Consider the following 57,671-nt stretch of genomic DNA (forward strand, 5'->3'; position numbering starts at 1 on the left):
GGCGTTGAACCGGATCGGGGTTTACGAGCAAAAATAAGCAAGAAGAAACAGAGGACGTTTATGCGTCTTCTGTTTTTTTATTTTCTCGAGAAAGTATACGCTTACATCTAAAATCATTTTCATTAGACACATTTTTTGAGCGTATGCTATAATTGGAAAGGCATTACATTACCAAATTTTATGAGATGATTCAAGATTTCTTATGAAAATGGAGGCGATTTCAAGCAGATGTACGCGGTAAAGTATGTGATCGTAGCCATTTTCGTCGCACTCGGCATCTTGCTTCCGGTTGCAGCTCTTACGATCGGCAGATGGCTTAGACCCAACAAGCCGAACGAAGACAAGGCAACCACTTACGAAAGCGGAAATGAGCCGGTAGGGGAAGGTCAGGTCAGGTTCAATATCCGGTATTATCTTTTCGCCTTAATGTTTGTCATTTTCGATGTGGAAACCGTATTTTTGTATCCGTGGGCCGTGGCGTATAACAAGCTGGGGCTGTTTGCACTGGTGGAAATGTGTATTTTTGTCCTGCTTCTCGGTGTCGGGTTACTCTATGCTTGGAAGAAGAAGGTGCTGCAATGGACTTCAATTTAGAGTCGATAACTCCGGAGGATCGTGCTGAACTGGATCGCAATGTGTTTATGACAACCCTGGAGCAGGTCAAAGCCTGGGCAAGAAGCAACTCCTTGTGGCCGCTCACTTTCGGTCTCGCCTGTTGTGCCATCGAAATGATGGGAACGGGCGCGTCGCATTATGATCTGGACCGTTTTGGCGTTATTTTCAGGACGTCTCCCCGTCAATCCGATGTGATGATCGTGGCCGGCACGGTGACTAAGAAAATGGCTCCGCTGCTGCGTCGTCTGTACGATCAGATGCCGGAACCGAAATGGGTCATTGCGATGGGGTCCTGCGCTACGGCAGGCGGTCCGTACGTAAAATCTTATGCAGTTGTAAAAGGCGTCGATCAAGTGGTTCCGGTTGATGTGTATATTCCAGGCTGCCCGCCGAATCCGGCGGCATTGATTTACGGAATCAATAAGCTTCAGGAGAAAATCCGTTACGAGGCGAAAACCGGAAAGCAGGTGACGAACCTGTGACCGATAAGGAAAAGGAAAATCCGCAGGAGCCTGATTTTCAGTCAAAACCGACAAAATCAGACGAAAATTTGGAAGCGAATACAATTGAATATAAGGAAAAACAAGGGATTTTGTCGAAAGAAGAGCATGACAAGTTACATACTGGTTCAGGGAGCGCAGGATCAGTGGGGGACGGCACGACGCCTCCGGCCGGCTCGTCCGAGCAGAGCGCCTCGGCGGCGGGCACCGGCGAATCAGCGCCGGAGACCACCCCGGCGTCCGGTGCTGCGCAGCGCCCGGACCGTGCGGCAGCGCGAAGCGCCGCGGCCGCTGAAGCCGGGGGCACCGCTCCGGCCGCGGCGAACAGCGCTGCCCCGACTGAGGGAGCAGCGGCCGAGGACGGCGGCGACAAAGCGAAAGCCGCCGCAGAAGCTCGCGCAGCCCGGGCGGCTGCCCGCGCCGCCAAAACCGCGGCTCCGGCGGAGGATGCTCCGCCGAAGCCGCCGTCCCCGAACCAGCCGCTGCTGGACCGGCTGGTCGAGATCTTGAAGGGAGAGGTGGCCGGGGACGCCGTTGATGAAGCGTTCATCAACGAGAACGATGGCCACCGTCCCTTCGTGGTTATCCGCGGCGAGCACTGGGTGCGTGCCGCGGAGGTCTTCCTGCAGCACGAGGAGCTGCAGTGCGGCTACCTGCGCAGCGTGAGCGGCGTAGACCTCGGCAACCAGCTGGAAGTGGTTTACCATCTGCTCTCTATCCCGCTGCGCAAAGAATACGGAGTCCGCGTGCGCACAGAGCGGGAGGCTCCGTCCGTTCCCTCCGTCGCTTCCGTATGGCCGACCGCGGACTGGAACGAGCGGGAAATCTATGACCTGCTGGGCATTGATTTTCCCGGCCATCCCAACCTGACGCGCATCATGATGCCGGACGAGTGGGTCGGCCACCCGCTGCGCAAAGATTACGAAGCGTACGACCCGGAGGTGTAGCGTTTTGTTACGGACAGAAGAACTGCTGCTTAACGTAGGGCCTCAGCATCCGAGTACCCACGGGGTATTCCGGATTATCGTCAAGCTGGACGGAGAGATCATCCGCGAGGCGATCCCGGTCATGGGTTACCTGCACCGAGGTACCGAGAAGCTTGCGGAAAATCTCAATTACACTCAAATCATTCCTTATACGGACCGGATGGACTACGTTTCGGCCATGACCAACAATTATGTGCTGGTCAACGCGGTCGAACGGATGCTTGGCCTGCAGATACCGGAAAGAGCCGAGTATTTGCGTATTCTGGTTATGGAGCTTCAGCGGATCGCCAGTCATCTGGTCTGGTGGGGAACTTATTTGCTCGATATCGGGGCGATGAGCCCGTTTCTTTATGCGTTCCGCGACCGGGAAATGATTATCGACTTTTTCAACGAGCTGTGCGGGGCCAGACTTACCTACAATTATATGCGTGTCGGCGGGGTCAAATGGGATGCCCCGGAAGGCTGGCTGGACAAAATCCGGGCATTTATCCCTTACATGAAGAGTAAGCTGGAAGAGTATGACCGTCTTGTCAGCGGAAATGAAATTTTTCTCGCTCGGATCAAAGGCGTAGGCCGTTACGATGCCGATACGGCTATCGCTTACGGATTAAGCGGGGCGAACCTGCGTTGTACCGGAGTCAAATGGGACTTGCGTAAGGATCAGCCTTACTCCATATATGACCGTTTCGATTTTGACGTACCGGTGGGAACCAATGGTGACTGTTACGACCGTTATCTCATTAGAATGGAAGAGATCGTTCAATCCCTGCGCATCATCGAGCAGGCGCTGGATCAGATTCCCGAAGGCGATACGATGGGAAAAGCCCCTCGGGTCATCAAGCCGCCGGAAGGCGATATTTATGCGCCGATCGAATCGCCGAGGGGGGAAATCGGCTGTTTTATCATGTCCAAAGGGCGGCCCGAACCGTTCCGGCTAAAATTCCGCCGCCCCTCCTTCGTGAACCTTCAAATTTTACCGAAGCTGCTGGTCGGGGAAACTATGACGAACCTGATTACTATTCTCGGCGGGATTGATATCGTTGTAGGGGAGGTGGACGGCTGATGCTGGATCTGGTCGGACAGCCGCTGACATGGACGACGGGGCTTATTTTCGCGGCCTACGGCGTTGTGCTGCTTCTTATCATCCTGGGATTCGTAACGTATGCCATCTACTTCGAGCGAAAAGTCATCGGCTGGATGCAGGGGAGATACGGCCCAAATCGTGTAGGACCGCTGGGACTGCTGCAAACGGTCGCTGACGTGTTTAAACTGCTCATCAAGGAAGATACCATTCCGCGCAAAGCGGACCGGGAGCTGTTCATTCTCGCGCCTGTGCTTACGTTTATCCCGGCGTTCGTCGTTGTAGCGACGATTCCGTTCACCGCGAATCTCATTCATGCCGATCTGGATGTCGGTCTCCTTTATTATGTAGCGCTGTCGGGTATCTCCACCTTGGGAATGATTCTTGGCGGTTGGGCTTCCAATAACAAATATGCCCTGCTCGGCGGCATGCGGTCAGCCGCTCAAATGATCAGCTACGAGGTTCCTCTCGTTATTTCGGTGATCGGGGTTATCATGATGACCGGCACTTTGAACCTTCATAAAATCGTGGAAGCCCAGGGCGATAACTTCTGGAACTGGAACTTTCTCCCTCAGATCGTCGGTTTTATCGTCTTCGTCATTGCGGGCGTATCCGAGCTGAACCGCACCCCGTTTGACCTGCCGGAAGCCGAATCGGAGCTTGTAGCGGGCTATCATGTCGAATACAGCGGGTTTCGTTTCGCTTTCTTCATGCTCGCGGAATATGTGTACGTCTTTGCGATCGCTTCTTTAACGACGGTCCTTTTCCTGGGCGGCTGGCACGCCCCGTTTGCTTTTCTCGCCTTTATTCCGGGCATTGTCTGGTTTCTGCTTAAATTCTCGTTCATTGTCTTCTTCTTTTTCTGGATCAGGGCGACTCTGCCCCGAATCCGGATTGACCAGCTAATGGGACTCGGCTGGAAGGTTCTTTTGCCTCTGGCGCTGCTCAATATTTTTATAACGGCTCTCTACATGGGTCTTACCGGGTAACGCGGCCGCTGCCGTTCTATGAAGTCGTAAAAGGAGGAGAGGGCCAGTGAAAGGTCTTATCAAAGGATTAGGCGTTACACTCAAAACGATGACCCAGAAAAAAGTGACCTACGCTTATCCCGATGTGCCCCTGCAAATGCCGGACCGGTTCCGGGGAATCCAGCATTTCGAACCGGACAAATGTATTGTCTGCAATATGTGCGCGAAAGTGTGTCCCACGGAGTGTATTACCCTGACGGGGAAACCCAATCCCGATCCCGACAAAAAGGGCAAAATTATCGACACCTACGATATCAATTTTGAAATCTGCATCCTTTGCGATCTCTGCACGGAAGTTTGTCCGACCGAAGCGATTGTGATGACCAACCACTTTGAATTGAGCGCCTACAGCCGTGACGAGCTGTTTAAAGATATGAAGTGGCTCACGGACAACAACACGCTGGTGCGTAAAGAAAACAACTCCGCCCTTCCCAAAGGAGGCGCGAAGAAGGATGTTTAGCGGTTTAGGAAGCTTTTTGTCGCAGGGGGAGAACTGGTGGTTCCTTCTGTTTGCCATCTGTGCGATCGGGGGCGCCATCTATATGATCACCTTCACGAAAGTGGTTCATATGGTGCTGTCCGTTGCCTTTACATTCGTGAGTCTGGCCGGGCTGTATGTGCTGCTGGAAGCGGAGTTTGTCGGTTTTGTCCAGATTCTGATCTATGCGGGAGCCATCTCGATTCTGATGATTTTCGGCATTATGATGACCAACCACCGGGCTGAAGAGAAGGCCAAGAGCGGGCCGGTTCAGAAGATTCTGCTCGGTATCGGGTCACTGGGACTCTTCGGCATCCTTTTCTATGCGATTCAAAATACGACGTTTCCGTCGGCCGCAGGCTCTCTTCAGACCGGGCAGGATAATACGCTTGAGATCGGAAAACTGCTGTACAACGAATACGTCATTCCGTTCGAAATTATGTCCGTGCTGCTGACTGTCGCCTTTATCGGAGCGATTGTCGTTGCCAAAAGAGAGGAGGACTAACGTGACAAGTGTCGTGACTCCTTATCTGACTCTGGCGGCCATTTTGTTCTGTATCGGTTTGTACGGGGCATTGTCCAAGAGGAACGGTGTCATCGTTCTCCTCTCCATCGAGCTGATGCTCAACGCCGTGAACCTGAATCTGGTCGCATTCGCCAAAATGGGCGCGCAGCCTGCGCTGACCGGGCAAGTTTTTTCCTTGTTCACCATCACGGTAGCGGCAGCGGAAGCGGCTGTTGGCGTCGCTATCCTGATCGCTCTCTACCGCAATAAGGGAACGGGCAACGTGGATGAAATGAACTCCATGAAGCATTAGCGGCGAATGGTGCGGCTCTTATCCTCAACTTTGATTGGCAGAGCTGTCTAACGTCATGGCCTTGAAGGAGGAAAGGAAAATATGATTTCCGTTTATTCGCAATATGCCTGGCTCATCCCGTTGTTTCCGCTCCTGGCCTATGTTCTGATAACCGCTTCGGGCAGGTCGGCAAGAAGAACAGGTCAGTATTTGAGTACGGCCGCCATCTTAGCTTCGTTTGTCGTGGCCCTTCTCATTCTTATCGAGAGACTTGGAAAAGGCGTTCAAGACTACACCTGGAACGGTTTCCAGTGGCTGCGGGTGGGCGATTTTGCGGTGAGCCTGGGCTTCGAGGTCAATAATTTAAACGCGATCATGCTTATTGTTGTCACGCTCGTGTCGTTGCTGGTCCATATCTATTCGATCGGATATATGAAAGACGACGAACGGATGCATGTGTTTTTCAGTTACATAGCGCTCTTTTCTTTTGCGATGCTGGGATTGGTTATTTCGGTCAACCTGGTGGAGTTTTATCTATTTTGGGAACTTGTCGGAGTCTGTTCGTTCCTGCTGATCGGATTCTGGTATACGAAGCCTGAGGCTAAGGCTGCCGCAAAAAAAGCTTTTATCGTGACAAGAATCGGCGATTTCGGGTTGTTTATCGGAATTCTGCTTCTGTTTTGGAGCATGCCGGGTCATGCGCTGGATTTTAATTCGGTACAAAACGCGTTTACAAGCGGTCAGGTGGAAGGCCCCGCAGCAACTTGGATCGCGCTTCTCTTCTTTATGGGAGCCATGGGCAAATCGGGTCAATTCCCTCTGCATACCTGGCTGCCCGATGCGATGGAAGGCCCTACTCCGATCAGTGCGCTTATACATGCGGCGACTATGGTGGCGGCCGGAGTTTATTTGGTCGCCCGTACGTTCGATGTTTTCCTCGCATCGGATACGGCTATGCAGATCGTCGCTTATGTCGGGGGTTTTACGGCGATTTTCGCAGCGACAATCGGAACGGCGCAGAACGATATCAAGCGGATTTTAGCCTATTCGACCGTATCCCAGCTGGGGTATATGATGATGGCGCTTGGAGTGAGCGCTACGTATACGACGGGAATCTTCCATTTGTTCACGCATGCGTTCTTTAAAGCTCTCCTGTTTCTGGGTGCGGGCAGCGTTATTCATGCCGTGCATACGCAGGATATTACCAAAATGGGCGGCATCGGAGGAAGGATGAAGATTACGGCGTGGACCTTCGCGGTCGGTACGCTGGCTTTGTCCGGAATTCCTCCGTTCTCCGGTTTTTGGTCTAAAGACGCGATTCTATCCCAGGCTTATGAGACGAATTCGTTGCTGTTCTGGGTCGGCATCGTCGGCGCTTTCTTTACGGCCTTGTATATGGCCCGGCTCTTTTTCCTGGTATTCTGGGGCAAATCGCGCAGCGGCCAAGAGGTTCACGAATCCCCGGCCTCTATGACGCTCCCGCTCCTTCTGCTGGCGGTTCCCGCCGCTCTTGCCGGCTTTCTGTACACCCCATGGAGCGGGTGGTTCGGCGACTGGCTGACAGGCAGGACCGAAGAAGAGGCCGTTCACACAAGCGTGATGCTTCTCTCCACGGCAGCGGGCGTTCTAGGCCTCGTTCTGGGCTACCTGCTGTACGCAAGGAAGCCGGGAAGCTTTGTGTTCTCCGCAAAGTTTCCGTGGCTGTATAATCTCGTGCGTCGTAAATATTATATCGACGAAATTTACCAGACGATCATTGTCCTCCCGCTGCGGGGAATCGGATATCTGTTGCAGGCCGTAGACACGTTTATCGTGGACGGTGCCGTCAGGCTCGTAGCCGCAGCCGCTGTCGGACTGGGCCGAACGGGCTCCCGGCTGCAGAACGGCCAGGTTCAGACCTACGGCCTGATCACCCTGCTTGGCCTGCTTGTTCTCATCCTTGCTGTAGCCGGAAGGAGGTTTATCCATGTCGGCTAACCTGCTTAGTCTGATTGTGTTTTCCCCGCTGCTCGGCGTACTCGTCCTTCTTTTTATGCCGAAGGAGAACAAGAAAGCGCTCCAGGCCGTGTGCGTGGCAGCCACCGGAATCCCGCTTCTGCTCAGCGCATGGCTGTATGCGGCTTATTCTAACGGAGCGGCAGGGATGCAGTTCAAAGAGCAGCTGGACTGGATCCGCATCCCCCTCAACAAAGAAGGGGTCGAAGGTCTCGCCAGCTTCTACTGGACCGTTCAGTACCATCTGGCCGTTGACGGTTTATCGATGCCGCTCGTTTTCCTCACCGCGTTAGTGTTTACCATGGCCGCCCTGGCCTCGATCTACATCAAAAAAAGATGGAAGGCTTACTCGATCTGGCTGCTGCTGCTGGAAGTCGGCGTTTTCGGCGTGTTTACGTCCCAGGATCTGTTTCTGTTCTTCCTCTTTTTCGAAATCACCCTCGTTCCGATGTTTTTCCTGATCGGAATCTGGGGCCGCATAGACCGGGAAAAGGCTGCCAGCCGCTTTCTGATTTACAACGGACTCGGCTCGGCCATCATGCTTGTCGCGTTCGTTATTCTTGTGACGACGGCGGGGATTTCCCAGCAGATCGCGGGCAATCAACTGACCGTATTCTACAGCGGGGATATCCAGACGATTGTACATAACCTGCTGCAGGACCCGGCCGCTCTGGTGAATCAGGCGTCGCCTAATCCTCAAGCGGCAAATCCGTTCTTTTTGAGCGGGGGCATGAAAACGGTCCTCTTGATCATGCTGCTGATCGCTTTCGGTATCAAGCTGCCGATTTTTCCGTTTCACACCTGGATGCTCAAGGTGCATACGGAAGCTCCGCCTCCCGTGGTCATGATTCACTCGGGTATTTTGCTGAAAATGGGCGCATACGGGCTCATCCGTTTCGGTATCCTGCTGTTTCCGGCGCAAGCGCAGGATTGGGCATGGGTACTCGCTCTGCTGGGTGTCATCAACATTTTGTATGGAGCCCTGCTGGCTTTTGTTCAGAACGAGTTCAGGCTAGTGCTCGCATATTCCAGTATCAGTCACATGGGCATTGTGCTGCTGGGCCTCGCGGCCTTTAATCCGATCGGCATGCAGGGAGCGATTTTCCAGCTCGTTTCTCACGGCTTGATTTCCGCTCTCATGTTCCTGCTCGTCGGCAGTATTTACGAACGGACCTCTACGACCGAACTAGGCAAGCTGGGCGGCCTGGCGAAATCCATGCCTTTTCTTAGCGCTATTCTGCTTGTGGGCGGGCTTGCTTCCCTTGGTCTGCCGGGGCTCTCCGGCTTCGTGAGCGAACTGCTGGCGTTTATCGGCTTGTTCGGTACGGCCCGGATACTGACGATTATAGGTGCAGTCGGCATTATCCTGACGGCCGCTTATGTGCTGCGAGGGGTTATGAAGATGACGTACGGACCTCTGCCGGAACGGTTCAAGGAACTGCCGGATGCCCGGTTTATAGAAGCTGTGCCGATGATTGCGCTGGTCGCTTTTATCCTTCTGCTAGGCGTGTATCCGGGTATACTGAGCGAACCTTTGCAGCAGACGGTAAACGGGTTTCATCAGACGATTCACAGCTTAGCTGGGAAGATAGGGGGATAGAACGTGGAACCGATACGAATTCATGTACAGGATTTAACGCATCTGCTCCCGGAAATAACGCTGGTGATCACGGCTATCCTGCTCTCGGTGCTCGACCTGTTTTTGCCCAAGGGGGTCAACCGGAAATGGATCGGCTGGCTTTCCCTCGCCGGTATCGCGGTCTCTATCGCCTTTGTCATTGCCCAGCTTAATCCCGATCAGGCGATTGTACTCCTTAACGAAAGTTACCGTATAGACGATTTCGGAAACCTGCTGAAACTGGCATTCCTCGGCGGAACCGCACTGATTATTCTGATGAGTCTGGGAAGCGTGGAAGACGGGGAGATACCGCATGTCGGGGAATACTATTATTTCCTGCTGCCGGCTGTGCTGGGTGCCATGGTGATGGCTTCCTCCGCCGATCTCATCACGCTATTCGTCGGACTGGAGCTTCTAAGTATTACTTCTTACGTGCTTGTCGCCATGAAAAAGAAAAACACCCGGTCCAACGAGGGCGCGTTCAAGTACGTCATACTGGGCGGAATATCGTCCGCCGTTATTTTGTACGGGATGTCTTTCCTTTACGGAATTGCGGGAACAACGAACCTCGGGGCGATACAGGCGGCCATCGTTTCGGGTTACGAGAGCTACAAACCGCTCTTGTACGTCTCTTTCTTCCTGCTCTTGGCGGGGTTCGGTTTTAAAATAGCGGCCGCGCCTTTCCACTCATGGGCACCCGATGTTTATCAGGGAGCCCCGACGCCGGTCACCGCTTTTCTCGCCGTTATATCCAAAGGGGCGGCTTTTGCTATCCTGTTCCGAGTCTTTTATGTGCTGCTTGCCTTGGGGCAGTTCGGGAACGAAGGGCTTCAGAAGGACATCTTCCTGGCCCTGTCGGTGGTAGCGGCAGCTGCCATGATCTGGGGCAACACAGTCGCGCTGCGGCAAAAAAACGCGAAACGGCTGCTGGCTTATTCAGGGATTGCCAATGCCGGTTATCTGCTTGTTCCTTTGGCCGTGCACATCAATCTGGTACAGGTGGATAACTTCTCCAAATTTTTCTTTTATCTGATCGCCTACATTCTGATGAATATCGGAGCCTTCGCAGTCATTCTGATTATAGAAAAATCGACCGGAGACGAGGAAATTAAAGGGTTTGCCGGTCTCTATTACCGTGCTCCCTGGACGTCCGCGGCCGCTGTCGTTCTTCTTCTTTCGCTGGCGGGGATTCCGGTATCGGCGGGATTTTTTGGGAAGTTGTACCTGCTGTTCGGCACAATGCAGGCACATCTGTACTGGCTCGGTGCCGTTATGATGATCACGAGCGTCATTTCGTTTTATTATTACTTCGGCATTATCCGGCAAATGTTCATGCGCGCCGACCTTGAAGAACGTCCCGTAAGTGTGCCGGTCCCCCTCGGAATCACTCTTTGGCTGTGTGTGGGCTTGACGTTATTGCTGGGACTCGTTCCCGGATATCTGCTCGCTTATATCGACCGGATATTCAGTTTGACTAGGGACCTCCTAATCCTGTCATAAATTTGATATAATATAAGCTTCTCCGCTGTTTGGGCAGTGGAGGAGCTTATTTTTATTGTTTTTTATCTTCGATTAGACGGCGTAAAACTATCCGGGCTTATTATTTTTTTAAAATGACCGAAAGAGGACTCTCTAAATGAACCGAAAATTTCGATATAAATGGATGTATGGATGGCTCGGGATTGTACTGCTCGTATGGACCGTCGGCATATCGAATGTACAGGCTTATCCGGTTTCCAACGATCCTTTGCGGGTGAAACAAACCTATTTGGATGACATACATATGGATGAAGGCTGGGCGCAGGCAGGCGATAGCGATGAACCCGTCATCGTGGCGGTCGTGGATACGGGCGTCGATCTGACGCATCCCGATCTGGAAGGCAGACTCGTCCCGGGAGCGAACCTGCTTAATCCGCAGGAGAAGCCCCAGGACGATAACGGCCACGGTACGAACGTGGCCGGGATTATCGCCGCCAAGATGAACAACGACAAAGGCATCGCAGGCATCGCGCCCAACGCGAAAATTATGCCGATCAAGGCATTGGAAGCGGACGGCACGGGCGGCGAGACCAAGCTCGGCGAAGGCATCCGTTATGCCGTCGATCACGGAGCCAAGATCGTCGTGCTCTCGCTGGGCTTGAATAAATATTCAAGCTTCATGGCCGGCACGGTGCGCTACGCCGAGGAGCGAGGCGTGCTTCTCGTCGCCGCCTCCGGCAACGAAGGCGGCAGCGTGAAGTATCCCGCCGCGTACCCGACCGTACTCGGGGTAGGCGGCATGACCTCCGCGCGCCTCGCGGACGACCGGTCGAACTACGGACCGGATCTTGACCTCGTGGCGCCTTGGCATGTGTACACCACCGCCAAAGGCGGAGGCTACGAGAGCAAGGAGGGCACGTCGATGGCCGCACCGCAGGTGGCGGGTGCTGCGGCGTTGTTATGGGGCCGCGCCCCTCATCTGGAGCCCTGGCAGCTCAGGGAACTCATCAAGCAGACGGCGGAGGATCTGGAATCGCCCGGATGGGATGCGACGACAGGCTTCGGGCTCCTGCGGGTAGACCGCCTGATGAAGGAGCCGCTGCTGAGCGACCGTTTCGAGCCGAACGACGATTCGGGTCATGCGCCCATGCTGCCGGTACACACTCTCATCCATGCGGAGTTCAGCTCCGGCAAAGATACCGATTGGTTTACCCTGGATAGTCCTTACGACGGTTTTGTGAAGCTTGTCTTAAAAACAAGTGACGCTAGTCCTGTTTCTATTCGGTACTTTCGGGATAATAAAGAGGCAGAAGAGGTTTTCACCACGGACCCTCAGAATCCGGTTGTGACTCTGCCTGTTCAGAAGGGAAAAAGCAAGATCGCGGCAAGTCTTCTGGACCCGGGCAAAGCAGGGGCAGTCCTGTATACGCTGCAGACTGACTTCCAGATTTATCAGGACGCTTTTGAAGATAACGACCATCAGTATAAAGCGACTTCCCTGCCTGCGAGAAGCCAGACTGTGAAGGGAACCTTTCATCAGGAGAACGATCAGGATTGGTTTATGATTTCTTTTAAGAAATCCGGTACTCTCCGCTTGAAAACTTCCGTGGATACCGCTAGAATAGACCCGGTAGTATTGATTCAGAAAAAGGGAGAAAAATCGACAACTTTTGACCAGTTTGGAGAAGGAGCGACCGAGGCGACCCCTCTTATGAATGTCACGCCAGGCGACTATTTCATCCGGATCAGCAATGTGAAGGACAATACGCAGCCGGTGATGGGGGAGTATACGCTGTCGGTTGATTATACACCTAAGCTGATTGACCCGAATGAACCCAATAATAAGCCTTACCAGGCTACGACACTGACACTGCATGAAGATCATCCCGGTGTTATAGAGAGTGCTTCGGATTTGGATTGGTTTCAATTCCGGTTGGAGCAGGAAAGTCTGGTTCAGCTGAAGCTCGGCTCTCTCCAGCGGGGATGCGATATAACGTTCACGCTGTATGATCACACCCTTAAGGAGCTTGACAGCAAGAGCAGCGAAGGGTCTGCCGAGAATCTCGCTCTTGACAGGCGGTTGCCGGCAGGTTTGTATTATATCAAGCTGCAGAGTGACAGGGCTGCGACTCAGCAGATGTATCAGCTGAATGCGGCCGCACAGCCTCTCGTTGCCGGATTTTCCGATATTCACGGACATTGGGCCGAGAAGGCTATCGCAGACCTGGCCAGCAGGCATGTTATCGACGGAGACGGGAGCTACAAATTTTACCCTGACCTGCCGATCACCCGCGCACAGGCCGCTGTAATGCTGGCGAACGGATTCCGACTGGAGAAGAACAGGCCGGTCGATTATCCGGATCTCAGCAGCAGCCATTGGGCCTATGATTCCATTGCAAGGACAACAATGGCCGGTTACATGGACGGATATGAGGATGGGCATTTCCGGCCGGATCAGCCTCTGACCCGGATGGAAATGACGCAAGTGATTGCGAATACGATGCAAATGGCAGGCAAATACCGCGGACGTTCTCCTTTCCTGGACGTTAGCGACCGGTATTGGGGCGTTGGCATTCTGAAGCAAATGTCCGGGGACGGCTGGATCCGGGGATTCCCGGATGGGACTTACCGCCCTGACAACCAGGCGACCCGGGCCGAATTTGCAGCCCTTTTGTCCCGGTTTTCGAATGTTTTCGGGAGGAAGAGGTAAAAAGATGTCGAATATGGAAGAACTGACAACTGTTGTTCCGCAAATGCCCCTAATCAATATTGTCGTATATTTAGCCGCCGTGGGACTGTCGTGGTGGGCGCTCCAGCAGTTCCGATTCGACGTGCTGCTGAAGCAGCCGCGAAGTCCCGCAGCCAAGATGCTGCAAGTGTTTATGTCCATCGGGCTCGGTTACCTGGTAGCCAGTTTTTTCTTGAAGTATCTGGAATGGTCTGTAGGATTAAACGGAATTTTTTGACATTTTGTCGAATAACATCGCTTAGACTTGTAAACAATGGTAGTACAACGGTGCCAAACACAGACCCCATTCCGAACTGTATGAATGGTGTGTTCATGAAGACATAGACCGACAGTCACGTTTTACCCGATCTAGAACGATAAATTAAGACGCGGAGGGACCGAGATGAGCAAAATTATCGTCCGCGGTGGCCGTAAATTAGCCGGCAAGATTAAAGTTAACGGCGCCAAAAACGCTGTACTGCCCATCATTGCGGCATCAATTTTGGCTGCGGAAGGAGAAAGTGTCATACATGACGCTCCTCCGCTTGACGATGTACTTGTAATTAACAAGGTACTTAGAAGCCTGGGCCTGCAGCTCAGCTATCATAATCACAGCGTGAAAGTAAACGCTCAAGCGATCGAAACGTGCGAGGCTTCCTACGAGCTCGTTCGTAAAATGCGGGCTTCTTTTCTCGTGATGGGACCACTTTTGGCCCGCCTGGGCAAAGCCCGTATCTCCCTTCCGGGGGGATGTGCTATCGGCACGCGCCCGATCGACCAGCACCTGAAAGGCTTTGAAGCCATGGGAGCGGAGATCGAGCTTGGCCAAGGCTACATCGAAGCCAGGGTGGAGAAACGTCTCAAAGGCGCGAAGATCTATCTCGACGTCGCCAGTGTAGGCGCGACCGAGAACATCATGATGGCCGCTACTCTGGCCGAAGGCACGACGATTATTGAAAACGCGGCGAAAGAGCCCGAAATCGTCGACCTGGCCAACTACTTGAATGCGATGGGCGCAGTTGTCCGGGGTGCCGGAACCGGTGTCATCCGCATTGAAGGCGTGGAAAAAATGAAGGGCGCGGTACATAGCGTCATACCGGACCGTATCGAAGCGGGTACTTATATGATCGCCGCCGCGATTACACGCAGTGAACTGTACGTGGAAGGCGCCATCGGCGATCACCTGCGCCCTGTGATTTCGAAGCTGCAGGAAATGGGTGTGCACGTGGAAGAGGACGAGAACGGAATTCTCGTCCGTGCCGACAAACCTCTGCGCGCGGCTGACATCAAGACTTTGCCGTATCCCGGCTTCCCGACGGATATGCAGTCTCAGATGATGGCGCTCCAACTGGTTGCGGACGGCACGAGCCTGGTTACCGAAACGGTATTCGAGAACCGGTTCATGCACGTGGACGAGTTTATGCTCATGAACGCCTCGATTAAAGTCGACGGCCGTACGGCTGTCGTGAGCGGCAACAATAAGCTTAAGGGCGCCAAAGTTTGTGCGACCGACCTCCGCGCGGGTGCCGCTTTGATTCTCGCCGCTCTTGTAGCCGAGGGAGAGACCGAGATTACCGGACTTCACCATATTGACCGGGGATACGTGGATATTACCTCCGCACTCCGTTCAGTGGGCGCCGATATTCAACGGGTCGTCCCGCAGGAAGAAGAGCAGGAGCAGCCGCAAGAAATCGGACTGTTCGCCGTTCAGCCTACCTGGGCTTAAGCGCTGTACTTTCGTGATCCGCTAACGGAACCAATCAGATATAAGGAAAACCGGCTCTCCTATCGGAGGGTCGGTTTTTTCGTTCTAATCTAGTAAATCCCTTCATAAGATGAGAGTAATCCCGTTTCGCATAGAGAGAGGGCGGCTGGAGCGTTTGCTGGCAGCGTATTTGAAGCAGCCATTCCTTAAGAGCGGTTCCCGGCCATCGTTCTCGATACTAAAGACGGAACGGAACATTTACGGAGGCCATCTATGAAGTTTAAAAGACGTTCAAAGCTCAAACAGCCGGCACTGCTTTGGACGGGCATTGCGGTTTCGGGTTTGCTGCTGGTCACCGTTCTGCTTCCCGCCGTGGTCGTCCAACAGCAAACCGGCACTTTTGCGGATCCTCATGGCTCCGAAGCAATCCCTTCATCCGCCGATATGGTTATGATACCGGTCTACCTTTCCAAGCAGAAACAGATTCAGACGGTGAGTCTGGAACAGTATGTAAAAGGGGTTGTGGCGGCGGAGATGCCCGCGGAATTTTCGGAAGAGGCTCTCAAAGCTCAGGCGATTGCGGCGCGTACTTATATTGTACGCCGGATTTTAACGGGAGATTTCAGCAACGTCCCCGTCAAGGAAGCATGGGTTACGGACACGATTCAGCATCAGGCCTACCTGACCGACGACCAGCTTCAGAAACAATGGACAGGCAAGGCATACGAATCGAACAGCAAAAAAATTGACGCCGCCGTAAAGGCTACGGCCGATTTTATTCTTACCTACGAGGGGAAGCCGATTCAGGCCACCTTTTTCTCCACTTCCAACGGGTATACGGAGGATGTCCGCAATGTGTGGGGGTCCGATCTTCCCTATCTGAAGTCGGTCAGCAGCCCGTGGGATGAGAAGCTTTCGCCCAAATTCAAGCAAACCATAACCCTTTCCTATAAAGACATTCTTCAAAAGCTGGGGCTCCCGGCTTCATCGTCCTTAAATTCGGGCAGCATAAAAGTTCTGGAACGGACGGAGTCCAAACGGGTCAAGAGCGCCATGATAGCGGGCAAAACATTTACGGGAAAAGAAATAAGAGAGAAGCTGGGTCTCAACTCTACCGATTTTGAAGCGGCTTTGAGCGGAACGGACTGGACGTTTACGGTAAAAGGGTACGGGCATGGAGTCGGAATGAGCCAGTGGGGGGCGAACGGAATGGCCAAAGAAGGGAAGAAAGCCGCGGAAATCGCCGCTTACTATTATCCCGGCGCAAAGCTGACCTCCGCTTCCACTCTACTGAACAAGAAAACTCAAAAATAAGACCTGCTAGAATTTCTTTAGGGCAAATGTATAAAACTCTCAAACGTGTCAACAATGGTTATTGAGGTGATAACCATATGAGAGATGGTAAACAAGAGTTTCATAACAAGGAAGAAGCTCCCCAAACTGTAACGGGAGCAGCAAATGTCCCTAACTCCGCATGGAAGAGATTTTTGGCCAAAAAGTGGGTTTTCCCGGCAACTTATGTAGCGGCAGCGGCAATTATCTTAACCTTAATGTGGGTCTATCAGGATGCGGTGAAGAAACCGGTCGCAACGAACACGCCGGTCAATTCCGTCCAGTCCGATAAACCTGCTGGTGAAACGGCTAACAAAGACAATGCCGTTCCCGTAGGTGCCAAAGCCGAAAGTATGCAATGGCCGGTAAAAGACCGCAGCCAAGTCACGATTTCGCTTCCGTCCTACGACAGCAAAGGCAGCAATGAAGCCAAGCAAGCGGCTATGATCGAATACGGAGATACGATTACCCCTCACGTGGGCGTCGATCTTGTACGTGCAGACAAGCAGGCGTTTGATGTAAGCGCGGCCCTCAGCGGTAAAGTAACCGCAGTGGACAAAAATCCGGTCGTAGGGAATCTGGTCGAGATTACGCACGACAACGGGCTGGTAACGGTTTATCAAAGCCTAGGGGAAGTGAAAGTAGCCAAAGGCGCCACCGTTAAACAAGGCGATGTTATCGCGCAGGCCGGCCGCAACGAGCTGGAGAAGGACCAAGGCGTCCACCTTCACTTCGAAGTGCGCAAGGCGGAAGACGGCACGGCCGAACTGCCGGAGCAGCTGCTTCCGGAATTCAAACCGCAATAAATCTTTACCATATCGGCGGATGGGGAAAACCCTATCCGTCTTTTTTTGCCTGCATACGGAAAGCGTCGGGAGGACGAGCTTTCGCCTTGTCCGTCAAAATAATTGGACGGAAATAGCTTGTCAGCGGCGGAAACAAAGAATATTAGGCCCTACCCCTCATATAATGTACCAAACTATCCGAGTAGGGAGGCGAGGGGAGTGCACGATTACATCAAAGAGCGAACCATTAAGATCGGAACTTGCATCGTTGAGACGAGAAATACGGTTCGCACCATAGCGAAGGAGTTTGGCGTTTCCAAAAGCACGGTGCACAAGGATTTGACGGAGAGACTGCCGGAAATCAACCCGGAGCTGGCCAATCAGGTCAAAACGATCCTCGAATACCACAAATCGATCCGCCATCTTAGGGGAGGGGAAGCGACCAAAATCAAATACCGCAAGACCAAACCTGTCAAATCCGCTGAACCGCTTGTTACGGTTAAATCCTGACTCCCAAGCCCGCCCTTCCTTCCGGAAAATTGTCGAAATTGTCCCGAAAAAAGAGGAATTTCTGTTTTTTTCTGCGAAATTAGCTTATAATGAAAAATATGTATACTATTCGAAGCACCGCTTCAGTTTATGGGGATGGACGGTTAGTTTAGGGAGGATTACTTTTCATGTTAAGTAAGGATATCGGAATCGATTTGGGCACTGCAAACGTCTTGATTCATGTGAAAGGACGCGGAGTAGTGCTCGATGAGCCCTCGGTTGTGGCGATCGAAAGCGATACAAAACGCGTTCTTGCGGTCGGTGAGGAAGCCAGGAGAATGGTAGGGCGTACGCCCGGCAACATCGTGGCTATTCGTCCGCTCCGCGAAGGTGTAATCGCCGATTTTGAAATTACTGAAGCGATGTTGAAACATTTTATTTCCAAAGTTGGGGGCAAAAGCTGGTACTCACATCCTCGCATCCTCATCTGTGCGCCTACCAACATTACCTCTGTGGAACAAAAAGCAATTCGGGAAGCGGCTGAACGCAGCGGCGCACGAGAAGTGTTTATGGAAGAAGAACCGAAGGCTGCTGCAATCGGCGCCGGAATGGATATTTACCAGCCGAGCGGCAATATGGTCGTTGATATCGGTGGAGGGACGACGGACGTGGCCGTGTTATCCATGGGTGATGTCGTCACCTCTTCCTCCATTAAGATCGCCGGCGATAAATTTGATACGGCGATTACCAAGTACATCAAGAACAAATACAAATTGCTGATCGGCGAACGCACCTCCGAGGACATTAAGGTCCAAATCGGTACGGTACAAGCCGACAGTGTTCAGAATGAAATGGATATCCGCGGCCGGGACATGGTATCCGGTCTTCCTTTGACAATCACGATTCGCTCCAGTGAAGTGCAGGAAGCTCTGTGGGATCCGATTTCTTCTATCGTAACTGCCGCAAAAAGTGTATTGGAACGTACACCTCCGGAACTTTCTGCCGATATAATAGATAGAGGGGTTATTTTGACAGGCGGCGGTGCCATGCTTCACGGTCTGGATCAGCTTCTGGCGGACGAGCTCAAGGTTCCCGTTCTGATCGCGGAAGACCCGATGCACTGCGTCGTCAAAGGGACGGGCATTATGCTCGACAACCTGGACAAAGTGACCAAACGAAAATTCGTATAGAGGTGACTCATGCTTAGGGGATTATACACGGCGGCATCCGGCTTGACCATGCAGCAGCGTAAACACGATACCGTGACGAACAACATTGCCAATCTCAACACACCGGGCTTCAAACAGGAAACCACTTCGGCGCGGTCTTTTCCGGAAGTTCTTATCTCGCGTATTCGCGGGGGAGAAGCAGGGGGCGGTACCGTGGTGAATGTGGGCAAAATGAATACGGGCGTATTTGCCGAGGAAACCGCCAGACTCATGGTGCAGGGTCCGCTTCAGCAAACGGGAAATCCGCTTGATTACGCGCTTGTTTCCGACATTCAGGTAAACGGCCTGAAGTTCGATAACGGCGGCAAGGCTGTAGGCCCGGACGGTACGGTCGTTTACCAGCCGGAAGCATTGTTTGTGGTCGAGAACCCGCAGGTTGCGGGAGAACGTCATTACACGCGCAACGGCAAATTCACGGTCGATGCGGAAGGTTTCGTTGCCAATGCGGACGGTTATCGTCTTGTGGCGGCTGACGGCCGGACAGTTCAATATAATCCGGCCAATCCGCCCATTCCGCTCGTGATGAAAGTCCAGAATCCGAACGTGCTGCTACCGGAAGGCAACGGGCTTTTCACGGTCGGCGCCAATGACGAGGGACAAGTTGTGGCGCTGGCGGCAGGTGACCAGGTTGAGGTCCGCAAGGGTTTCGTGGAACGCTCCAACGTGGACCCGACTCAAGCGATGGTCGATATGACGACGGCAGCCCGGGCTTATGAAGCCAACCAGAAGATGGTCCAGTTTTATGACCGCAGTATGGACAAGCTTGTCAATGACGTGGGCCGGGTATAAGAAGCGGCATGATACTATCCCTCTCAGGGAATGCTTTCGAAGAGGCTTTCTTTGGAAAGCTTGGAGGAGATCACAATGAACAACTCGATTATTAATGCATCGGTCACGATGCAGGGCTTGCAGCAGAAGCTGGACGTATTGGCGAATAACATGGCGAACGTTAATACCGTCGGATACAAGAAGAAGGAAGCTAGCTTCGAGAATGTACTGACGAACACCATGAATCAGCCGCAAGGTTTTATGAAAACCGGACGGATGACTTCTCTCGGGCTTCCTCAAGGCTGGGGCGCCAAGCTGGTCGGCCTGCAGAATATTATGACGCAGGGAAGCCTGAAACCGACGGATGAGCCGTACGATCTGGCTATCGAAGGGGACGGTCTGTTCGAGGTGACCATTCCCGGTTCCAACACACCGGCTTGGACCCGTGACGGAGCTCTTAAGCTCAGCGCGTACAACAAAGTGGACCCGGCTACGGGCAATGTGACCAAAGCCATGGGGCTTGCGACCAAAGACGGCTACTTCGTGAAGGACACGGCCAGCAATCAGCCGATCGAGATCGCGATTGACCCGGCCGATCCGACCTTGCAGAACAGCCGCGTCCGTGTGGACGAACAGGGGCGGGTAGTGGTTTACAACGAAGCCTACCCGGCGAGTACGGGCAGACAAGTCGGCCAGATTAAACTGGTCAAAGTCATCAACCCGCAGCTGCTCGGCGAAGCCGACGGCAACTACTTCCGTCTTCCGGCGAACGTGGCGCAGAATAACGTATTCGCGGCCAATACGGACGGCGTGGCCGTCAAGCAGGGCTTCCTGGAGCAGTCCAACGTGGATCTGCAGCAGGAAATGTCCGAACTTGTTATGGTTCAGCGTGCCTTCCAATTGAACTCAAGAGCAATCTCCTCGGCGGATACGATGATGGGGCTCGCTAACAACTTGCGCGGCTAATGCGTGAAGGAGGGGCGATTCTCGTGTCCGTGGAAGAAGAGAGCAAGGAGACGGAAGCAGCATCATCTACGCAGGCTAAAGAACCGGGAACGGGCAAACCGGGAGGAACTTCAAGATCCGCCGGGGCGCTTCGCATCCTGAAGAAACTGCGCGTTCCGCTCATTTTTTTGGGAGCCTTGATCGTCGGGCTTTGGATCGGGTATTCAGGAATCGGCGGTCAGCCGACTTTAGACATATTCAGAATCAGCACCTGGAAACATCTCTTCGATTTGGTGTTTGCAGACTGAGCGTGAGCTCCCGCAAGGGAGTTTTCTTTTTGCCCGGAGAAACGGTATAATGGAAACCAATGAAAATGAGAGGAATCGCGCCTGTTCCAGCTTTAGCCGTAGAAAGGGAGAGACGATTGAATTTACCGAATCTGCTTACCATAAGCCGTTTTTTTCTAATTCCCGTCTATCTGTACATTTTCTATGCAGGCTATACGAAACTGGCTTTTCTCGTTGTCGTCCTAGCGGGCATAACTGATATCGCAGACGGATATATCGCCCGCAAACGGAATCTGGTTACCCAGATGGGCATTATGCTCGATCCGCTTGCGGATAAGTTGATGATGATTGCAGTCATCATCTCCCTGCTCAGTTCCGGGATGATTCCCTGGCTGGCCGCAGCGGCTTTTTTCATCCGGGATATCGGCATGATCGCAGGGTCGGCTTTTTTTCATTTCCGCGGCAAACAGACACTTCCGGCCAATGCCATGGGCAAGCTGACGACGGTCTTGTATTACCTGGCCGTCCTACTTATTCTCTTTCACGTTCCTTACGCAACGGAATACCTGGCGGCCGTCATTTTGTTTTCGTTCGTCACCTCCATTATTTACGTGGCCCAGTTCAATTCGGTCAACCGTAAAACCAGGCGATTAAGTACGGAAGAGACAAGTCCGGTAAAAAAAGGGTCGTAAAGACCTTGTTCGAACCTTGAAAAATTGTTTATAAAGGATAGGGAAGCAAAAAAAGAGCATATTCCACGACCATTTCGGTGGCCGCAAAATACGCTCCCTTATATCAACCTTCACTTCTGCAGCTGTGAAGGGATAGGGCTAGTGTGAGTTGTTTCAAACCAAAATATACAAACGGAAAGCGTCGGAAGGAGCAAGATTGCAATGTTGGACAACAAGCAGATTCAGGAGATTATCCCGCACCGCTACCCCTTTTTGCTGGTAGACCGCATTTTGGAGGTAGAGGACGGCGTCCGTGCCGTGGGCCTCAAAAACGTAACGGCGAACGAACCCTTTTTCCAGGGACATTTTCCGGGCTATCCGGTTATGCCGGGCGTTCTTATCTTGGAGGCGCTCGCACAGGTCGGGGCGTTTGCGATTTTGAATGTGGAAGCCAACCGCGGGAAAATCGGCCTGCTGGCCGGTGTGGACGGGTTCAGATTCCGCAGACAGGTAACTCCTGGTGACACGCTGACGCTGGAAGTGAAAATCACCCGTTTGAAGGGTACCATAGGCAAAGGCCAGGCGACCGCTAAAGTCGGAGAAGAGCTGGTAGCCGAAGGCGAAATCATGTTTGCACTGGCAAACGCCTAAACGGATAAAAAAAGATCCTATCATTTTAATAAGGGGACGATGAACGATGACTCGTGTACAGAATCTTTATGAAAAATGGTTGCAGGACCCGTCTATCGACGAAGAAACGAAAAAAGAGCTTCAATCCATTGCGGGACAGGACAAAGAGATCGAAGACCGTTTCTATAAGGATCTTGAATTCGGAACCGGTGGTCTTCGCGGCGTAATCGGCGCGGGTACGAATCGGATGAACCTATATACGGTAGGAAAGGCTACCCAGGCACTTGCGGAATTCGCTTTGAAAAACGGGGGGGCCCATCCTTCCGTTGTGATTGCATATGATTCGCGCCATCAGTCGCCGGAATTTGCTTTGGAGGCTGCGCTTGTCCTTGCGGGCAACGGTGTGAAGGCCTATGTGTTTGAGACGCTGCGGCCGACTCCCGAGCTTTCCTTTGCCGTGCGCGAGCTGAAAGCTTCCGCCGGAATCGTTGTAACGGCCAGCCACAACCCTCCGGAATATAACGGGTATAAGGTATATGGCGCCGACGGTGGACAACTGGTGCCGCACGATGCCGAACAGGTGCTTGCGAATATCCAGAAAATCGAAGGATTTGACAGCGTCCGCAAAATCTCCCGCACCGAAGCCGAGGAGAAGGGCCTGCTGGAATGGCTGGACGAAGAGATGGACGAGAAATACTACGCGGCCGTTACATCCGTGAGTCAGCATCCCGATGTTATTAAGGAAACGAGCGGAGACTTCCGTATCGTATACACCCCGCTGCACGGGACAGGAAATAAACCGGTCCGCGAAGCCCTGAAGCGCATCGGCTTCGAGCAGGTGCGTGTCGTGAAGGAACAGGAGCAGCCGGACAGCAATTTTTCTACGGTCAAATCGCCTAACCCGGAAGAGCGGGAAGCTTTCACGCTGGCTCTGAGAGACGCCAAAGAGTGGGATGCCGATATCATCGTGGGAACGGACCCGGATGCCGACCGGATGGGCGCAGTTGTGAAAGACGATAAAGGCGAATATTTCGTGCTGACGGGAAACCAATCGGGCGCCATAATCGTCAATTATTTGTTGGGTTCGTTAAAAGAACGCGGGGAGCTGCCTTCTAACGGCGTCGTGATCAAGACCATCGTAACGAGCGAGATGGGAGCCGTTATCGCGGAAAGCTACGGGGCGAAAGTCCTGAACACCCTGACGGGATTTAAGTACATCGGGGAGAAAATGACCGAATTCGAATCGACCGGAGAGCACCAATTCTTGTTCGGGTATGAAGAGAGCTACGGCTACCTGGCGGGAACCTATGCCCGGGATAAAGACGCGGTCGTAGCGGCCATGCTGATTTGTGAAGCGGCTGCTTACTACAAGAGTCAGGGTAAGACGCTTTACGACGTTTTGCAGGAGCTTTACCGTCAGCACGGCTTCTTCTTGGAGAAGCTGGAATCCAAGACGCTAAAGGGCAAAGACGGCGTGGAGCAGATCGGCCGGATGATGGAAGACTGGAGAAACAACCCGCCGGCTTCCATTGAAGGTGTGGAAGTTGCGGAAGTAGAAGATTACAGCCGCGGCATTAACGGGCTGCCCAAAGAAAATGTATTGAAATTCAAGCTCAAAGACGGCTCCTGGTTCTGCCTCCGTCCTTCCGGAACGGAACCGAAGATCAAATTCTACTTTGCGGTAAAAGGAACGACCGGAGACGAGGCGGCAAATCAGCTGCAAGGTCTCGTGCGCTTCGTTCTGGACAGAGTAGAGCAGTAACAGCCGAACCTCTCCAAGGCCCCTGCATCCATACGGTGCCGGGGCCGAGAGGTTTTCGGGTACAAATGACGCATGATTCAAGAAACGGAGTTGAACAGATTGGTACACAGGTATACTGCGGCAAACCGAATGCTGCGCAAGCTTTTATGGTGGCTTGTCATTATTGGCCTTCTGGCTTCCCTGCCGCTTGCCTTCTTCCGCGAACAGACGGAGAAGTCCGCAGATCAAGTGGAGTTTGTGTTTGATTATCGTGACTTATTGGAGATGGCCGACGTGCGGCCGAATCCGCAAGGATTTGTATCGGAACAGCTTCAGGCGATGAAAAAAGCCGGCATCGGATCGCTTGCCGTGTACGAATCGACGCTTTCCGAATTAAGATTGAGCCGACGTATTGAAGTGTTTTCCTCCAAGGATGCGACTTCTCTTACTCAAAAGCCGATCTCGCCGAACGAAAATTTTACGTATATCCTGTTCACCGACCCGGCATCGGAGTCCCAGATCAAACCGATGATCGAGACAGCTTTTAACAAACTCGGTGTTAAGACAAGCCCATGGAGCTTCAAAAACCAGGCGGGCATGATTATCGAAATGAACATGGAAGAAGCCAATATGAAGCCGATGGACCCGGATCCTATTACCCTTCAAATGATGAAGGATGAAGGCTTCCGTATCGTGGTACGTCTCGGCAACAAACGTGAATTCGTCACGAATGAGATGGATGCGCTGCTCGCGAAACTATACAAACTGGGTGCCCGTCGTATTATCATTGACGGTGATTATGCCCCGGGATACTCGGATGATCCTGAACAGGTCACTCTACACAAGATGGGAATTCTGCTCAAAAAGTACGATATGGGCCTCGCCAATATCGAGATGTTGAAACAGCCGCAAAAAGGCTTTGGCTCTCTGGCCAAAGATACCGACTATAACGTCGTCCGTCTGCACTCCTTTACGGAGAAAGACGGAGAGAAACTGACGGAGAACCTGACCAAAGAGGATCAGGAAGCCCGTATTCAACAAACGGCGGACCGGTTTGTGCTGGCGGTTAAAGACCGTAATATCCGGATGCTCTTCCTTAACGGACGCGCCGTCAAGAATTTGGACAAGGCAGCGATTCTCACTCCGCTGGACAGCCTGTACGAGAGCTTGAACGGCAAGGACGGGGCGATCAAAAGGATCGAAGACGCCGGTTTCAAAGTGGGGCCTGCCAAGCAGTTCGACTACTCGTACAACACTTATCAGAATGTTGCCCGGTTCTTCACACTGATCGGCGGTGTCAGCCTGATTGTTCTGTTGGTTGGCTACTTCATTCCCGAAGCCGTACTGGCTCTGTTTATCATCGGCCTGTTAGGAGCCGCAGGGTTGTTCTTTAAATCGCCGGATCTTTATGCGCAGGGACTTGCGCTCGCTTGTGCGATATCGGCTCCGAGCATCGCAGTAATCGAGGCGATCCGCTCCATTCAATCGGGTCGGGCGGCGAAGGCGAAATCCGCAGTCCTTTATGCTTTGGGCCTGCTGATTAAAACGACACTGATCTCTTTAATCGGAGTCGTTTACCTGGTTGGATTGCTCAACCATATTTCGTACTTCCTGGTACTCCAGCAGTTCCGGGGTGTCAGCCTTCTGCACCTTCTGCCAATCGCTTTTGTCGGTCTCTACCTGCTGTTCTTCCGGGAAACCTTAAACTATCGGGAACGCGGAGAGCGGGTAAAGAAGCTTCTTTCCACTAACATTAGCGTGCTTTGGATAATTGCTGCAGCCGCGGCGGCCGGAGTGATCTACTACTACCTGTCGCGTACGGGCAATGAAGGTCAAACTTCAGCGATTGAGCGTTATCTCCGCTCCTTCTTGGAAAATACGCTGGGTGTTCGCCCGCGGAATAAAGAATTTATGTTGGCACACCCGCTCTTCCTGCTTGGAGCTTATCTGTCGGTCAAATACCGGAACGCCGTTTATTTGCTGCTGATCGGTGTAGTCGGACAGTTGTCCATCGTGGATACATTCGCGCATTTGCACACACCGCTTGAGATCTCGGGCATCCGGATTACGTACGGAATCGTATTCGGCGCCATGATCGGACTCGTGCTGATCGCCGTCTGGGAAATTGCATCGAGGAGTTGGAAAGCATGGGTCGCGAAATCGCGCACAAGAGTAAACGGTTAGTTGTTTCGGGCTATTACGGTTTTGACAACAGCGGGGACGAGGCCGTTCTGCAATCGATTCTTTTTGCGCTAAAAGAACAAGGGGAGGTGGCAGGCATCCGCATCGAGCCTGTCGTTCTATCCGCGAATCCCCAGCGTACACGGGAGATGTACGGAGTCGAGGCCTGCCACCGGATGAAGGTGCCGGATTTGTTCCGGGCGATCAAATCATCCGACGGACTGATCAGCGGCGGTGGAAGCCTCTTACAGGATGCGACCAGCTCCCGCACCATTCCTTACTATCTGCTGGTCCTCAAACTGGCCCAGTGGATGGGCAAACCGACCTTTATTTATTCGCAGGGAATCGGTCCGGTGAACAATCCGCGCTTCTTTTCCTGGATCCGGTCCACGTTCAAAAAATGCGCCATGATCACGGTCCGCGACCAAGAATCCGCGGATCTCATCGGGCGCATGGGCGTGCCGGCCACTGCGGTCAGCGTGGTGCCGGACCCGGTTATGGGGCTCCCGCTGCGCGGGGAGGCAGCCTCCGGCAAAGCCGGAACCGCCGATGCGAACGGCGAAACCGGCCGCGTTCCCGTCGTGGGCGTATCCGTCCGCTTCTGGAACGCGGACCGCTCCGAGCTGGGCGCGCTCGCCGAGGCGCTGCGCGCCGTGATGGACAGCCGCCGCGTTGAGGTGCGGCTGCTGCCGTTCCATCTCCCTTCGGATGAGGAAGCTTCCGCCTATGTGGCGCAGCGTCTCTCTCCCGCGGGAGAAGGTGGCGACGTCCGCATCGTGCGCGGCGTCACTCATCCGCAGGACATGCTCGCCGAGGTGAGCGCCTGCGATGTGCTCGTCGGCATGAGGCTGCATTCGCTGATCTACGCCGCCTCGCAGTTCGTGCCCATGGTCGGCGTGTCCTACGACCCGAAGATCGACCAATTCCTCGCCCGGCTCGGAATGAAGGCCGCGGCATCGACGCAGAGCTTCGATGCCGCGGCGGTAGCCGCCGAAATCGGGCGGCTGCTGGACGGCCGCCGCGAGTGGGCGGACGGCAAGAAAGCCGCTATCGACCGGCTCAAAAAAGAGGCTCAACTGCCGGCGCAACAAATCATGCAATTTTACCGTTAAGAGGGATGAAGACCAATGACTGCTAATGCAAACGCAAGCGTGCCGATTGTCCGGATCTACGGCGTTCCCGTTTCGAAAATGAACATGAAGGATACCGTCGCCTATTTGACGGGGGCGATCGAGTCCCGCATTCCGCATCAGATCATAACCGCCAATCCGATTATGATCATGTCGGCTCTCGAGGACCCGGCCTATATGGAGATGATGCGCAGAGCGGAGTTGATTGTTCCGGACGGCGCCGGCCTGGTTTGGGCCGCCGGCTATGTCGGACAGCCTGTCGCCGAACGCGTTCCGGGCATCGACCTCATCCATGAACTGATGAGAACCGGAGAGTTGCGCAGATGGAAAGTTTACCTGCTGGGCACGACTCCGGATACAATCCAGGCGGCTGCGGCTAAACTGGCGCGCGATTATCCGCTCATTGATATCGTCGGTTTCAGGGACGGTTATTTCGGAGAAGCGGAAGACCGGCAGGTTGTGGACAGCATTCGGCAGCTGCAGCCGGACATTCTTCTCGTCGGCCGTTCTTCTTCGACGCAGGAACCTTGGATTTCGAAATATAAGCGGGACCTGGACGTTCCTGTTATAATGGGCGTAGGCGGAAGCTTTGACGTTTTGGCCGGCAAGCTGAAGCGCGCACCCAAGATTTTTCAAAAGCTTAAGCTGGAGTGGTTTTACCGCCTGCTTCAGGAGCCGTCCCGTTTCGGACGCATGCTGGCTCTGCCCAAATTTGCGTTGAAAGTGATTCGCGACAAACAAAATGTGTTAAAAACCGATGAAAACCATTGAAAATTGGCGTGTCCGTCTGTTTCGGTGTAAAATAGGACTGGTAATGTTCATAAAGTAGCAGTATAATTTTGTCGGCAGTACAAGTTACTTGCGACAAGAGGGGTTGAAAAACCGATTATGTATGGATTATATGTGCTGGGCTTTGTTGTATCCTGCCTGTTTGCACTGTTGTTGACCCCGCTGGTCAAACGTTTTGCCTTCTGGGTAGGCGCCATTGATAAACCGAATCACCGTAAGGTACATACGAGAATCATGGCGCGTATGGGTGGAGTAGCGATTTTCTTAGCTTTTGTCGGAGCATACTTTGTCATCTCGCCGGCCTTGTCCGATGTTAACGGAAACGCTGCGCTTGCATTGGTGCTTGGAGGATTTGTTATTGTGCTCACCGGCGCCCTGGATGACCGTTTCGAGCTTTCTCCCAGATGGAAGCTTCTCGGACAATTCGTTGCGGCCTGTATCGTAGTGGCATGCGGGCTTAAGATTAACGAATTCAACGTCCCGTTCGGAGGACATTTTTCCCTGCCTGATTACGTGAGTATGCCTCTGACCGTTCTTTGGATCGTCGGGGTTTCCAACGCGGTGAACCTGATCGACGGTTTGGATGGTCTGTCCGCCGGTGTATCCGGAATCGGTACAGGTACTATTTTGGTTCTTGCGCTGCTGACACCGTTTAGCGATGCATTTACCGTCATCTTGCTTTGTACGATACTTCTTGGAAGCATTTCCGGATTTCTGTTCTACAACTTTCATCCGGCCAAGATTTTTATGGGAGATTCGGGAGCCTTGTTCCTCGGTTTTGCCTTGGCTACACTTTCGATACTCGGGTTCAAAGTATCCGTCGTTCTCTCCTTGCTGACACCAATCATGATTCTGGGTGTTCCGTTGTCCGATACATTCTTTGCGATCATGAGACGTTTTCTCAACAAGAAACCGATCTCGGAAGCGGATAAGAACCATCTGCATCACTGTCTGCTTCAACTGGGTTTCAGCCACCGCACTACGGTGCTGATTATTTACGGAATTGCGGCCATGTTCGGCGCGGTAGCTATCATTTTGAATAACTACACGGATTCCGCCTGGTTGACGGTATTGATCGTTGTCATTCTTCTCTTTGTACTTGTAGTCGGTGCTGAAGCGATAGGCATCATTAGCAGCAGTCAGAAACCGGTCATCCGCTTTCTCCAGAAGCTGCTCTTTAAACCTTCCGTGAACAGTCGTTTACCCAAATAACGACACGTATTTCAACAATCATTTTACTGAACTTATCATATAAATACCTAACCATTCCATCCGTGGAATGGTTTTTTTGTGCCTTTTTTATTCCAGAAAATGAGAAATGGCTAAACATTTCGGCGATACGGGCCGATATTTAAAATACAACTGTTTAAAGGACACCATAATTAGCTTCGCCTAACATCGGAAGGGGGCCCGCAGGCAGCAAGATTGTACGTTCCATTTGTAGATTTCATCCATTTATATAAGGAGGAGTTTAGTTTTGAAAAAGCAAACCCGTAAATGGTTCAGCGTTCTCGTGCTCTTTTCGATGCTGATCAGCCTGCTTCCGCCTCTTACGGCTTACGCGGCTTCCACCATTTCCATCACAAACATGTACAACCAGACCGTAAATTTCGGTACGGACAAGGAAGCACCACAGGATTACAACAACGTTACACGCGTAACACGCAATCCGTTCACTCTGAAGGCGAGCATTTCCAACATCAGCGACTCGCAGATCAGCTCGATCTACTATGAGATCATGAATGTGAATACAAAGCAGGTTACGGTGGAGAAATCCCACAAACCTACACAAACGGGCGCGAACGAGATTACATTCTCGAACATCACGCTGTCTGAAGGCTTAAACCGCATTATCGTTAAAATGGGAGACACCAACATGCTGTCTTCCGCACCGGGCTGGATTTACTACACCCCGACGACCAACCTGACCGATTTTACGGTAAATAACGCCGGTCTGGTGGACGGCAAGATTTATCCGGTTGACCGCGGCAACATCAAGCTGGGTGTTACAGCTGTCGACATTAAAGCCAAAGCTTCCAACGCGAATGAAGTAAAAGCTTATGAAACCGGGAGTACGGTTCCTAAAATCGGTATTTTGAACCGGACCGAAGGCATGGTTTATTTTCGTGGGGGAGATGCCGCTGCAGGCTGCGGTTCCACGGGTGAGATTTGTTTGAAAGCCGGGGATAACCGGATTGTTTTCGATTCCAGTAACGACTCGAACTCCTACCAGACGGAAAAACGGTTTGTGTACGACAACGGCCAGCCGTTTGCTTTTGGGGTAGAGATGGGCGTTACCAGCGCAGGTACTACGCAGTCTCTGCTGGACAAGCCTAACTTCGATGTAAAAGAACTGACGCTTAAAACAAGCCTTAAAGTTGACTATGATTCAAACGGCGCTCTGCGTCAGAATCGTGTTGACGTTCTGATCAACGGACAACAGGTGGCCGCGGGTCTTGACCTGAATACGCCAAGCAGCTCCGTAGGGGGCGCAGTGAAGAAATTTGCTCCAAACTCTACGTTCACGCGTGCAAATGAATATGCGGCTTATGATCTGGTTCTGGATCTGAACGTGGCTGGCCTGACCGATTGGACAGCGGCGCGTAACCCGCAAACGATTCAGTTTATTTTCAAGGATGCCACAGGTTCGGCAGGACAAGGTGAGTCTTCTTATACCTTTAACTACACCAATCCGAATGAAGCCGGTATTCTCGATGTTTCGATGGTGACGGGCAAAGACGCCGCTACGAACACGAACATTTACACTTCCTTATCTGAGTCGGCAACGACTGAAGTTAATGAACTGCCGGTAGAAATGAAGATCAAAGCTAACGGACACACGGCTAAGATTAAAGTCTTCCTGGACGGCAAAGAAATCGCAGAGATTGGCAATCCGTCCAATAATGAATTTATCTACAAACTGGAGAACATAACGGACGGTCAAAAAAACATCAAGTTTGTTCCGGTTGATGCTTCTGGCACGCTAGTTGAGAACGGAAGCCGTCAGTATACGATCCAAATTAACAACGCACCGTATATTATCGCGAACCAAATCGCAAGCCCGGGTAACACGGGTATCACGCTCCGCGACGTTAAAGAATTGACTTGCGGATCCGCTGTCGCTTGTCTTTCCGGTAAAGCAGTCAACTATCTGCCAACAGGCGCAGGCAATAAAGTAGAGCTTTATGTCAACGACAAAATGATCGAGCTCCAAGCAAGCGACTTTGACGCCAACCGTCAATTTAAGTTTGATCTGGCCAGACTTGCAACGAAATATGGTATTACGCCTGCCCAACTGTTCAGCGAAGGCGCTAACCAGATTAAGTTCTTTATGTACGTAAATAACTCTTTGATCAGCAAGGCGATTTATAACGTAAACTTGATTACGGCCGAGGCGCCGGAAATCGTTCTTTTCGTACCGAATGAAGATTCGGTCGGCAAGAGCAAGTTTCCGAGAGCTCAGAAGCCGGACATGTATGCAACCAACGAACGTACCGTTCAATTGAACGGAAAATTCTTTAACACAACTAACGCAGGTAACGTTACGGTTTCCCTGAACGTGTACTCCAAAGATAAAGACGGCAATCCGCGCGCCGATTATCACGTGTGGAACAGCGTTTCGGGCTCCAGCACGAACGTAAGCGGAGGATTCTTCACCGGTATGCCTAGCTCCGGAGTTGAATTCAGAACGAATGCCATTAAGCTTCCTGAAAAAGGCGAAATGACGTTCCAGTTCACCGTTACGAACCAGGCTAACATGAGTGTTTCCAAAACGGTTACCATTGCACGCGAACCGCTTCCGTACGTCGTGAAAAAGCCGGTACTTATCGAGAACGAAAAGCATGAGTACCAAGCGAATATCAACAGCAACTTCTACACCATTGTGATCGATGCCGAGAAAGCGGACAGCGTTACTTTCGGTAAAGAAACGGCGAGCAAGCAAACCTTGAATGAAAACGGCCTCGATATCGATCGTTTCTCTTATGAAGTGAGAGATCTCAAGGCAGGTAAGAACACGATCAAGTTCACGGTAAACCGTGGAACTTCGAAAACAAACGGTACCATCGTGCTGTACAACACGAATACACCGGTTGTCGGAGCGGAATATCTGGACGATATGACCGGCAACTTCAGCGTATTTAACGGTGAGGTTAAACTGAAGTTCGACAAAGACACCAAGCTTATGCGCTTTAAACCGACTTTCGATAACAATCAGTACATTACTGCAGATCGTAAAGTGTACTTTGGTATTGCAGATACCGTTGACGGCCGTGTAGACAAGATCAACAATCCGTTCAGCAGCGACTATGCCAAGTCTCTACTTGCCAGAAAAGGTAAGGGCGATAACTTTAGCGCAGCGAGCAAATTGTTCTACATCGATTCGGGTACCATTCCCGAGAAAACAAACGGACAATCCACAGAAGATTATCTGCAAAACGCTCTCCGGGGAAGAGGGATGGAGCCGTTTGATCTTAAAAACAACTTCTATACCCGTTCCGTTGATCAAACTGTAGTTCCTACCAAACGCGGTACGCTGACTCTTAAATTTGACCAAGCTATCCGTGATGACGCAGGCAAGTATATCTCCGTCTTCTTCTTTGATACGTATGAGCAGTACAACACATTGACAGGACGCGGTTGGGTTAATCTGGGCGGCGTTGTGGATGTGAAAAGCAATACAGTCACGGTTCCGTTCGAGAAATTCGGTTACTATCAAGTTATGTACATGGATAAAGGCTTCGATGATGTAACGGGCCACCCGTGGGCAAGAAATGAACTCGAGACTCTGTTCTCTAAAGGTATCATGAACAGCAAAACGAACTATTCATTCAGCCCGAACGAACCGATTACACGCGGCGAATTCGCTACTATGCTTGTGCGCATCTTTGATCTTCCGTTAAATTACAGCGGCGCACCGAGTTTTATCGACGTATTCAAAGTTGAAAATCTGTATGGGCTATACGATTACAAGTATATTGAGACAGCTGCAAGGGCAGGCATCGTCAGAGGAACGGCAGGCAATCGTTTCAGCCCCGATAGTTCTCTTACTCGACAGGATGCGGCCGTAATGATTGCCCGTGCGAAGGATTTGAAGCTCGGTACGGACAACAAGAAGATTCTTGCAGGGTTGCAGAAACTGTTTACCGATGCGAATACGATCGATTATTACGCCCAGCCGGCCGTAGAAGCCGTTGTAAAAGCTAAATTGATCGAAGGCAAGCCTAACGTTCTTCTCGAAGGCCAGAAGAAAGAAACGGTTCGTTTCGATCCGCTGGAAACCTTCACGAGAGCTGAAGCGGCTATTGTTGCGATTCGTGTTATGAAACAGCAAGGCAAGCTGAAATAAGCTGAGAACAAGAAAAGACACGGCAGCAGATTTGCTGTCGTGTCTTCTCTTAAATCAAGCCTACCCTTTTCAAAGTCTTCAAAATTGGACATTCCTATTTATCCCAAGCTATAATACATAAGGGTAATAAAAAAGTTACAAAAAGATTTCAAAAAAAAATAAAAAAAATCGCAACAGCCGCAACTTTTTTCGAAACCGCTCGTTTAATACATTGGAAGAGCAAGAGACCTCCAAAAACACAAGGTTTTCTGGAATCATTTCTCAAAATTCTTCTTTACGTAGCAATAACGCCCATGTATAATATTTAAAGTGGTGTTAGATGTCTACATATCTATTAGTTTCGTTACTAGATTCTATGTGGTCTTTAGACTGCAGATGAATTAGTTATACATTTAGGCTCAACCACTCTGGAAAGGGGGTGAATCATTCGATGAGTAATATGAGCTCAAGAATTCCTAATCACTCTCAAAACCCGAAAGATATTCAAGGAGGAGACAAAAAGGTTATGAAAAAAAGTTTATCCGTAATTCTTTCCACAGCTATGGCATTATCCGTATTTTCTTCCGTAGCGTTCGCAGCTAAAGCTGACGACTTCACTGATCTTAAAGATCTGGACGCGGCTACAAAAGCCAAGTTCGACGAAATGATTCAAGCAGGTATTTTTGACGGTGTAGAAACTAACCGTTTCGGCCTGAATGACAAAATGAACCGCGCCCAATTCGCTAAAGTTGCTGCTCTGGTTTTCAACCTGAAATCCTCCGCTACAACTTCCAGCTTTGATGATGTAAAATCCAGCGATCCAGCTAACGGTTACGCTCTTCCTTACATCGAAGCTATCTATAACGCTAAAATCACTGATGGCTATGCAGAAGGTAAATTCAACCCTGCTGGCGATGTAACTAAAGAACAGCTCGCAGCTTTCTTGATCCGTGGTCTGGGTAAAGACGCTGAAGCTAAAGCGAAACCAGGCGTTTCCGATAAAACAGTTTCCGACTGGGCTAAAGGTTACGTTCAACTGGCTCAAGAACTGAAATTGTTTGAAACTCCTGCAGGTCAACCGTTCAACGGTACTTCCCCTGCAACTCGCGATCTGCTCGTGACTTCTTCTTATGCAGCTAAACAACAAATCGTACCTGATAAGGTTTCGGTTGCAGAAGCTAAAGCAACTGGCGTTCAAAAAGTTGAAGTTAAACTTAACGGTCCTGTTGACACAGCTAAAGCTAAGCTTGAGCTGAAAAAAGGATCCACTGTTGTAGCTACAACTACTGAATGGGCAGCTGATAAAAAATCCGCTGTACTCACTCTTAGCGACAATGTCAAAATCGGCGAAGCAACTTACACTGTAGTTCTTTCCGGTCTTGAAGCTAACGCAATCGATAAAGCATCTGTAGAATTCCAAGGCGTTAAAGAAGAAATCAAATCCCTTGAGTTTGTTAACGCTAGTGACACGATTGCACAAACTGCAAAAGCTCGTGTGAAACTGGTTGCTAAAAACCAATACGGTGAGAAGTCTTCCCTTAACTCCAGCGGTTTCACAGCTAATACTCCAGGTTTCGACAGCAACCTGACAAAAGATTCCGATGGATTCTTGGTTCTGACTATCAACACTAAGAATGCTACTGGTGGTTCCACTCCAGGAGTAACAATCGTTCCTGTTTATGTATACGACAACGATTCCCGTGTAACTGTAAGCAAAAACTTTAAACTCGGCGTTCAACCTTTCGTAACTAAAGTTGAACTTGGCGATGTTAAATATGCTTCCGGTAAAACGGCTCTTAACAGCAAAGGCGACACAGCTACAATTTCTCTGACTCAGTACGATCAATATGGCAACCCGGTTGCTTATGACGACACTGATGCTATTGTTAATGTCTTCACTAACGTTCAACCTTACGTTCAAGAAATTAAGAGCGAATACGGTGACTTTGATAACAATAACTTCGGAGAAGTTCGTGTATCCTTGACCGGTGCAGTAGACAAGAGTGGAGAATATACTATCAACGTATACGCTGGTGGTTCCTCTGCAACTAAGAAAGTAAGTGTTAACTCTGCTAAAGTCGCTAACAAAGTTGAATTTGGCGAGTATGACGATGTAATTGCTTCCCGCGATACGAACAAATACATCCCAGTTAATGCTTACGACGAGCAAGGTAACAAACTTTCCGTTGATGACCTTGTAAACGATACGAACCTTGCGCGTATTCGTGTTAGTGGTTCTGGTGTAGATGTAGCACCTAAACTGGTTAAATCCGGCGAGCACAAAGGTAAAATCCAGATTACAAGTGTTACTGCTCCAGAAAACGCTACAGCAGTAGTGACGCTTTCCATCACTGAGCCAGGCGTAAATGATTACAAGACTAAACAATTCAAAATCAATAAAGCGCGTGTAGCTGATGCTCTTAAGATTAAAGACGAAGCTGCAACTAAGATCTATAGTGAAGATGGTAAAACTGTAGAGTCTGAGTTCAAATTCGAAGTTCTTGACCAGTACGGCAAGAAGCTTGACGAAATCAAAAACGGCAACGTTATTGAAAACGGCAAGTCCGTTAGCTACGCTGTTTACTTTAAAGCGGATGTTGTAACGACTCCTAAACATCTTTCGGTTACCGCTAAAGATACAGGTGTTAATCTGACTGTTGGTGGGGAAGGAGTTCGTTTGGAGAACAACTTCGCTGCTTTCAACAAAGGATTCAAATTTGTAGCGGATGGCAAACCAGAAGGAAAAATCTCCTTTACAGCTAAGCTTCAAAAGAACAGTGGAGACGGATGGAAAGATGCTAGCTCGAATGCTACGAGATCTATCGAAGCAATCGACAAGAATGCTGATCTGATCTACTCCGTAACTGAAGTTAAAGATCTGTTCGCAGCTAAGGATAGCGGTCTTCTGACTACAGCTCAAAAACAACCGACTTCCAGTGCGGTTGCCAAATCCATTAAAGTAACTGCTAAAGACGGTGCTGGCGATAAAGTTGCAATTCCAGAAAACCGTATCGAAACAGTAACTTCTTCTACTTACGAAGTTGCAATTGCAGACGTTGCCAATGGTAAAGGTTATGTAATTGGTAACAAAGCAGGTACTTCCAAGATTTCCGTATACTACAAGGACATCAAAGATAACTATAAAACCATTACTTATGATGTAACTGTACGTAACGAAGCTGTGAAAGTAGATAAAATGACTGCTGAAGAAACCTACACTGGCGTAGTTGGCGACAAGAAATATGTATATCAATACATGGATCTTAAAGTCGTTGACCAATACGGTGTAGAATACAAGGAAGAAAAAATCAACGAATATGATAATCTTCTTGGAGTTCGTTACATCCTTGAAGAAGCAACAGATAAAGACGGAAATACGGTCAAGGCTGATCTAGACAGCAAAACAGGTCAACTTACAGTTGGATCTGCTACGAAGCTGACTGTAAGAGCAACTGCTGCTAGTGGTGTTAGCAAAACTATCTACATCACAATTGAAGCTAAGAAGTAGTATTTACAACCAAAAAGTAGACCCTTCGGGGTCTCTTTTTGTTATAAGGGAGAAATTCTAATGCGCTATATGAGAGGTATTCTTTCAACAATCGGGTTGGGTGTGTTACTGATAGGCATTCCCAATGTTAAGGCTGCTGCCCCCACGCCCGGTTCCGCAGATGACCCGGTCGTAACCAAGAGCTATCTGGAACAATACGTTCAAGGGCTGGGTGGGGCTGTCGGTACTGGTGGGGGAAGCAATGGCTTAACAGAGAGCAAAATTAAAGAAATCATTGCGCAAGAAATCGCAAAGCTGCCTATGAATAATGGTGGAGGTGGAACACCATCCACAGGTCAAGGTAATGCCATGAAAGTGGTTACGCTTAAAGCAGGACAAACTATTCTCGCGGACGCAGGTTCTGAACTAATTGTACGTAATGGTAAGACTCTGGCCGTGAGTAACGATGACAATGGCATTCCCGATGTAACGGCGGGCAAAGATTTGGCTGCCGGTACAGTGGTACAAAATAATCATCTGCTTATTTTCCCGAGAGACGGCCGTGGTGTTAAGCCAGATCTTAAGGAAACAGCAGACGTGTATGTAATGGTCCGTGGCGGATATGTGGTTCAGAACGCGGATGGTTCTAAGGTTCCACAATAAAGAGGGCTCTAGGCTGGAACATTTTTATAACGTTTATGGTGGCAAGGATTTTAATTTTGGAATCCTTGCCTTTTTTTGTTTTTGTAAATGTTTTTTTTGGTTTCATCCAAAAACGATCTATGATGAACGTAAACTCCTCCATAAATTAACCAAGCTGACAACAACTTATACGGGTCGAATGAAGTCGAAAGGTAATACTAATCGCACAACCAGTGAAGGAGTGTGAAAAAGATGTCGAAGAACAACAACAAGGTGGTACCGGAGTCGCATAAAGCTTTAGACCTACTTAAATACGAAATCGCTGCAGAGATGGGACTGCCGGTTGGAAAACAAGCTCTGGGAAGCTTGGATTTAAGCACGGAGTTTGCATCGGAGCTTGGGTCTATACCCGCAACTTCGATAAAAGAGGACTACTGGGGGCACATCAGTTCACGGGACAGCGGGGCGGTTGGCGGGGCTATAACAAGCCGCTTAATCCGCAAAGCGGAAGAGGTTCTTTTCACTTTATAATTCATACCTGTTTCGTTGACATTCATCGACAAATGAAGTAACATAACTTCAAGAAGGTCCTGAAGCAACCTTTTCCACCGAGGAAAAGGTTCATTTTTTGTGTAAGTTCGCACTTGTTTCTACATACTAAATCAAGTAGGAGGTCGATGACATTGGCACTAGAACGCGGCAGACGTTTGTTTACATCCGAGTCCGTGACAGAAGGTCATCCCGATAAAATTTGCGATCAGATTTCCGATGCGGTGTTAGACGCATTTTTGGAGAACGATCCGAACGCACGTGTAGCTTGTGAGGTATCTGTGGCTACCGGTTTGGTTCTGGTCATCGGCGAAATCACGTCCCGTTCCGAATATGTGGACATTCAAGCCATTGCCAGACAAACAATTAAGGATATTGGTTACACACGCGCGAAGTATGGTTTCGACTACCAAACGTGTGCTGTGCTTACATCCCTGAACGAACAATCCCCTGACATTGCACAAGGGGTAGACCAGGCTCTCGAGGCCCGTGAAGGCCAAATGAGCGACGCTGAAATCGAAGCGATCGGTGCAGGCGACCAAGGTCTCATGTTCGGATACGCAACGAATGAAACACCGGAACTGATGCCACTGCCGATTTCGATGGCGCACCAACTTTCCCGCAGACTGACTGAAGTCCGCAAGAACGGTACCCTGGATTACCTCCGTCCGGACGGTAAGACTCAAGTAACGGTTGAGTACGATGGGGACAAGCCTGTACGTGTTGATGCGATCGTAGTATCTACACAGCACAGTGAAGAAGTCACTTTGGAGCAAATCCAAAAAGACATCAAAGAACACGTTATCAAGCCAATCGTTCCGGAGCAATTCCTGGATGAGAACACCAACTATTTCATCAACCCGACGGGCCGTTTCGTAATCGGCGGACCTCAAGGGGATGCCGGTCTGACTGGCCGTAAAATCATCGTAGATACTTACGGTGGATACGCTCGTCACGGCGGCGGCGCGTTCTCCGGTAAGGATCCGACGAAAGTTGACCGTTCCGGCGCTTACGCGGCTCGTTACGTCGCTAAAAACATCGTTGCTGCAGGACTCGCAGAAAAATGCGAAGTACAGCTTGCTTACGCCATCGGCGTTGCTAAGCCAGTTTCCATCAGCATCGATACGTTCGGCACAGGCAAAGTAAGCGAAGAGAAGCTCGTTGAGCTGATCCGCAAACATTTTGACCTTCGTCCTGCCGGTATCATTAAGCAGCTCGACCTGCGTCGTCCAATCTATAAGCAAACGGCTGCTTACGGTCATTTTGGCCGTAATGATCTAGATGTTCCTTGGGAACGTACAGACAAAGCTGAACTGCTCAAAGCGGAAGCTCTGTAGAACCGAGGGTTTACTTTTCAACAATTGTCTGACAAGACGTGAAGAACACGGCTTGATCCTAACGGATCGGGTCGTGTTTTTTTGTTCGCTAAATATTTGCTATCACCGCTGAATTACTGTCTCCTTTAGCGCTTCTAATCTCCTCCTATCCGCAAAAAGGCATAAAAAGAACGATTTTAGACCCGATTATTCCAGTTTGGACCAAATTCCGAGTTTTTTACTCTCTTTTCTCAATTAATCTAGGAAAAATCACATAAATTTCGTAACTTTTTAGCTAGTTTAAGAGTCTATACTATTGTGTGTCCTAGTTGATTTTACCTTTTCAGGAGAGAGGAAAGTGAAAGAAGAATGAGGTTTACCAACAAGCTGTGGAGATCGACACTCGCATTCGTCGTTGCTTTTCAGGTAGTCGTATCCCTGCCTGTTCCCACATTTGCCGCTGACCCTACGGTTACTTTGAAGTCGGAGAGCATTTTAACTTCGGGTGCCGTTATGAAGAAGTATGTTTGGAATTTTACGAGAAGCAATAAGAAGGTCTCGGCAACTGCCAACGTAGTAGAGGTAGATTTGACGAACCCGTATGTAAAACTGGATGTAATCGCTGGGAAAAATAATCAGTTCACCGACAAGCAGACGGTGGCGACGATGGCCAAAGCAGCCGGCGCAGTCGCGGCGGTTAACGGGGACTTTTTTAATACGCAGGCGGAGGGCGTGCCCTTGGGTCCGCAAATCACCAACGGTCAAATCATGTCGACCCCATCCAATAAAATGTCCGGTCTTTACGCTTTTGGGATAACAAAGGACAACAAGCCGGTGATTGACCTGTTTGCTTTCCAAGGTGCGGTAAAAGCCAAGGACGGCACTTCTTTCGAACTCGGAGGCATCAACAAAACGTACTATTGGTATGATGACGGTACTCACAGCCATACGGACGGGTTGTTCATGTATACCGATGCTTGGGGACAGGTGGACCGTTCCAATGACGGAAAATCCGTGCCGACCGAGGTCTTGGTACAGGACGGGGTTATCAAACAAATTGCACCGGACACGGTTATTAAAATCGAGCCGCCTAAGAACGGGTACATTTTAAGAGCCGCGGGCAAATCCGCACAATTCGTCAAAGAACATTTAAAAGTCGGAGACCCTCTTACGACGGATTATGCATTTATTAACCAGCGTACGGGAACGGCCTATGCGAACGATGCTTTTAAAACTATGATCGGGGGCCACTCCATTCTCGTAGACGGAGCTAAAGCCACTTCCTTCTCCCGTGATGTTTCTTCCCTGGGTGGCTACCGTTCCCGTACCGGCGTAGGGTACTCCCAGGATATGAAGAAGGCCTATCTGGTTACAGCCGATAAAAACGATAACAGCGCAGGAATGAGTCTGCAGGAATTCCAGCGTTTTCTGATTCAGATCGGTGCTTACAAAGCGATGAATCTGGACGGCGGCGGTTCCACGCAAATGGTCGAACGTCCTCTTGGCACGAACAACATCCAACTGGCCCATGTAACGGAATACGGCACGCAGAGGGCTGTCGTTAATGCCCTGGGCGTCTTCTCAACGGCACCGAAGGGCCAGCCGAAGGGCTTCACTATGAAAGGCGACACAGAGCTGTTCCTGAACGAGAAAGCGACGTTCACCTTCAGTGGTTATGACGAATACTACAACCCGATTGTTTCGGACAGCGTTCAGCCAACCTGGAGCGTTTCCAACAATCTTGGGAAATTCGACGGAAATGCCTTCATTCCTACGAGCTTCGGAAGCGGTAAAATTACGGCGACAACCGGTGCAGGGTCGTCGAACCTGGACGTAAAAGTAATACGCCGTGCGGATATTAGCTCTATGAAGGTTTCGAAAGCGAGCGGGCAAGGGCTTGTTGCGGGCGGAAGCTACAACCTGAGCGTAACCGCGACGACCAAGAGCGGCAAAACCAAGGAAATTTCTCCGGCGTCGCTTGAGTGGGAAGTGCTCGGTGTGAAGGGCGAAGTCAAGAACGGCGTCCTGAAAGTAGACAGCCTGGAGGGCAGCAAGAATGCCCAAGTTATCGCCCGGTACGACGGATACAGCAGTATGCTGAATATCCCGCTCGGCAATGAATCCATGTGGTACAACCTCGATGACAAATCCATTCTGACCACTTCGGAAAGTTTCCCGGCGGAAGTGGATACGAAGCTGAGCATCGTGAAGAACGAGTCCGGCAACAACAGCCTGCAGCTCGCTTACGATTTTACAAAAGGCAGCGGCAATAAGGCGTCTTACGCGGTCTTTAACAATAACGGTGCGCAGTTGTACGGCTACCCGCAGACGATCAACTTGAAGGTAAAAGGTGACGAAAGCCAGAACTGGCTCCGCGCCGAAGTGATTGATGCGGATGGTAAAAAAGAACTGGTTGAGCTCGCCAAGAACATCAACTGGCAGGGTTGGAAGTCCATCTCGGCCAACTTGTCCGGCCTTAACCTGAAATACCCGCTGACTTTGCGCAGCATCTATGTGGTTAATCCGGAGCAAGGTCAGGACGAGCGCGCGCTGCAAGGCAAGATCGAGCTTGACGACATCTCTTTCAGCTATCCGAATTATGATACTCCGTCCGGCAGCCTGAACAAAGTAACCCTGCAAATCGGCAATCAGATGGCAACCGTTAACGGAAAATCGTACTGGCTGGAGCAAGCCCCGATTAACGACCGCGGAAACACGCTCGTTCCGACACGTTTTGTTTCGGAAGCTCTGGGAGCGAAAGTGCTGTGGAATCAGGATGGTCTTCGGGCAACGGTTGTAAAAGACGGGAACATCGTCGATATGTGGAACAATGAGCTCGATTTAATCACGAACGGCAAGCGGGTAACCGCCGAAGTTCCGCCTCGTATCATGAACAATTTAACGATGGTTCCGCTGCGTCTTCTGACTGAAACTTTAGGCTGGAAAGTCACGTGGAATCAGGCCGAACAGATCGTTAACCTGCAATAAATAGTTCTATTAGTTTACTCTCAAATAGCACAAAGTATGGTACTATAGAAGGCAGACCAATTTGTTTTGAAAAGGGGCTTGGAGCGATTTGCAGGTGGATGCATTAGACCGTGTCATCAAGAACGCCATCGAAGTCATGGAGAGCAGCAAGTACCAGGTATTCGAAATTTGCGAAAGCGCCCGGGGCGAACGAGAGTCGCTTCTTAGGGAATTAGGTCAAGTTAAGGATGAAGTTACCCAGACGATCGAGCTGGTGGACAACCTGGAACGTGACTACAAACGTGCGCGTATCCGTCTTACGGAAGTAAGCCGTGATTTTGCCAGATACCGGGAAAATGACATCAAAACCGCCTACGAGGCGGCTATCTCGCTCCAACTGCAGCTTACGGTATCAAGAGAAAAAGAGAATCACCTAAAAGAAAGACGCAACGACATCCAACAAAGAATCAAAAATGTAGACAAACAGCTCGAGCGGGCGGAAATGATCGTCTCCCAGATGAATGTCGTTCTCGAATATTTATCGGGTGATCTTAATCAGGTCACCCGCATTCTGGAGTCGGCCAAAAACCGCCAACTGCTCGGGCTGAAAATAATTTTGGCCCAGGAAGACGAGCGCAAGCGCATGGCCCGGGAGATTCATGACGGGGTAGCGCAGACCATGGCGAACGTCGTACTTCGCACGGAAATCGCGGAGCGCATGGTGACCAAACAGGAATATACGGCGGCAAAGGAAGAACTCATAGATCTTAAGTCCCAGCTGCGGTGCGGGCTGGAGGAAGTTCGCAAAATGATCTTCAATCTCAGGCCGATGGCACTGGACGATCTGGGCTTGATTCCGACCGTACGTAAATTCGTACAGGATTTTGAAGATAAGACCCAGGTACATACGAAGCTTGAAATTTCGGGCAGAGAAACAAGGCTTCCATCCGGGATGGAGGTCGCTATTTTCCGCTTGATTCAAGAAACCTTCTCCAATATTCTTAAGCATGCCCACGCAACGTTCGTTACACTTGAGCTGTCTTTCCAGGAGGATCTGGTGAGTATCTCCATTAATGACAACGGAATCGGTTTCAATGTGGACTTGACGGAGCATAAGATTGCCAAGGGCAACAATTTTGGCATTATCGGGATGCGGGAACGGTTGAAGCTACTCGAAGGGGACATGGCCATCTACTCAGAAAAGGACGTGGGAACGAAGATTACGATGTTGATTCCCATTCGCGCAGAGAACAAGGAGGAAATTGGTAATGGACAACCAGGGGAGTCCCAAGCGTAACGTAAGACTCATTCTTGCGGACGATCATCAGCTGTTTCGCGAAGGCCTCAAACGAATCATTAATATGGAAGACGATATGGAAGTCATCGGAGAGTGCGGCGACGGTATTCAGGTTATCGAGCTCTGCAACGAAATGCAGCCGGACGTAGTCCTGATGGATATTAATATGCCGCTGGAAAACGGCGTTGTCGCTACAGAGCGGCTAAAGCTTATTTTTCCCGACGTTAAGGTGATCATCCTTTCGATTCACGACGATGAAAGCTATGTGTTTGAGACGCTTCGCAAAGGTGCTTCCGGATATCTGCTGAAGGATATGGAGGCGGAGGCGCTGATCAATGCGATTCGCTCCGTTGTAGCCGGACATGCCTATATTCACCCGAAAGTAACCGGTAAATTGATCAACCAGCTCCGTCGTATGACATATCTCGATGATAACGGTGTTATGGGTTCCGGCAACGGCGTTCAAGAATCCGGACTAAAATACATTCATGTTCCGACAAGCCCGCTGACCAAGCGTGAAGCGGAAGTTTTGCGTTTGATGGCAGAAGGCAAAAGCAACAAGCTGATCGGGGAGTTCCTTTATATCAGCGAGAAAACGGTAAAGAATCATGTGAGCAGCATTCTGCAAAAGATGGAAGTAGACGACCGTACACAGGCCGTTATTATCGCCATCAAAAACGGCTGGGTGACTCTCTAGGAACCAACCCTCCCGCCAAGGCATATAGTATGCTAAGGGAGGGAGCCGTCATGTGGACCGGATTGATGTTATTTGTAGGGAGCTACATCTTCTGTGTATGTATGCTCCATGCGTTTAAACGCCCCAATGAAGAGGTACGTTCGTATCACCTGCTTTTAGTGACCAAGGATAACCAATTGCACATCGAATGGTATATCCGTTCTTTGTTTTTCCTGGCGAGGTTCAGCGGAAAATCTCTGTCCGTATCCGTAATTGACGAAGGTTCTACGGACGATACGCTGCGGATTGCCGAGAAGCTTTCACGTTCCTACGAGCTTAAGATCAGAACGGTTATGCCTGAATCTACCTGGGAAGAATGGGCTTCATCCACCGAGCGCGATAACTTGATGGTTATGCATGTGAGCAACCAGAAACAGTTGGTTAAACTTCCTTTGTTTGAATAACATCCAGGATTCTTCATTAGCGTTCTGCCGACCGTGGTTTACGTAATCGTTTACAACCGAATAAGCGTTGAAGTAGGTGAGTCATGAAAGTTCAGGTTTACGCTGCTGCCGATGATAATGGTTGGCAATGGCACATTTCCCTTGCAATGGCCGTCGACTTCACGTATTGGTTCGAGCGGCTTGGACGTTCCGTCCGAATTGTGCTGCTGGAGCCTCTTGTCTCAATTGGACAAGCTCTGGCCCTGATTGATGTGTTGAGCTCTCCCTCCTGCAAGAAACGATTCCCCCATGTTTTCCCCGAAATTTATCCGTCTGATTGTAGACCCCCTTCGTCAAGAGAAGACCCGGATTGGCTGAAAACCGATTTTTTAATCACCCGCACTTATTCTACAGCTAAAAAAAGTAGCCCCGAAACAAATTCTGATTGTTTCACCCCCCAAAATGTAATTCATCCTACACCATTTTCATCAGAGTCTTTAAATGACTACTACCTCCAAGCGACAAACCTAACGGGTTCAAACACAGCTTTAAACCATTCTCCGCCGCCTGACGGTAGAAAAAGCACGCTCCCCCTAGAAGAATTAATGCGTACGTCCCCGCCGGTTCCTTCAAAAATACTTCAATCTCTCACTTCCCGTTCGATAGACTACGACAACTGGCTAGATTGCGGCCCATCTGCGTTTCGTGACCATTCGACCATATATGATCGGCTTATAGAAGCACTAAACGGCAGAAGCCTTTTGAGTGAAGAAGTCATCCGGCTGCTGGAGGCTTTTGGGATGGCAGAGTTGTTGGAAAATGGAGTTTGGAAAGCTTACATCCAATTGGCTTATTTAAACGGGGATATTACCTTAACCAATGGATTACAGAGCAACCGGATGAGAAAGTTTCCGGCCTTTTGGCGGCGGCAGACCACTTATAGCTGCAGAAGATGCGGAAGCGGCAAACTTCATTTTACTCCCTGTTATCACTGCGGAACGGATTGCCCCTATTGTGAGGAATGTCTGACCATGGGACGAGTGCGTTCCTGTACTTTGCTCATTGAAGGAGCTAAGGGAAGCTGCAAGGGCGAGGAGGATGTTTACCGGTGGCTTGGAGATGTAGAAGAAAGCCCGAGAGGGAACCGTTGTCCTAAAAATAGCACAAGGGAATCTGCAAACGGCCCTACTTTGGAGGCTTATTTACACCCTTGGGGTCTGAGTCCGGCTCAAACAGCAGCTTCGAGGGAAGCGCTCGCGTTTTTAAGCAGCACATCGCCCGGCAGCAAATGTGCAGCAGGAAAAGCGGGATTGCCGCCAAGCGACGGAAGCTCTGGCGGGGCAGCAATCAGCGGCAAAACAGCGCCGAGCTTTCTGATCTGGGCGGTCACGGGAGCGGGAAAAACCGAAATGATCTTCCCGCTCCTCCAATACGAACTTGCGCGTGGCCGTAAGATCGCGATTGCCACGCCGCGACGGGATGTCGTACTCGAGTTGCAGCCGCGCCTGATGCGCGCATTTGAAGGCCGCAGCATCGTGACGCTGTACGGCGGCGGCAGCCAGACTTGGGAAAGCGGCGATATCACGATCGCAACCACGCATCAGCTTATGCGCTTCGCGCATGCTTTTGATGCCGTGATTATCGACGAGATCGACGCTTTCCCGTACCTGAACAGCGCGGCGCTGGAATTCGCCGCGCGCAAAGCTCTCGCGCCGGGAGGACGCTACGTCCTCCTCTCGGCGACGCCCCCGCGGGCCCTGCAGCGCGAGGCGGTGTCCGGACGCCTGCCTCACGTCACCGTGCCCGTGCGCTTTCACCGGCACCCGCTGCCCGTGCCCAAGCGGGTGCCGGCGCCTCCGCTGCGGCGTATCCTCCGCAGCGGAGCCCTGCCCCAGACGCTGCGTGCGCGTCTGGAAGGCTCACTCGAACGCGGCGCGCAGCTGTTCGTGTTCGTGCCGGAGATCAAGCTGGTGGACCCGCTTGTCGGGCTGCTTCAAGGCCTCTGGCCGGACAAGGTTATCGCCGGCACATCGTCCAAAGACCGCGAAAGGTCGGTGAAGGTAACCGACTTCCGCGGCAAAGTTACGGACATCTTGGTCACCACAACGATTTTGGAGCGTGGCGTGACCGTGCCTAAAACGGACGTATTCATCCTCGATGCGGATTCCAGTTTGTTCAACGAAGCGGCCTTGGTTCAAATGGCAGGTCGTGCGGGAAGATCGAAGGATGACCCCCGAGGTCTTGTTTATTTTGCAGGATTGGAAAATACCGTCTCGCAAACAGGGGCAATCCGGCAAATCAAAAAAATGAACCGGACAGCACGAAGAAGGGGTTACTTATTGGATTAAGTTAGTGAAGGGAAGGATAAACGAATGATCGGTCTGCCCAACCCTAAGCCGCCTGCGGTATGGTGGAGCAAGGTGAAACGATGGCTTCAGTTTCCTGAAGCCGAAACAAATGCGCGTGACAGAGAAACGGCTAATTGTGTTTGCTGCGGCGGGCGCAGAAGCTCCTCCAAAGAGAGTCTCGGGCTTTGCATGGCCTGTTTTAACGCCATTCCTTGGATAATGGCTGTGCGTTGTCCGGTTTGTGGCCGTCCCGATGATTGCCTGGACTGTGTCAGGCGAACGACGTGTTTTTTCCGGTACAGCCGAAGTGCAGTCCGCTATGACCCCCTGATGAAAGAATGGCTGGCTTCTTACAAATACAGGGGCAATGAGCGCCTGCTTCCTCTTTTCTCCGGAATGCTGGTACATGCCTATCATCAATTGGTCAAAGAACTGCCGGCGGCCGGGCAAGAAGGTTCCGGCTTTCATTGCATCAGCTACGCACCCATGAATGTCAGCCGCCTGGCGGAAAGAGGCTTCAATCAGGCCGAGGCCATGGCCGTAGAGCTGGGACGACGGCTATCGCTGCCTGTGGTGCCCCTGCTTGAGCGGACAAGGCATACGGCTAAACAAAGCTTTAAGTCAAGAGGGGAGCGTCTCAACGATCTGCAGGGAGCTTTCAAGCTTCTTGAGGAGGCCACAGGATCGATCGCGCGGCTGGAGGAGGGGATTGGGGGACAAGGGTGGCCGGTTCGCGTCCTCCTGCTTGACGATGTTTACACAACAGGGAGTACTCTAAACCAATGTGCCCAGACTATAACGCAATCGTTACCTGTAGAGGTTTACGGACTGATGTGGGCGCGCTAACCGCCAAGGTGCACGATATGGAGGGAAATAAACATATTTCCAACTCTTTCAGAAGGCCCCTTCTCAACGCAAGTCCAATACGTTACACTAGTCGTATACTATACTTGAGTTTGATAAGGTGATCATAATGAGTATGAACGTTCAAAACTGTCCGCGCTGCGGGAAGCTGTTTGTGAAGGGATTTGCCGAAACTTGCCCGGCCTGCGTAAAAGACATCGAAGCTCAGTATGTTGCATGTGCGGACTATTTGCGGCAGAATCGTAAATGCGATCTCCAGGAGCTGCATGAAGAGACGGAAGTTCCCATGCGCCAGATTATCCGTTTTATCCGCGAAGGCCGCATTTCGATAGCGGATTCACCGAATCTGACCTATCCCTGCGAAGTTTGTGGAAACCCTATTCGTGAACATACCATGTGTGATTCATGCCGCCAGCGCCTTGTACGGGATGTGAATCAGATGATGGATGAGGGCAAAAACAACGCAAACGCGGAAAAAGACGCTCATCATTTTCGCATTACGGACCGCTTAAAAGACCGGCACTAATCAGAAAAGCTGTATTTAACTAAAAAGATCATATCCTTCTGCCGATAATAGTAATAACCATTATCGGTTTTTTTGTAGAATCGAGCCGTAGAGCGGCCTTGGAAAGTAGAGGATCCTCCATTTGAGAACAAGAGGTGAATAACTATGAAAATTAATGATAGCCATCGTATCGGAAACGTAAACCCGTATGCCAAGCATAAAGAACAGTTTCAGACGGCTGCCGCTGGTAAACGTAACCGTCCCAAAGACGAGGTTCAAATTTCCACGGAAGCTAAAGAACTGCTTGGAGCCGCAGGGGATGAGAATAGAATGCGCAGAATAGAAGAATTGAAGCAGCAGGTTAAATCGGGAACCTACCATGTGGAAGCGGGCAAGATCGCCGAGAAGCTCCTTCCGTACCTTAAATAAGACCGACAGAAACGGGTGAAAAGCTGTGTCCGTATCCGAAATCGTCAACGTTTTGAATCGCATTATCGAATGCCACCAGGATCTTCGGGAGCTTGGGACAAGGAAGAGAGAAGCGATTCTTCAAAACTCCATAGAAGAACTGTCGGCTATTGTCCAGAAAGAATCCAAGGCCGTTAAAGAAATCCAAGAGCTGGATCAGCGCCGTGTAGTCAAGATCAATGAATACATGGTAACACGCTGCTATAAGACGAACCCTTTTATAACCGTCGGAGAATTGGTTAAGCTGGTGTTCAAAGCGGAAGAAAAACAGCAGCTGATGGATTGTCAGGAGCGGCTTTTAAAAGAAATCAGACAGCTTAAAGAACTCAATGCTCTAAATCAGCAGCTGGTGGAACAGTCACTGGGATTCATCGACCTTTCACTCGATCTTTTAACGGCAACACCCGAGCAGGACGCGATCTATGCGAATCCTACCCAGCAGGGGCAGGCCAGACGCAAGAACGCTTACTTCGATACACGGGCTTAGCCCGGCACATATTCCGGCCGCTTAAGGCCCTACAGCAAAGGAAGTGAATTTATGCGTTCTACATTTCATGGACTGGAGCTCGGCAAGCGTGGTGTTATCGCTCAGCAAGTCGCGCTGAATACAACGGGTCACAACATTACCAACGCCAACACTCCGGGATATTCCCGGCAGGTGGCCCAGATGGTTTCCGCCCGTCCGCTCGAATATCCTTCTGTAACCAATTCCACCTCTCCCGGACAGCTGGGCATGGGGGTTGAGGTAAATGCGATCCAACGCATCCGGGACATTTATTTCGACGTGGAATACCGGAATCAGAACTCATTGATGAACGAATCGAAAGTTATTTCGGAAACGCTCGGCAACATTGAGGGCGTCGTTAACGAACCGTCGAACAACGGTCTGGCCAAGAACATCACGGAATTCTGGAAAGCCTGGCAGACGCTTAGCAAAAACCCGAGTACGGAAGATCTGGCCGCCCGTTCCGCAGTCGTTCAGCAGGCGATGGCGATGGCGGACTCTTTTAACAGCATGGCCAATCAGTTTACGACGATGGGTAACAACATCACGGAAAGAATCAACGTCAAGGTGTCTGAAGCAAACAGCTATGTGACCGAAATCTCCGACTTGACGAAGCAGATTAAACACATTGAGTCCGGTGGAGATAATGCCAACGATCTTCGGGATAAACGTGACTACCTCGTCGACCAATTGTCCAAGCTGGGCAACGTGAAAGTAACGGAGACTTCGCAGACTTACCAGATCACGTTCGGAACGAAACAGATTATCGACGATCTCAATTCCGATCCCGTTGTTCTGGCCGATGTTGCGGGCGTTACTTCCGGTGAAATCTTCGGCTATGTACAGTCCAGAGATACGTTCATTGCGGAGTATACCAAGCAAATCGATCTCATGGCCAACACACTGGCTACCGGAAAAATCGAGGTTACCCTCCCGGCGGGAAGTATTTTGCCTAATGGGATGACGCCTCCTGCTGGAGCCCAAATGGATCCGGCCAACCCGCGCAAACTGGCTGCCGACGTCAAGGTGACCGTCGATGGCTTGAATGGGCTTCATAGGCTCGGATACACCCTCGAAGATCCGGCTACCAACGGGAAGGACTTCTTCGTCACTTCCGACGGATCGGGGAAATTTACGGCGGAGAACATCCGGGTTAACCCGGACATCGCCAAAGATTTGAAGAAAATCGCGGCTTCCCTGCGTATCGAAACCGTCAGCAAACCGCCCGCGGCGCCTACCAATAAAGTGGTGCAAAGCAACGGCGATCTGGCGCTTCTTATCGGCGGCTTGGGGGAGAAGACGTTTGACTTCGGCGGTACAGCCCTGACAGCGTCCTCTACGTACGGCGGTTACTATGAAGCGGTAATGAGCCAGTTGGGCGTTCAAACCGATCATGCCAAAAAAATGCTCGAAAACGGCGAACTGCTCACCGATCACGCAGACAGCCTGCGTCAATCCATCAGCGGCGTGTCGCCCGATGAGGAAACGGCCAACCTGATTAAATTCCAGCACGCCTACAACGCTTCAGCTCGTGTTATCACGGTTGTAGATGAAATGCTCGACAAATTGATTAACGGGACCGGCGTTGTCGGCAGATAGGAGGGGTAGCTAAATGCGGATCACACAAAATATGATGAGTTCGTCGATGATGAAAAATCTACAAACGAACTATAATCGGCTGGATAAGTATCAAGAACAGTTGCTAACGCAGCAGCGGATTAATCGGCCTTCCGACGATCCGGTGGGCATATCCAGCTCGCTTCGCTATAGAGGCGAAATCGATATGACCGACCAGTTCACCGAAAACGCTAAAGACGCGGATTCTTGGATGAATTTTTCGGATACGGTTATGAACGAGGCAGTGCAGCTCTTGCAAACAGCTTCTGAAAAGGCTGTACAAGGTGCGACTGAATCTATTAATCCGGCAGCACGTAAAATTCTTGCATCTGAAATAGACGAATTATATAAACAACTTGTAGCCGTCGGAAATTCCCAGTTCAAGGGCAAGTATATTTTTAACGGACAAACAACAGATCAGAAACCTTTCTCGGATGATCCGGCGAATACTGCCTATACTCTTGATGAAGGGATTATGCGTTATCAGATAGGTGCGGGTATTTACGTAGACGTAAATTCGCTTGGAAAAGATGTGTTCGGAACCTTTCAGGATCCGTCAGACCCCACTAAGGTGACCAATGTCTTTAAAGTGCTGGACAATCTGAAGGTTGCTTTGAATAACGACAACACAACAGGTATCGAGCAAAGTATAACAGATATTCAATCCAGTATGGACCGTATTCTTTATGCTCAAGCTGATGTTGGTGCTCGCCAAAATCGGCTTCAATTTACAACGGACCGTTTAGAGGATCTCACATTAAATTATACGGATTTGCAATCTAAGATCGAAGATGTTAATGTGCCCAAAACAATTACGGATCTTAAGACGGCGGAGAGTGTCTTCCAGGCTTCACTCGATACAATGGGACGGATTATTCGCCCGAGTTTGCTCGACTTCTTGAGATAGGAGAAGCCTAAATGCAACTTCCGCGCATTCAAATCAGCCAGCAGTATACCAAGATTGGCCTTTCTAAAACTCCGGGCCAATTATCTATTGAGCAGCCCAATGCAGAATTGAACCTTCATCGGGAAAATGTAAAAGTTAATGTATCCACGGAGAAATCACAACTTGAGATAGATTCTACTGTGGCTTGGTCTGCCTTAGGTTCATCTAAACTCATTGAGATGAGAGACCGTATTGCACAGAGTGCTTTTGATATTTCCATGCAGAACATCGCTGAGATCGCCCAAAACGGTGACCGGATGATGGAGATAACAAACCATTCGAATGCTTTTGCCGAGATTGCACGGCAAAATGCATTCAAGGATCGGCCGGTAGAATTAACTGGTGAACCTTCATTTGATAATGTGGATATCGAGTACCGACCTAGTGCTGTAAATATCGAGGTTCAGCCTGGATCGATAACTTTTGATCCTGTTCTTAACAGCCCTCGAGTTCAATATGATCCTGGGAAATTAGAGACCTATATAAAGCAGAAAAATATGATTTCTTTTTCAGTAGTGGGCGGCAAATGGGATGCATCTATTTAGACCATATGAGACAATAGCTATAGAATTATAGCTATTGTTTCTTTTATACAGGAGGAAATTTGATGATTATACAATCTACGAGATTTGGTGAAATTGAGGTTTCGGATGAAAAGTTGATTACTTTTGAGGCAGGCATATTTGGCTTCGAAAATTATAAACGGTATGCTTTACTTCAACTGGATGAGGAGGATTCAGTTTTCCACATCCTCCAGTCTCTAGAGGACGCAGACTTAGCCTTGGTTGTTGCGGAACCGTTTTTATTCAAACCCAATTATGAGTTTGACCTACCTAAAATGATTATAGAACAGCTTGGTATAAAGAATGAAGCAGATACACAAGTATTTGGGATCATTACCGTACGTGCGCAAGATAACGTTACAATTAATCTGAAAGCCCCCATTATTTTATGTAAAAGACTGAATAAAGCAGCTCAAATTGTGTTAGAAAACTATGAATACTCCCTTAGACATCCCCTAGTTAAGGGGGGCGCCTGAATGCTTATACTTTCGCGTATCAAAGGTGAAAAAATTATGATCGGGCAGAATATTGTGTTAACCGTACTAGACGTTGCAGGGGATCAGGTTAGAATAGGAATTGAGGCTCCTAAAGAAATAACTATCCATCGCGAAGAGATTTACCAAGCTATTCAAGCTGAAAATCAGGCTGCAGTCCGTCTCGATTCCAATGCCGCATCATTACTCCAAACTTTTAAGGGTTTACCCAATACAACTAAAAAAAACGAATAAATTTTTTGAAATTATCTAAAAAACCCTAAAGTAAGTATTACTCTCGTCCGATATATATATCATGGGAGGCAAGCGGGCTTGGGCGGCCGACTAAACTCGCTGAATCCACAATTAGGTGAACGCAAGGATGCGATCACTGCCTACATTCAAGGAGGAATATAATCATGCGTATTAACCACAACATCTCTTCTTACAATGCACAACGTCAACTATCGTCTAATAACACTCAACAATCCAAGTCCCTGGAAAAGCTCTCCTCCGGTTACAGAATTAACCGTGCGGCTGACGATGCAGCGGGCCTGGCTATTTCCGAAAAAATGCGTAACCAGGTTCGTGGCCTGGAGCAAGCGTCGAAAAATGCACTTGATGGTATCTCCCTGATTCAAACTGCTGAAGGTGCTTTGAACGAAACTCATGCAATGCTGCAACGTATGGGCGAACTCTACACTCAAGCGGCGAACGAAGTATTGACTTCTATTGACAATGATAAAATTGGCGCAGAAATTAAGCAACTTACTGATCAAATCGGTTCCATTGCTAGCCAAACGAAATTTAACACTAAAGAATTGCTTAGCTCCGCAGTCGACGGCAAGGATCTGGTCTTCCAAGTGGGAGCTAATGCCGATGATACAATCACATTGACATTGGCAGCTGCTGATGCTACGTCTCTGGGTGTCAATGCACTGACGACTCTGGATGGCACCAATGCTGTGGCTAAAGATAACCTTACTAAAGTCCAAGGCGCAATCGATAAAGTATCTGAAATTCGTTCTAACCTGGGTGCTGTACAAAACCGCTTAGAGCATACTATCAACAACCTGGGAACAACTTCTGAGAATCTTCAAGCTGCTGAGTCCCGTATCCGTGATACTGACATGGCGAAAGAAATGTCTGAATTCACTAAGAATGGAATTCTGCAACAAGCAGCTACTGCTATGCTGGCACAAGCCAACCAACAGCCTCAAGGAGTGCTTCAATTGCTTCGTTAATTTATTCCTTTGCAATTGGACCGGCCGGATTATCCGGTCGGTCTTTTAATATAGAAGGGAAGGGCGTTGGAAAATGAAGCTTGATAAAACGTCAAGCCATGTTCCTCAAGTTCGGGATATACAACCAAACGATCAGATGATGTTGACAGCGGAAACAGTACAAGCAGAGCCAGTGGTTGCCAATATTCCCTCAATTGCGGAATTACATATGTCCGAGGTTATTGAAAAAGCTAATAAAGCTCTACAGCAAACTAATATCCATTTGGAATATTCGGTTCATTCAAGCAATAATCAAGTTGTTGTTAAAGTTATGAATACAGATACCCAAGAAATAATCCGAGAAATTCCTTCTGAAAAATATTTGGAACTGGTCGATCAATTGTTAAGACAAGTAGGAATTTTGGTGGACGAAAAAAGATAGAGAGATAAGGAGGTAAAAAGATGGTTTCAAACATTAAATTTGGTGGTATGGCATCGGGTTTGGATACCGATAAGATGATTAAAGATCTGATGAAAGTCGAAAGAATGCCGCTAGATAAACTGAAACAGCAAAAACAACTTATCTCCTGGAAACGTGACGAATACAGGGATATGAACAGTAGCTTAACTTCAATTCGCTCAATCATTGATAAAATGAGGTTCTCATCGGGATATAATAAACAAGCTGCAAGTAGCAGCAATACAGGAGTCGTAGCGGCGACTACTACCTCAACGGCAGTTTCCGGAAGTTATACCATTGAAGTGGATAAATTAGCTTCTTCTGCACTAATGTCAGGCTCTACAACAGATATTAACCCCAAGGACAAAATAAATGTCACAGGTCAATTTACTGTAGAAGGCCCGAATGGAAAGAGCACGGTTGTTAATGTAACGGCTGATTCAACATATGATTCCGTTATGAAGCAAGTTAACAGTTCTGGAATTGGCGTTAATATGAGCTATGATAGCATTAATAAGCGTTTTATGTTAGGGACAACCTCTACTGGTGATACCGCTGCAATAAAAGTCACCAATGATAATGCTAATATAGCCGCAGGTATCTTTAAACTCGAAGTAGATAAATCCATTAAAGGTACTAATGCTGTTGTTGCTATCAACGGAACTTCTATGGAACTACAGAATAACGCCCTAGAGTTTAATGGAATTAAATTTGATATAAAAGGTGTCTCTGCAACAGCGGTAACCGTGCAGGTATCACGTGATACAGACAATATCGCCTCACAAATTAAGGAATTCGTAAATCAATATAATCAGTTAGTCGATAAAATAAATACAAAAACGACAACTATTCCTTCAAAAGGGTATGCTCCACTAACTGATGAGCAAAGAGAAGCCATGACGGAAACACAAATTAACTTGTGGGAAACTAAAGCAAAAGCAGGTATTCTGTACAAAGATGATATTTTAACAAGTGGTCTTAGCAAAATCCGGAGTTCTTTACTTGCCAAGGTTGAAGGACTGCCGGAAAATTACAATACCCTATCGGATATAGGAATTACTTTTAAAGCCTATCAGAAGGGGCAGCCTGGTGAATTGGGCAAACTTATGCTTGATGAGAAAAAGCTACAGGATGCTGTCTTAAAAGATCCCGATGCTGTAATGAATTTGTTTACCAAGTCCAGCAGTTTAGATCCTAAGGACAAAAACTATAAATCTGAAACTGGTTATGCCGAAAGGATTTATACGGATCTAAACAACCAGATTAACAAAATTATAAAAACGATCGGAACAACAACTCTGTCGGATACTGCCGATAGTAGTCAACTTGGAGAATCCATCCGAAATATCAACAGTCGCATGTCAACCCTAGAAAATCGAATGAAAACTGTTGAAAATAGATACTATAAACAGTTTACTGCGATGGAAACTACTCTTCAAAGGTTAAACAGCCAAGGTTCCTGGTTATCGCAACAGCTCGGCAGAGCTTAATTTAGGCGTCTATTCAATTAACGACAACACATGAGTTTTAAGGAGAGAATCGTATGATAGCATCGAATTACAGAGAACAATATTTGAAAACAAAAGTAGAAACAGCTAGCCCAGGCGACCTTACCCTCCTTTTATACGAAGAGTTGTACCGAAAATTGAATATGGCCAAAATGAATTTTGAAAATCAGCAATTTGAAGAAATGCTTGAACGGATTCATGGGGCAAGGGCAATACTTTATGAGTTAGTGGGGACTCTTAATTTTGATTACGAAATTTCCAGTCAATTAAGAGACCTGTACGTATACTATTTATCCCTCTTAAATGAATTCGCTATTAAAAGGAATTGTGAACAGTTGGAAGAAGTAATCGAGTTTTCTAAAGAATTTTCAATTACATGGAAAACGGCTTTGAATATGACCAAGAGTGGACAAGGTCTAAAAAATGACAAATGAACGTAGGAATGCGATTGTTAGGTTAAGGGTTATATTCGAAGAGATACTTTCAAACAATAATATTAAAATATACCTATCAAATACAGATGAAATTGATAGGTTATACGAATTTTTAGAATCATTATCAGCTAATCCTTATTCTGATTTAGAATTAGAGCTATTAAAAGAGCTATTAGTATTAAATGAGAATGTTAAGCTGCTAACCATTAGAGAAATGGATCGTATGGAGAAGACACATATGCTGTCACCAAAGATTTCTCAAAAATATGATGTCTTTGAGTATGGAGAATCTTATTTCTTTGATAAAAAACATTAAGTTGGGGGGCTTTTGGGTATGCATAAAAAAATGCAACCTTTTTTACTTATACTGTTTGCTTTCTTGCTCTCTTTTGTAGGCTTTCCAATTAAGCCTGCGAATGCAGCAATCAGTACAAATTATGTAACAGCGACCAAATCGGTTAATCCATCAACTGTGACCGTAGGCGGAGAAACTGAAGTAACTCTAAATATACAAGGTACGCCACCCATCAATGTGGTAAAACCAAATGATGTTATCCTCATCATCGATAAATCGGGAAGTATGGGCGTCGAGAAAATGAACAGTGCTAAGGACGCTGCTAAGGGATTTATTGATCTAATGGATTTCTCCAAACATCAGGTTGGTATCGTAGATTTTAGTACAAATGTAGGAGCGTTTAATCTTACTACAGATAAGCAGAGTGCTAAAAATTATATTGATACCTTAGTTGCAAATGGCGGAACCAATACGGGTAGCGCAATACAGAAAGCTACTGAACTATTAGCCAACCACCGTCCCGATGCTCAACCCGTTATCGTTTTATTGACGGATGGACAAGCCACTGGAGCTGGGGACGGTCTTAATGCATTTGATTATACGTTAAAAAAAGCTCTTGAAGCTAAAGATGCCGGCATCGTTTTCTATACCATTGCTCTTTTGAATACCAATGAAGATCCCCTAACAAGTGCGCCGAATATTTTGATGAAAAATATGGCCACTACCTCCCATCACCACCATTTTATTCTAGGTTCCGTTGGATTGAAAGAGA

The 57,671-nt window shown here is 49.6% G+C and carries 54 protein-coding genes (2 of these 54 cut by a window edge); all 54 read left to right on the top strand.

Annotation, left to right across the window (positions count from 1 at the left end; all coding sequences use genetic code 11):
* A protein-coding gene (locus KVT34_RS24495; protein ID WP_103996916.1) for a F0F1 ATP synthase subunit epsilon crosses the window boundary here: on the top strand, positions 1-37 show its end. Its footprint begins 368 nt before the window's first position; only the last 37 of its 405 coding nucleotides appear in the window; its start codon lies off the left edge, out of view; it ends in the stop codon at positions 35-37.
* Between the two features lie 191 nt (positions 38-228).
* A complete protein-coding gene (locus KVT34_RS24500; protein WP_009677054.1) occupies positions 229-594 on the top strand; it encodes an NADH-quinone oxidoreductase subunit A in 366 nt (121 codons plus the stop codon).
* Positions 579-1,097, top strand: coding sequence for a NuoB/complex I 20 kDa subunit family protein (locus tag KVT34_RS24505; RefSeq protein WP_009676983.1), 519 nt, complete (start codon positions 579-581; stop codon positions 1,095-1,097). Before KVT34_RS24500 ends, KVT34_RS24505 begins: the two co-directional genes overlap by 16 nt.
* On the top strand, positions 1,094-2,062 hold the full coding sequence (locus KVT34_RS32485; RefSeq protein WP_217562035.1) for an NADH-quinone oxidoreductase subunit C: 969 nt from the start codon (positions 1,094-1,096) through the stop codon (positions 2,060-2,062). The genes KVT34_RS24505 and KVT34_RS32485 overlap by 4 nt, the downstream gene beginning before the upstream one ends.
* Before the next feature lie 4 nt (positions 2,063-2,066).
* A complete protein-coding gene (locus tag KVT34_RS24515; RefSeq protein ID WP_217562037.1) occupies positions 2,067-3,164 on the top strand; it encodes an NADH-quinone oxidoreductase subunit D in 1,098 nt (365 codons plus the stop codon).
* A complete protein-coding gene (nuoH, locus tag KVT34_RS24520) occupies positions 3,164-4,171 on the top strand; it encodes an NADH-quinone oxidoreductase subunit NuoH (RefSeq protein WP_042233871.1) in 1,008 nt (335 codons plus the stop codon). The genes KVT34_RS24515 and nuoH overlap by 1 nt, the downstream gene beginning before the upstream one ends.
* A gap of 46 nt (positions 4,172-4,217) precedes the next feature.
* Positions 4,218-4,670 carry an NADH-quinone oxidoreductase subunit NuoI gene (gene nuoI, locus KVT34_RS24525; protein ID WP_042233867.1) on the top strand — a complete coding sequence of 151 codons (453 nt, stop codon included), beginning with the start codon at positions 4,218-4,220 and terminating at the stop codon, positions 4,668-4,670.
* Positions 4,663-5,193 carry an NADH-quinone oxidoreductase subunit J gene (locus tag KVT34_RS24530; RefSeq protein ID WP_217562039.1) on the top strand — a complete coding sequence of 177 codons (531 nt, stop codon included), beginning with the start codon at positions 4,663-4,665 and terminating at the stop codon, positions 5,191-5,193. The genes nuoI and KVT34_RS24530 overlap by 8 nt, the downstream gene beginning before the upstream one ends.
* Position 5,194: 1 nt before the next feature.
* A complete protein-coding gene (nuoK, locus tag KVT34_RS24535) occupies positions 5,195-5,506 on the top strand; it encodes an NADH-quinone oxidoreductase subunit NuoK (protein WP_009676991.1) in 312 nt (103 codons plus the stop codon).
* Positions 5,507-5,587: 81 nt separating this feature from the next.
* Complete coding sequence (gene nuoL / locus KVT34_RS24540; protein ID WP_217562041.1) at positions 5,588-7,462, top strand: NADH-quinone oxidoreductase subunit L; 1,875 nt, start codon at positions 5,588-5,590, stop codon at positions 7,460-7,462.
* On the top strand, positions 7,452-9,080 hold the full coding sequence (locus KVT34_RS24545) for a complex I subunit 4 family protein (protein WP_217562042.1): 1,629 nt from the start codon (positions 7,452-7,454) through the stop codon (positions 9,078-9,080). Before nuoL ends, KVT34_RS24545 begins: the two co-directional genes overlap by 11 nt.
* A gap of 3 nt (positions 9,081-9,083) precedes the next feature.
* Positions 9,084-10,598: an NADH-quinone oxidoreductase subunit N gene (locus tag KVT34_RS24550; RefSeq protein WP_217562044.1), complete on the top strand. Its 1,515-nt coding sequence runs from the start codon at positions 9,084-9,086 to the stop codon at positions 10,596-10,598.
* 136 nt (positions 10,599-10,734) lie between these two features.
* Entirely contained in the window at positions 10,735-13,287 is a 2,553-nt protein-coding gene (locus KVT34_RS24555; protein WP_217562046.1) for a S8 family serine peptidase, read from the top strand.
* A 4-nt stretch (positions 13,288-13,291) separates the two neighbouring features.
* Positions 13,292-13,543, top strand: a complete 252-nt coding sequence (locus KVT34_RS24560) for a DUF1146 family protein (protein WP_009677070.1) — start codon at positions 13,292-13,294, stop codon at positions 13,541-13,543.
* A 165-nt stretch (positions 13,544-13,708) separates the two neighbouring features.
* A complete protein-coding gene (murA, locus tag KVT34_RS24565) occupies positions 13,709-15,031 on the top strand; it encodes a UDP-N-acetylglucosamine 1-carboxyvinyltransferase (protein WP_217562048.1) in 1,323 nt (440 codons plus the stop codon).
* Positions 15,032-15,283: 252 nt separating this feature from the next.
* Positions 15,284-16,324, top strand: coding sequence for a stage II sporulation protein D (gene spoIID / locus KVT34_RS24570; RefSeq protein WP_217562050.1), 1,041 nt, complete (start codon positions 15,284-15,286; stop codon positions 16,322-16,324).
* Positions 16,325-16,401: 77 nt separating this feature from the next.
* Positions 16,402-17,148 carry a M23 family metallopeptidase gene (locus KVT34_RS24575; protein ID WP_217562052.1) on the top strand — a complete coding sequence of 249 codons (747 nt, stop codon included), beginning with the start codon at positions 16,402-16,404 and terminating at the stop codon, positions 17,146-17,148.
* 198 nt (positions 17,149-17,346) lie between these two features.
* Positions 17,347-17,637 carry a sporulation transcriptional regulator SpoIIID gene (spoIIID, locus tag KVT34_RS24580; protein WP_009676986.1) on the top strand — a complete coding sequence of 97 codons (291 nt, stop codon included), beginning with the start codon at positions 17,347-17,349 and terminating at the stop codon, positions 17,635-17,637.
* Between the two features lie 167 nt (positions 17,638-17,804).
* The gene (gene mreB / locus KVT34_RS24585) at positions 17,805-18,806 is read left to right on the top strand and encodes a rod shape-determining protein (protein WP_009677017.1); all 1,002 of its coding nucleotides are present in this window, start codon (positions 17,805-17,807) and stop codon (positions 18,804-18,806) included.
* 9 nt (positions 18,807-18,815) lie between these two features.
* Positions 18,816-19,634: a flagellar hook-basal body protein gene (locus KVT34_RS24590; RefSeq protein WP_217562054.1), complete on the top strand. Its 819-nt coding sequence runs from the start codon at positions 18,816-18,818 to the stop codon at positions 19,632-19,634.
* A gap of 75 nt (positions 19,635-19,709) precedes the next feature.
* Positions 19,710-20,579 (top strand): flagellar hook-basal body protein, encoded by an 870-nt coding sequence (locus KVT34_RS24595; RefSeq protein ID WP_217562056.1) that lies wholly within the window; start codon positions 19,710-19,712, stop codon positions 20,577-20,579.
* A 23-nt stretch (positions 20,580-20,602) separates the two neighbouring features.
* Complete coding sequence (locus KVT34_RS24600; RefSeq protein ID WP_217562058.1) at positions 20,603-20,866, top strand: DNA-directed RNA polymerase subunit beta; 264 nt, start codon at positions 20,603-20,605, stop codon at positions 20,864-20,866.
* A gap of 116 nt (positions 20,867-20,982) precedes the next feature.
* Entirely contained in the window at positions 20,983-21,537 is a 555-nt protein-coding gene (locus KVT34_RS24605) for a CDP-alcohol phosphatidyltransferase family protein (protein ID WP_217562060.1), read from the top strand.
* Positions 21,538-21,738: 201 nt separating this feature from the next.
* On the top strand, positions 21,739-22,167 hold the full coding sequence (gene fabZ / locus KVT34_RS24610) for a 3-hydroxyacyl-ACP dehydratase FabZ (RefSeq protein ID WP_009677001.1): 429 nt from the start codon (positions 21,739-21,741) through the stop codon (positions 22,165-22,167).
* A gap of 46 nt (positions 22,168-22,213) precedes the next feature.
* The gene (locus tag KVT34_RS24615) at positions 22,214-23,908 is read left to right on the top strand and encodes a phospho-sugar mutase (protein WP_217562062.1); all 1,695 of its coding nucleotides are present in this window, start codon (positions 22,214-22,216) and stop codon (positions 23,906-23,908) included.
* 99 nt (positions 23,909-24,007) lie between these two features.
* The gene (locus tag KVT34_RS24620) at positions 24,008-26,071 is read left to right on the top strand and encodes a DUF5693 family protein (protein WP_309244133.1); all 2,064 of its coding nucleotides are present in this window, start codon (positions 24,008-24,010) and stop codon (positions 26,069-26,071) included.
* Positions 26,035-27,180 (top strand): polysaccharide pyruvyl transferase CsaB, encoded by a 1,146-nt coding sequence (gene csaB, locus KVT34_RS24625; RefSeq protein ID WP_217562064.1) that lies wholly within the window; start codon positions 26,035-26,037, stop codon positions 27,178-27,180. The genes KVT34_RS24620 and csaB overlap by 37 nt, the downstream gene beginning before the upstream one ends.
* Before the next feature lie 15 nt (positions 27,181-27,195).
* The gene (locus KVT34_RS24630) at positions 27,196-27,969 is read left to right on the top strand and encodes a WecB/TagA/CpsF family glycosyltransferase (protein ID WP_217562066.1); all 774 of its coding nucleotides are present in this window, start codon (positions 27,196-27,198) and stop codon (positions 27,967-27,969) included.
* Positions 27,970-28,086: 117 nt separating this feature from the next.
* Positions 28,087-29,199 (top strand): glycosyltransferase family 4 protein, encoded by a 1,113-nt coding sequence (locus KVT34_RS24635; protein ID WP_009677093.1) that lies wholly within the window; start codon positions 28,087-28,089, stop codon positions 29,197-29,199.
* 265 nt (positions 29,200-29,464) lie between these two features.
* Positions 29,465-33,334 (top strand): S-layer homology domain-containing protein, encoded by a 3,870-nt coding sequence (locus tag KVT34_RS24640; RefSeq protein ID WP_217562068.1) that lies wholly within the window; start codon positions 29,465-29,467, stop codon positions 33,332-33,334.
* A 430-nt stretch (positions 33,335-33,764) separates the two neighbouring features.
* A complete protein-coding gene (locus KVT34_RS24645) occupies positions 33,765-36,821 on the top strand; it encodes an S-layer homology domain-containing protein (RefSeq protein ID WP_217562070.1) in 3,057 nt (1,018 codons plus the stop codon).
* A 60-nt stretch (positions 36,822-36,881) separates the two neighbouring features.
* Positions 36,882-37,463, top strand: coding sequence for a hypothetical protein (locus tag KVT34_RS24650; RefSeq protein WP_217562072.1), 582 nt, complete (start codon positions 36,882-36,884; stop codon positions 37,461-37,463).
* A 231-nt stretch (positions 37,464-37,694) separates the two neighbouring features.
* Positions 37,695-37,973 (top strand): alpha/beta-type small acid-soluble spore protein, encoded by a 279-nt coding sequence (locus KVT34_RS24655; RefSeq protein WP_009677087.1) that lies wholly within the window; start codon positions 37,695-37,697, stop codon positions 37,971-37,973.
* A gap of 146 nt (positions 37,974-38,119) precedes the next feature.
* Positions 38,120-39,328, top strand: coding sequence for a methionine adenosyltransferase (metK, locus tag KVT34_RS24660; protein WP_217562075.1), 1,209 nt, complete (start codon positions 38,120-38,122; stop codon positions 39,326-39,328).
* A 348-nt stretch (positions 39,329-39,676) separates the two neighbouring features.
* A complete protein-coding gene (locus KVT34_RS24665) occupies positions 39,677-42,295 on the top strand; it encodes a stalk domain-containing protein (protein WP_217562077.1) in 2,619 nt (872 codons plus the stop codon).
* 88 nt (positions 42,296-42,383) lie between these two features.
* Complete coding sequence (locus KVT34_RS24670; protein WP_174446847.1) at positions 42,384-43,571, top strand: sensor histidine kinase; 1,188 nt, start codon at positions 42,384-42,386, stop codon at positions 43,569-43,571.
* Positions 43,543-44,268 (top strand): response regulator, encoded by a 726-nt coding sequence (locus tag KVT34_RS24675; protein ID WP_009677083.1) that lies wholly within the window; start codon positions 43,543-43,545, stop codon positions 44,266-44,268. The genes KVT34_RS24670 and KVT34_RS24675 overlap by 29 nt, the downstream gene beginning before the upstream one ends.
* A 50-nt stretch (positions 44,269-44,318) precedes the next feature.
* Positions 44,319-44,711: a glycosyltransferase family 2 protein gene (locus tag KVT34_RS24680; protein ID WP_217562080.1), complete on the top strand. Its 393-nt coding sequence runs from the start codon at positions 44,319-44,321 to the stop codon at positions 44,709-44,711.
* A gap of 1,010 nt (positions 44,712-45,721) precedes the next feature.
* Positions 45,722-47,038 carry a helicase-related protein gene (locus KVT34_RS24685; protein ID WP_369016295.1) on the top strand — a complete coding sequence of 439 codons (1,317 nt, stop codon included), beginning with the start codon at positions 45,722-45,724 and terminating at the stop codon, positions 47,036-47,038.
* 24 nt (positions 47,039-47,062) lie between these two features.
* Positions 47,063-47,884, top strand: a complete 822-nt coding sequence (locus tag KVT34_RS24690; RefSeq protein WP_217562084.1) for a ComFC family protein — start codon at positions 47,063-47,065, stop codon at positions 47,882-47,884.
* Between the two features lie 127 nt (positions 47,885-48,011).
* A complete protein-coding gene (locus KVT34_RS24695; RefSeq protein WP_042233809.1) occupies positions 48,012-48,428 on the top strand; it encodes a flagellar protein in 417 nt (138 codons plus the stop codon).
* A gap of 144 nt (positions 48,429-48,572) precedes the next feature.
* Entirely contained in the window at positions 48,573-48,836 is a 264-nt protein-coding gene (gene flgM, locus KVT34_RS24700) for a flagellar biosynthesis anti-sigma factor FlgM (protein ID WP_042233807.1), read from the top strand.
* 25 nt (positions 48,837-48,861) lie between these two features.
* The gene (locus KVT34_RS24705; RefSeq protein WP_042233806.1) at positions 48,862-49,362 is read left to right on the top strand and encodes a flagellar protein FlgN; all 501 of its coding nucleotides are present in this window, start codon (positions 48,862-48,864) and stop codon (positions 49,360-49,362) included.
* 51 nt (positions 49,363-49,413) lie between these two features.
* Positions 49,414-50,979 (top strand): flagellar hook-associated protein FlgK, encoded by a 1,566-nt coding sequence (flgK, locus tag KVT34_RS24710; RefSeq protein WP_217562086.1) that lies wholly within the window; start codon positions 49,414-49,416, stop codon positions 50,977-50,979.
* 13 nt (positions 50,980-50,992) lie between these two features.
* A complete protein-coding gene (gene flgL / locus KVT34_RS24715; protein ID WP_217562088.1) occupies positions 50,993-51,904 on the top strand; it encodes a flagellar hook-associated protein FlgL in 912 nt (303 codons plus the stop codon).
* Positions 51,905-51,915: 11 nt separating this feature from the next.
* Positions 51,916-52,488, top strand: coding sequence for a DUF6470 family protein (locus KVT34_RS24720; RefSeq protein WP_217562090.1), 573 nt, complete (start codon positions 51,916-51,918; stop codon positions 52,486-52,488).
* Between the two features lie 62 nt (positions 52,489-52,550).
* Positions 52,551-52,982, top strand: coding sequence for a flagellar assembly protein FliW (fliW, locus tag KVT34_RS24725; RefSeq protein WP_217562092.1), 432 nt, complete (start codon positions 52,551-52,553; stop codon positions 52,980-52,982).
* Positions 52,983-53,234, top strand: a complete 252-nt coding sequence (gene csrA / locus KVT34_RS24730) for a carbon storage regulator CsrA (RefSeq protein ID WP_217562094.1) — start codon at positions 52,983-52,985, stop codon at positions 53,232-53,234.
* Positions 53,235-53,398: 164 nt separating this feature from the next.
* Complete coding sequence (locus tag KVT34_RS24735) at positions 53,399-54,223, top strand: flagellin N-terminal helical domain-containing protein (protein ID WP_217562095.1); 825 nt, start codon at positions 53,399-53,401, stop codon at positions 54,221-54,223.
* Positions 54,224-54,296: 73 nt separating this feature from the next.
* Positions 54,297-54,644 carry a flagellar protein FlaG gene (locus KVT34_RS24740; protein ID WP_217562097.1) on the top strand — a complete coding sequence of 116 codons (348 nt, stop codon included), beginning with the start codon at positions 54,297-54,299 and terminating at the stop codon, positions 54,642-54,644.
* 20 nt (positions 54,645-54,664) lie between these two features.
* Positions 54,665-56,152 carry a flagellar filament capping protein FliD gene (gene fliD, locus KVT34_RS24745; protein ID WP_217562099.1) on the top strand — a complete coding sequence of 496 codons (1,488 nt, stop codon included), beginning with the start codon at positions 54,665-54,667 and terminating at the stop codon, positions 56,150-56,152.
* A gap of 53 nt (positions 56,153-56,205) precedes the next feature.
* Entirely contained in the window at positions 56,206-56,604 is a 399-nt protein-coding gene (fliS, locus tag KVT34_RS24750; RefSeq protein ID WP_217562101.1) for a flagellar export chaperone FliS, read from the top strand.
* Entirely contained in the window at positions 56,594-56,920 is a 327-nt protein-coding gene (locus tag KVT34_RS24755; RefSeq protein WP_217562103.1) for a hypothetical protein, read from the top strand. The genes fliS and KVT34_RS24755 overlap by 11 nt, the downstream gene beginning before the upstream one ends.
* 18 nt (positions 56,921-56,938) lie before the next feature.
* Positions 56,939-57,671: the 5' portion of an IPT/TIG domain-containing protein gene (locus KVT34_RS24760; protein WP_217562105.1), read on the top strand. It continues 2,441 nt past the right edge of the window; only the first 733 of its 3,174 coding nucleotides appear in the window; its start codon is at positions 56,939-56,941; its stop codon lies off the right edge, out of view.

The organism is Paenibacillus sp. GbtcB18, from assembly GCF_019091125.1.
GTDB lineage: Bacteria > Bacillota > Bacilli > Paenibacillales > NBRC-103111 > Paenibacillus_F > Paenibacillus_F chitinolyticus.

Bases quoted from the DNA above. Each gene is read 5' to 3' on its own strand.
- KVT34_RS24500 (WP_009677054.1), top strand. From the start codon at position 229: ATGTACGCGGTAAAGTATGTGATCGTAGCCATTTTCGTCGCACTCGGC.
- KVT34_RS24505 (WP_009676983.1), top strand. From the start codon at position 579: ATGGACTTCAATTTAGAGTCGATAACTCCGGAGGATCGTGCTGAACTG.
- nuoH (WP_042233871.1), top strand. From the start codon at position 3,164: ATGCTGGATCTGGTCGGACAGCCGCTGACATGGACGACGGGGCTTATT.
- KVT34_RS24530 (WP_217562039.1), top strand. From the start codon at position 4,663: ATGTTTAGCGGTTTAGGAAGCTTTTTGTCGCAGGGGGAGAACTGGTGG.
- nuoL (WP_217562041.1), top strand. From the start codon at position 5,588: ATGATTTCCGTTTATTCGCAATATGCCTGGCTCATCCCGTTGTTTCCG.
- KVT34_RS24545 (WP_217562042.1), top strand. From the start codon at position 7,452: ATGTCGGCTAACCTGCTTAGTCTGATTGTGTTTTCCCCGCTGCTCGGC.
- KVT34_RS24555 (WP_217562046.1), top strand. From the start codon at position 10,735: ATGAACCGAAAATTTCGATATAAATGGATGTATGGATGGCTCGGGATT.
- KVT34_RS24560 (WP_009677070.1), top strand. From the start codon at position 13,292: ATGTCGAATATGGAAGAACTGACAACTGTTGTTCCGCAAATGCCCCTA.
- murA (WP_217562048.1), top strand. From the start codon at position 13,709: ATGAGCAAAATTATCGTCCGCGGTGGCCGTAAATTAGCCGGCAAGATT.
- spoIID (WP_217562050.1), top strand. From the start codon at position 15,284: ATGAAGTTTAAAAGACGTTCAAAGCTCAAACAGCCGGCACTGCTTTGG.
- KVT34_RS24575 (WP_217562052.1), top strand. From the start codon at position 16,402: ATGAGAGATGGTAAACAAGAGTTTCATAACAAGGAAGAAGCTCCCCAA.
- mreB (WP_009677017.1), top strand. From the start codon at position 17,805: ATGTTAAGTAAGGATATCGGAATCGATTTGGGCACTGCAAACGTCTTG.
- KVT34_RS24590 (WP_217562054.1), top strand. From the start codon at position 18,816: ATGCTTAGGGGATTATACACGGCGGCATCCGGCTTGACCATGCAGCAG.
- KVT34_RS24595 (WP_217562056.1), top strand. From the start codon at position 19,710: ATGAACAACTCGATTATTAATGCATCGGTCACGATGCAGGGCTTGCAG.
- fabZ (WP_009677001.1), top strand. From the start codon at position 21,739: ATGTTGGACAACAAGCAGATTCAGGAGATTATCCCGCACCGCTACCCC.
- KVT34_RS24615 (WP_217562062.1), top strand. From the start codon at position 22,214: ATGACTCGTGTACAGAATCTTTATGAAAAATGGTTGCAGGACCCGTCT.
- csaB (WP_217562064.1), top strand. From the start codon at position 26,035: ATGGGTCGCGAAATCGCGCACAAGAGTAAACGGTTAGTTGTTTCGGGC.
- KVT34_RS24630 (WP_217562066.1), top strand. From the start codon at position 27,196: ATGACTGCTAATGCAAACGCAAGCGTGCCGATTGTCCGGATCTACGGC.
- KVT34_RS24635 (WP_009677093.1), top strand. From the start codon at position 28,087: ATGTATGGATTATATGTGCTGGGCTTTGTTGTATCCTGCCTGTTTGCA.
- KVT34_RS24645 (WP_217562070.1), top strand. From the start codon at position 33,765: ATGAGTAATATGAGCTCAAGAATTCCTAATCACTCTCAAAACCCGAAA.
- KVT34_RS24650 (WP_217562072.1), top strand. From the start codon at position 36,882: ATGCGCTATATGAGAGGTATTCTTTCAACAATCGGGTTGGGTGTGTTA.
- KVT34_RS24655 (WP_009677087.1), top strand. From the start codon at position 37,695: ATGTCGAAGAACAACAACAAGGTGGTACCGGAGTCGCATAAAGCTTTA.
- metK (WP_217562075.1), top strand. From the start codon at position 38,120: ATGACATTGGCACTAGAACGCGGCAGACGTTTGTTTACATCCGAGTCC.
- KVT34_RS24665 (WP_217562077.1), top strand. From the start codon at position 39,677: ATGAGGTTTACCAACAAGCTGTGGAGATCGACACTCGCATTCGTCGTT.
- KVT34_RS24675 (WP_009677083.1), top strand. From the start codon at position 43,543: ATGGACAACCAGGGGAGTCCCAAGCGTAACGTAAGACTCATTCTTGCG.
- KVT34_RS24680 (WP_217562080.1), top strand. From the start codon at position 44,319: ATGTGGACCGGATTGATGTTATTTGTAGGGAGCTACATCTTCTGTGTA.
- KVT34_RS24685 (WP_369016295.1), top strand. From the start codon at position 45,722: ATGGGACGAGTGCGTTCCTGTACTTTGCTCATTGAAGGAGCTAAGGGA.
- KVT34_RS24690 (WP_217562084.1), top strand. From the start codon at position 47,063: ATGATCGGTCTGCCCAACCCTAAGCCGCCTGCGGTATGGTGGAGCAAG.
- KVT34_RS24695 (WP_042233809.1), top strand. From the start codon at position 48,012: ATGAGTATGAACGTTCAAAACTGTCCGCGCTGCGGGAAGCTGTTTGTG.
- flgM (WP_042233807.1), top strand. From the start codon at position 48,573: ATGAAAATTAATGATAGCCATCGTATCGGAAACGTAAACCCGTATGCC.
- flgK (WP_217562086.1), top strand. From the start codon at position 49,414: ATGCGTTCTACATTTCATGGACTGGAGCTCGGCAAGCGTGGTGTTATC.
- flgL (WP_217562088.1), top strand. From the start codon at position 50,993: ATGCGGATCACACAAAATATGATGAGTTCGTCGATGATGAAAAATCTA.
- KVT34_RS24720 (WP_217562090.1), top strand. From the start codon at position 51,916: ATGCAACTTCCGCGCATTCAAATCAGCCAGCAGTATACCAAGATTGGC.
- fliW (WP_217562092.1), top strand. From the start codon at position 52,551: ATGATTATACAATCTACGAGATTTGGTGAAATTGAGGTTTCGGATGAA.
- csrA (WP_217562094.1), top strand. From the start codon at position 52,983: ATGCTTATACTTTCGCGTATCAAAGGTGAAAAAATTATGATCGGGCAG.
- KVT34_RS24735 (WP_217562095.1), top strand. From the start codon at position 53,399: ATGCGTATTAACCACAACATCTCTTCTTACAATGCACAACGTCAACTA.
- KVT34_RS24740 (WP_217562097.1), top strand. From the start codon at position 54,297: ATGAAGCTTGATAAAACGTCAAGCCATGTTCCTCAAGTTCGGGATATA.
- fliD (WP_217562099.1), top strand. From the start codon at position 54,665: ATGGTTTCAAACATTAAATTTGGTGGTATGGCATCGGGTTTGGATACC.
- fliS (WP_217562101.1), top strand. From the start codon at position 56,206: ATGATAGCATCGAATTACAGAGAACAATATTTGAAAACAAAAGTAGAA.
- KVT34_RS24755 (WP_217562103.1), top strand. From the start codon at position 56,594: ATGACAAATGAACGTAGGAATGCGATTGTTAGGTTAAGGGTTATATTC.